At 58.8% G+C, this 57,186-nt stretch carries 49 protein-coding genes and 1 riboswitch (2 of these 50 only partly in view); of the genes, 37 read left to right on the top strand and 12 right to left on the bottom strand.

Annotation, left to right across the window (positions count from 1 at the left end):
• From ACGHUK_RS13730 to thrS, 7 genes are all read left to right on the top strand, one after another.
• Window positions 1–212 carry the 3' portion of a DUF1622 domain-containing protein gene (locus tag ACGHUK_RS13730; RefSeq protein WP_154256464.1) on the top strand. 196 nt of this gene lie to the left of the window's left edge, so the window shows 212 of its 408 coding nt (coding positions 197–408); the start codon falls outside the window, past its left edge; it ends in the stop codon at window positions 210–212.
• A gap of 653 nt (window positions 213–865) precedes the next feature.
• Window positions 866–1,150, top strand: coding sequence for a hypothetical protein (locus ACGHUK_RS13725; protein WP_015538118.1), 285 nt, complete (start codon window positions 866–868; stop codon window positions 1,148–1,150).
• A gap of 166 nt (window positions 1,151–1,316) precedes the next feature.
• Window positions 1,317–1,781 carry a hypothetical protein gene (locus tag ACGHUK_RS13720; RefSeq protein ID WP_097774989.1) on the top strand — a complete coding sequence of 155 codons (465 nt, stop codon included), beginning with the start codon at window positions 1,317–1,319 and terminating at the stop codon, window positions 1,779–1,781.
• An 83-nt stretch (window positions 1,782–1,864) separates the two neighbouring features.
• Window positions 1,865–3,502, top strand: coding sequence for a recombinase family protein (locus tag ACGHUK_RS13715; protein ID WP_223474817.1), 1,638 nt, complete (start codon window positions 1,865–1,867; stop codon window positions 3,500–3,502).
• A gap of 310 nt (window positions 3,503–3,812) precedes the next feature.
• Window positions 3,813–5,558: an ammonium transporter gene (locus tag ACGHUK_RS13710; protein ID WP_097774182.1), complete on the top strand. Its 1,746-nt coding sequence runs from the start codon at window positions 3,813–3,815 to the stop codon at window positions 5,556–5,558.
• Window positions 5,559–5,765: 207 nt separating this feature from the next.
• A complete protein-coding gene (locus tag ACGHUK_RS13705; protein ID WP_390574522.1) occupies window positions 5,766–7,034 on the top strand; it encodes a chloride channel protein in 1,269 nt (422 codons plus the stop codon).
• A gap of 365 nt (window positions 7,035–7,399) precedes the next feature.
• A complete protein-coding gene (gene thrS / locus ACGHUK_RS13700; RefSeq protein ID WP_390574521.1) occupies window positions 7,400–9,184 on the top strand; it encodes a threonine--tRNA ligase in 1,785 nt (594 codons plus the stop codon).
• A gap of 135 nt (window positions 9,185–9,319) precedes the next feature.
• Here thrS and ACGHUK_RS13695 read toward each other — a convergent pair whose 3' ends face one another.
• Entirely contained in the window at window positions 9,320–9,841 is a 522-nt protein-coding gene (locus tag ACGHUK_RS13695; RefSeq protein WP_337679955.1) for a hypothetical protein, read from the bottom strand.
• 299 nt (window positions 9,842–10,140) lie between these two features.
• Here ACGHUK_RS13695 and ACGHUK_RS13690 point away from each other — a divergent pair, with 299 nt between their 5' ends.
• Complete coding sequence (locus ACGHUK_RS13690) at window positions 10,141–11,061, top strand: NDP-sugar synthase (protein WP_390574520.1); 921 nt, start codon at window positions 10,141–10,143, stop codon at window positions 11,059–11,061.
• Window positions 11,062–11,170: 109 nt separating this feature from the next.
• Here the strand turns inward: ACGHUK_RS13690 and ACGHUK_RS13685 are convergent, their stop codons facing one another.
• The 5 genes from ACGHUK_RS13685 to ACGHUK_RS13665 all read right to left on the bottom strand — a co-directional run bounded on the left by ACGHUK_RS13685 (window position 11,171) and on the right by ACGHUK_RS13665 (window position 17,117).
• The gene (locus ACGHUK_RS13685) at window positions 11,171–13,471 is read right to left on the bottom strand and encodes an EAL domain-containing protein (RefSeq protein ID WP_390574519.1); all 2,301 of its coding nucleotides are present in this window, start codon (window positions 13,469–13,471) and stop codon (window positions 11,171–11,173) included.
• A 200-nt stretch (window positions 13,472–13,671) separates the two neighbouring features.
• A complete protein-coding gene (locus tag ACGHUK_RS13680) occupies window positions 13,672–14,775 on the bottom strand; it encodes a putative ABC transporter permease (protein ID WP_371290311.1) in 1,104 nt (367 codons plus the stop codon).
• Between the two features lie 36 nt (window positions 14,776–14,811).
• Window positions 14,812–14,991 carry a DUF6472 family protein gene (locus tag ACGHUK_RS13675; protein ID WP_097777082.1) on the bottom strand — a complete coding sequence of 60 codons (180 nt, stop codon included), beginning with the start codon at window positions 14,989–14,991 and terminating at the stop codon, window positions 14,812–14,814.
• Window positions 14,984–15,760 carry a tRNA (guanosine(46)-N7)-methyltransferase TrmB gene (gene trmB / locus ACGHUK_RS13670; protein ID WP_097781008.1) on the bottom strand — a complete coding sequence of 259 codons (777 nt, stop codon included), beginning with the start codon at window positions 15,758–15,760 and terminating at the stop codon, window positions 14,984–14,986. Before trmB ends, ACGHUK_RS13675 begins: the two co-directional genes overlap by 8 nt.
• Window positions 15,761–15,929: 169 nt before the next feature.
• A complete protein-coding gene (locus ACGHUK_RS13665; RefSeq protein WP_390574518.1) occupies window positions 15,930–17,117 on the bottom strand; it encodes an alanyl-tRNA editing protein in 1,188 nt (395 codons plus the stop codon).
• A gap of 23 nt (window positions 17,118–17,140) precedes the next feature.
• Between ACGHUK_RS13665 and ACGHUK_RS13660 the strand changes: the two genes are divergently transcribed.
• From ACGHUK_RS13660 to ACGHUK_RS13645, 4 genes are all read left to right on the top strand, one after another.
• A complete protein-coding gene (locus ACGHUK_RS13660) occupies window positions 17,141–17,461 on the top strand; it encodes a hypothetical protein (protein ID WP_101956509.1) in 321 nt (106 codons plus the stop codon).
• 187 nt (window positions 17,462–17,648) lie between these two features.
• On the top strand, window positions 17,649–19,190 hold the full coding sequence (gene malQ, locus ACGHUK_RS13655; RefSeq protein ID WP_390574517.1) for a 4-alpha-glucanotransferase: 1,542 nt from the start codon (window positions 17,649–17,651) through the stop codon (window positions 19,188–19,190).
• 279 nt (window positions 19,191–19,469) lie between these two features.
• Window positions 19,470–20,258: a GGDEF domain-containing protein gene (locus ACGHUK_RS13650; protein ID WP_390574516.1), complete on the top strand. Its 789-nt coding sequence runs from the start codon at window positions 19,470–19,472 to the stop codon at window positions 20,256–20,258.
• Between the two features lie 59 nt (window positions 20,259–20,317).
• The gene (locus ACGHUK_RS13645) at window positions 20,318–20,758 is read left to right on the top strand and encodes a hypothetical protein (RefSeq protein ID WP_044953312.1); all 441 of its coding nucleotides are present in this window, start codon (window positions 20,318–20,320) and stop codon (window positions 20,756–20,758) included.
• Between the two features lie 144 nt (window positions 20,759–20,902).
• Here ACGHUK_RS13645 and ACGHUK_RS13640 read toward each other — a convergent pair whose 3' ends face one another.
• The 3 genes from ACGHUK_RS13640 to ACGHUK_RS13630 all read right to left on the bottom strand — a co-directional run bounded on the left by ACGHUK_RS13640 (window position 20,903) and on the right by ACGHUK_RS13630 (window position 24,494).
• Entirely contained in the window at window positions 20,903–21,586 is a 684-nt protein-coding gene (locus ACGHUK_RS13640) for a 5'-methylthioadenosine/adenosylhomocysteine nucleosidase (protein WP_097774171.1), read from the bottom strand.
• A 276-nt stretch (window positions 21,587–21,862) separates the two neighbouring features.
• Entirely contained in the window at window positions 21,863–22,996 is a 1,134-nt protein-coding gene (gene ychF, locus ACGHUK_RS13635) for a redox-regulated ATPase YchF (protein ID WP_097774170.1), read from the bottom strand.
• Between the two features lie 181 nt (window positions 22,997–23,177).
• Complete coding sequence (locus tag ACGHUK_RS13630; RefSeq protein ID WP_390574515.1) at window positions 23,178–24,494, bottom strand: M18 family aminopeptidase; 1,317 nt, start codon at window positions 24,492–24,494, stop codon at window positions 23,178–23,180.
• A 175-nt stretch (window positions 24,495–24,669) separates the two neighbouring features.
• Here ACGHUK_RS13630 and ACGHUK_RS13625 point away from each other — a divergent pair, with 175 nt between their 5' ends.
• From ACGHUK_RS13625 to ACGHUK_RS13575, 11 genes are all read left to right on the top strand, one after another.
• A complete protein-coding gene (locus ACGHUK_RS13625; protein WP_390574514.1) occupies window positions 24,670–25,950 on the top strand; it encodes a serine dehydratase subunit alpha family protein in 1,281 nt (426 codons plus the stop codon).
• A gap of 136 nt (window positions 25,951–26,086) precedes the next feature.
• The gene (locus tag ACGHUK_RS13620; protein WP_005938284.1) at window positions 26,087–26,785 is read left to right on the top strand and encodes a response regulator transcription factor; all 699 of its coding nucleotides are present in this window, start codon (window positions 26,087–26,089) and stop codon (window positions 26,783–26,785) included.
• The gene (locus ACGHUK_RS13615) at window positions 26,785–28,305 is read left to right on the top strand and encodes a cell wall metabolism sensor histidine kinase WalK (protein ID WP_120020658.1); all 1,521 of its coding nucleotides are present in this window, start codon (window positions 26,785–26,787) and stop codon (window positions 28,303–28,305) included. Before ACGHUK_RS13620 ends, ACGHUK_RS13615 begins: the two co-directional genes overlap by 1 nt.
• Window positions 28,306–28,733: 428 nt before the next feature.
• Complete coding sequence (rpe, locus tag ACGHUK_RS13610; RefSeq protein WP_349935590.1) at window positions 28,734–29,384, top strand: ribulose-phosphate 3-epimerase; 651 nt, start codon at window positions 28,734–28,736, stop codon at window positions 29,382–29,384.
• Between the two features lie 14 nt (window positions 29,385–29,398).
• Window positions 29,399–30,418 (top strand): RnfABCDGE type electron transport complex subunit D, encoded by a 1,020-nt coding sequence (locus ACGHUK_RS13605; RefSeq protein WP_390574513.1) that lies wholly within the window; start codon window positions 29,399–29,401, stop codon window positions 30,416–30,418.
• Complete coding sequence (locus ACGHUK_RS13600) at window positions 30,415–31,137, top strand: Rnf-Nqr domain containing protein (RefSeq protein ID WP_005938295.1); 723 nt, start codon at window positions 30,415–30,417, stop codon at window positions 31,135–31,137. Before ACGHUK_RS13605 ends, ACGHUK_RS13600 begins: the two co-directional genes overlap by 4 nt.
• A complete protein-coding gene (locus tag ACGHUK_RS13595; RefSeq protein WP_005938298.1) occupies window positions 31,134–31,745 on the top strand; it encodes an Rnf-Nqr domain containing protein in 612 nt (203 codons plus the stop codon). Before ACGHUK_RS13600 ends, ACGHUK_RS13595 begins: the two co-directional genes overlap by 4 nt.
• Window positions 31,746–31,769: 24 nt before the next feature.
• Entirely contained in the window at window positions 31,770–32,849 is a 1,080-nt protein-coding gene (locus ACGHUK_RS13590; protein WP_390574512.1) for a putative glycoside hydrolase, read from the top strand.
• 33 nt (window positions 32,850–32,882) lie between these two features.
• Window positions 32,883–34,175: a DUF1015 domain-containing protein gene (locus ACGHUK_RS13585; RefSeq protein ID WP_005938304.1), complete on the top strand. Its 1,293-nt coding sequence runs from the start codon at window positions 32,883–32,885 to the stop codon at window positions 34,173–34,175.
• Between the two features lie 13 nt (window positions 34,176–34,188).
• Complete coding sequence (locus ACGHUK_RS13580) at window positions 34,189–36,105, top strand: DEAD/DEAH box helicase (RefSeq protein ID WP_390574511.1); 1,917 nt, start codon at window positions 34,189–34,191, stop codon at window positions 36,103–36,105.
• On the top strand, window positions 36,102–36,950 hold the full coding sequence (locus ACGHUK_RS13575; RefSeq protein ID WP_223388516.1) for a putative RNA methyltransferase: 849 nt from the start codon (window positions 36,102–36,104) through the stop codon (window positions 36,948–36,950). The genes ACGHUK_RS13580 and ACGHUK_RS13575 overlap by 4 nt, the downstream gene beginning before the upstream one ends.
• Window positions 36,951–37,269: 319 nt before the next feature.
• On the opposite strand, the gene ACGHUK_RS13570 is transcribed toward ACGHUK_RS13575, so the two are convergent.
• Window positions 37,270–37,923, bottom strand: coding sequence for an ECF transporter S component (locus ACGHUK_RS13570; RefSeq protein WP_223388517.1), 654 nt, complete (start codon window positions 37,921–37,923; stop codon window positions 37,270–37,272).
• 215 nt (window positions 37,924–38,138) lie between these two features.
• On the opposite strand from ACGHUK_RS13570, the gene ACGHUK_RS13565 reads away from it, so the two are divergent.
• Window positions 38,139–39,575: a PLP-dependent aminotransferase family protein gene (locus ACGHUK_RS13565; RefSeq protein WP_120081334.1), complete on the top strand. Its 1,437-nt coding sequence runs from the start codon at window positions 38,139–38,141 to the stop codon at window positions 39,573–39,575.
• On the opposite strand, the gene ACGHUK_RS13560 is transcribed toward ACGHUK_RS13565, so the two are convergent.
• On the bottom strand, window positions 39,482–40,396 hold the full coding sequence (locus tag ACGHUK_RS13560) for a hypothetical protein (RefSeq protein ID WP_390574510.1): 915 nt from the start codon (window positions 40,394–40,396) through the stop codon (window positions 39,482–39,484). The two genes, ACGHUK_RS13565 and ACGHUK_RS13560, sit on opposite strands and share 94 nt — an antisense overlap.
• 76 nt (window positions 40,397–40,472) lie before the next feature.
• On the opposite strand from ACGHUK_RS13560, the gene ACGHUK_RS13555 reads away from it, so the two are divergent.
• The 5 genes from ACGHUK_RS13555 to ACGHUK_RS13535 all read left to right on the top strand — a co-directional run bounded on the left by ACGHUK_RS13555 (window position 40,473) and on the right by ACGHUK_RS13535 (window position 47,069).
• Window positions 40,473–40,655 carry a hypothetical protein gene (locus tag ACGHUK_RS13555; RefSeq protein WP_044953367.1) on the top strand — a complete coding sequence of 61 codons (183 nt, stop codon included), beginning with the start codon at window positions 40,473–40,475 and terminating at the stop codon, window positions 40,653–40,655.
• Between the two features lie 198 nt (window positions 40,656–40,853).
• A riboswitch (glycine riboswitch) is annotated at window positions 40,854–40,955 on the top strand.
• A 131-nt stretch (window positions 40,956–41,086) separates the two neighbouring features.
• The gene (locus ACGHUK_RS13550; protein WP_390509735.1) at window positions 41,087–42,604 is read left to right on the top strand and encodes an alanine/glycine:cation symporter family protein; all 1,518 of its coding nucleotides are present in this window, start codon (window positions 41,087–41,089) and stop codon (window positions 42,602–42,604) included.
• 100 nt (window positions 42,605–42,704) lie between these two features.
• Entirely contained in the window at window positions 42,705–43,412 is a 708-nt protein-coding gene (locus ACGHUK_RS13545) for a FadR/GntR family transcriptional regulator (protein ID WP_371292419.1), read from the top strand.
• Window positions 43,413–43,718: 306 nt separating this feature from the next.
• A complete protein-coding gene (gene ilvD, locus ACGHUK_RS13540) occupies window positions 43,719–45,506 on the top strand; it encodes a dihydroxy-acid dehydratase (protein WP_390574509.1) in 1,788 nt (595 codons plus the stop codon).
• 207 nt (window positions 45,507–45,713) lie between these two features.
• Window positions 45,714–47,069 (top strand): GntP family permease, encoded by a 1,356-nt coding sequence (locus ACGHUK_RS13535; protein ID WP_097777045.1) that lies wholly within the window; start codon window positions 45,714–45,716, stop codon window positions 47,067–47,069.
• A gap of 123 nt (window positions 47,070–47,192) precedes the next feature.
• Here the strand turns inward: ACGHUK_RS13535 and ACGHUK_RS13530 are convergent, their stop codons facing one another.
• Window positions 47,193–48,086 carry a LysR family transcriptional regulator gene (locus ACGHUK_RS13530; protein ID WP_005936828.1) on the bottom strand — a complete coding sequence of 298 codons (894 nt, stop codon included), beginning with the start codon at window positions 48,084–48,086 and terminating at the stop codon, window positions 47,193–47,195.
• A 209-nt stretch (window positions 48,087–48,295) separates the two neighbouring features.
• Here ACGHUK_RS13530 and ACGHUK_RS13525 point away from each other — a divergent pair, with 209 nt between their 5' ends.
• The 8 genes from ACGHUK_RS13525 to ACGHUK_RS13490 form a co-directional block, all read left to right on the top strand.
• The gene (locus ACGHUK_RS13525) at window positions 48,296–49,516 is read left to right on the top strand and encodes a dicarboxylate/amino acid:cation symporter (protein ID WP_097780990.1); all 1,221 of its coding nucleotides are present in this window, start codon (window positions 48,296–48,298) and stop codon (window positions 49,514–49,516) included.
• Window positions 49,517–49,555: 39 nt separating this feature from the next.
• On the top strand, window positions 49,556–50,224 hold the full coding sequence (gene sdaAB, locus ACGHUK_RS13520; protein WP_097780989.1) for an L-serine ammonia-lyase, iron-sulfur-dependent subunit beta: 669 nt from the start codon (window positions 49,556–49,558) through the stop codon (window positions 50,222–50,224).
• A 19-nt stretch (window positions 50,225–50,243) separates the two neighbouring features.
• On the top strand, window positions 50,244–51,140 hold the full coding sequence (sdaAA, locus tag ACGHUK_RS13515) for an L-serine ammonia-lyase, iron-sulfur-dependent, subunit alpha (RefSeq protein WP_390575819.1): 897 nt from the start codon (window positions 50,244–50,246) through the stop codon (window positions 51,138–51,140).
• Window positions 51,141–51,370: 230 nt separating this feature from the next.
• Window positions 51,371–52,099, top strand: coding sequence for a glucosamine-6-phosphate deaminase (gene nagB / locus ACGHUK_RS13510; protein ID WP_390574508.1), 729 nt, complete (start codon window positions 51,371–51,373; stop codon window positions 52,097–52,099).
• 125 nt (window positions 52,100–52,224) lie between these two features.
• Window positions 52,225–53,991 carry a tyrosine-protein phosphatase gene (locus ACGHUK_RS13505; protein ID WP_154256397.1) on the top strand — a complete coding sequence of 589 codons (1,767 nt, stop codon included), beginning with the start codon at window positions 52,225–52,227 and terminating at the stop codon, window positions 53,989–53,991.
• Between the two features lie 381 nt (window positions 53,992–54,372).
• The gene (rny, locus tag ACGHUK_RS13500) at window positions 54,373–55,947 is read left to right on the top strand and encodes a ribonuclease Y (protein WP_005936849.1); all 1,575 of its coding nucleotides are present in this window, start codon (window positions 54,373–54,375) and stop codon (window positions 55,945–55,947) included.
• Between the two features lie 112 nt (window positions 55,948–56,059).
• Window positions 56,060–56,578 (top strand): hypothetical protein, encoded by a 519-nt coding sequence (locus tag ACGHUK_RS13495; protein WP_338427885.1) that lies wholly within the window; start codon window positions 56,060–56,062, stop codon window positions 56,576–56,578.
• A 429-nt stretch (window positions 56,579–57,007) separates the two neighbouring features.
• Window positions 57,008–57,186 carry the 5' end (the start) of a peptide ABC transporter substrate-binding protein gene (locus ACGHUK_RS13490; protein WP_390574507.1) on the top strand. It continues 1,519 nt past the right edge of the window, so only the first 179 of its 1,698 coding nucleotides appear in the window; it begins with the start codon at window positions 57,008–57,010; its stop codon lies off the right edge, out of view.

The raw sequence follows: 57,186 nt of genomic DNA, 5'->3' as shown, positions 1-57,186 counted from the left end.
GCAGCGGCCTGACCACGGCGCTGGAATTCCTGATGTCGGCGGAGATCGCAAAGACCTTCCTTTTGCAGAATCTGGAGTCGGTGGTGCCGTTGGCTGCTACCTTTGCACTGCGCGCCATGATGAGCTTGATGCTGCACTGGGAAATGCAGGGCGGACACCGCTCCGGCCGCAAAAAAGCGGAAAACGACACAGAAGCGGAAAAGAATGACTAGTGCGCAGCTGAAAACAGAGTTTTGCCAAACTTTTGCCGTGATAACTTTCTTTGCGTTGTGAAAAACGTAAAACCTTGACATGCTGGGTATCCGTAAAACAGTTTTCGAAAAATGACACGGCAACTGCCTGTCAGGATTGGTTACGGAGTACCCGGCTAGGCCGAGGAAGCATCAAGTCCCATGTCCGCACCGTTAAGGTGTTGGGTATGGGGCTTTTTGCATTTCAGGAACGTATACACCTCTGGAAAGGTGTAACACACTAGACTTTGTACCAAAGTCGTGTGCCAAGGGTGCTGCGCCCCTTTGGAATCCCTGCTTACATCGCCTGTGGGCGATGTAGATTCGCCGCACAGAAAGCTCTCACAAAAGGCACACCCGGCTGTCTGCGGCGAGGAGAAGGCACTTCTGCGGAAGTGTAATAACCCACTATGACACTTTCATCCCTGTGGTCTGCAAAGTGTAGTGGGCTCTCCGAGGGGGAAACGGCTATATAGGGTGCGCTTCGGGCAAATCGCTGCGTACGTGCGTACCAATCTCTCGTACGCACGTACGCAGTAAAACGGCTAAAATCTCCTATATAGGGGTGTTCTTCTGGAAATCAATATGATATACTCAACTTAACCAACCATCAACTAATAGGAGGCGGTAATATTATGGGAAAAACTTTTGTGTGTAGCTTATGCCGTAATGGAATCATTGGCGGTGGTTTGTACATTGATGAACAGAGCATTACATATTCAACTCAAAAGCTCACAGTCAGTCCACTGTATCGCAACCTTGTATTGCCCATGAACGAGATAAGGGAGCTTTCATGGAGTCAGATGGTCGTTCCTGTTGCAGCAATTTCCATGAAAGATGGAGAATGTTATAAATTTATCATATATAACAAATCAGGATTTGAAAAGGCATATAAGCAATATAGCAACCACCAAGAATGAAATCACCTAGCAGGGTTTGGGGCAGGCACGCCCCAACAAGAAACAGTCCCAAAGGGGACAGGAAATTTTCGAGTATTGAAAATTTGTGGCCACGGGACGATTCTTGCTCTCACGAAAACCCATATTTTTTGAAAAAACGCTTTCCGCAGCCAAAGGAGGATGCACCATGAAAAAAGAGATCGAAGCCTTTGTCAACGCAGCCAACGAGCAGGAGTTGGAAGCCGCATGGAACAACCTCTCGGCAGAGGAACAGCGAGTTTTCGAGCAACTCATGGAGGAAGACTCACCCGAAGATGCACTGGCATTTTTCGCCCAGCTGTATGACGATGCCCCGAAAGAGCAGACCAGCGAGACTGTGAGCATCTCCGAAAATGAAATCTACTTCAAGCGGAAGCCCTTGACCGAAGAGCAGAAGAAACACGGCTCTTATGTGGACGAGAACGGCAACCTCCATGTCAAGAACCTGTCCGCTTTCTGGATTCCGGAACTGACCACCACGGAGAAAGTCGGTCACACCACCTACACCGTGACCGGCAGCTATGAGGGCAAGGAATCCTTTTTGAAGAAGCTGGAGCGCATTGTTGCCAAGAACGCCCAGCAAAAATTTGAAGATGAGGGTGCAGACGAATGACAACTGCGCCCAATTCTGCTATACTTGACCCGGTAACCAATCCTGTACTGACAGTTGCTCCACAGAGTAAGGAGGACACAACAATGTCTGGAGCAACGAATAAGATCACCGCACTTTACTGCCGGCTGTCGCAAGAGGACGCACGGCTCGGCGAAAGCCTGTCCATTGAGAACCAGAAGGTCATCCTTCTGGAATACGCCAAAAAGAACCACTTCCCGAACCCGGTGTTCTTTGTGGATGATGGCTACTCCGGCACGAACTATGACCGTCCCGGCTTTCAGAGTATGCTGGTCGAGATCGAAGCAGGGCGTGTAGGAATCGTTATCACGAAGGATTTGTCCCGACTGGGGCGCAATTCTGCCTTGACTGGTCTGTACACCAACTTCACCTTTCCCCAGTATGGCGTTCGCTACATCGCCATTAACGACAACTACGACACCATTGACCCGAACAGCGTAAACAACGATTTTGCGGGCATTAAGAACTGGTTCAACGAGTTTTACGCCCGCGATACCAGCCGCAAGATTCGGGCCGTTCAGAAGGCCAAGGGAGAGCGTGGAGTACCGCTGACGGTTAATGTTCCGTACGGCTATGTAAAAGACCCGGAGAACCCGAAGCATTGGCTTGTTGACCCGGAAGCGGCTGCGATTGTGAAGCGCATCTTCTCCATGTGCATGGAGGGACGTGGGCCGACCCAAATTGCGAACCAACTGTGGGCAGATAAAGTTCTGACTCCTACCGCCTACAAGTTGAGCCATGGCCGGAGCACAAACGCACCTGCCCCGGAAGACCCTTATCGCTGGGATAAAAGAGCAGTAAGTTTGATTCTGGAACGCCGGGAGTACACTGGCTGCACAGTCAACTTCAAGACCTATACTAACTCTATCTGGGATAAAAAGAGACATCTGAATCCTGTGGAAAATCAGGCTATCTTCCCGGATACACATGAGCGCATTATTGACGATGATGTGTTTGAAAAGGTTCAGGAGATTCGCAGCCAGCGTCACCGTATGACCCGAACAGGCAAGAGCAGCATTTTCTCCGGTATGGTCTACTGCGCTGACTGCGGTTCCAAGATGCAATATGGTTCGTCCAATAACAGGGACTTCAGTCAAGACTTCTTTGATTGCTCTCTGCACAAGAAGAACGGGAGCAAGTGCAAGGGACATTTCATCCGGGTAAAGGTTCTGGAAGGACGTGTGCTGAGTCATGTTCAGCGGGTGACGGACTACATTCTCCGTCATGAAAACTACTTCCGCAAGGTCATGGAGGAGCAGCTTCGTGTGGAAAGCAGCGAAAAGCTGACCGTCCTGAAGAAGCAGCTTGCCCGGAATGAGAAGCGGATTGTAGACCTCAAACGGCTGTTCATGAAAATCTACGAGGACAACGCCAATGGAAAGCTGAGCGATGACCGCTTCGACATGATGAGCCAGAGCTACGATGCCGAACAGAAGCAGCTGGAAGAGGAATCCCTCTCTATCCAACAGGAAATCGAAGTACAGGAACAGCAAATCGAGAATATTGAAAAATTCGTCCAGAAAGCGCACAAGTACGTTCATATTGAAGAACTCACTCCCTATGCTCTCCGTGAACTGGTGTCGGCTATCTATGTAGATGCCCCGGATAAGTCCAGCGGAAAGCGGGTGCAGCACATCCATATCAAGTACGACGGGCTGGGGTACATCCCTCTGGATGAACTGGAAGCAAAAGAAAAGGCGTGACCGAAGTCACGCCAAATCTTCCCCATTTAGGGAACTTTTGCAAATACTGTTTTATGGGAACTCTGCTCTTGAGCCCTTGACACTTTTGCACAAAGGGACTATACTCTTGCCATCGAAAGCAAAGGCGCTGACGGAATTGATTCCGCCAGCGCCTTTTGTGTTTTCGGGGATATTGCCGCTCGGGGGAGGATAGAGGGTCTCCCGAGTGCAAATGAAGCGTTCCTGCGTGCGATCGGCACGGGGAACACCGCACACGCCAAAAGGTTCTGGTGGCCTTGCGGCATCACATTCGTGGGAGGTATGGAAAGTTATGTTCAGCTCCGTCAACACCTGTTGGACGCTCGTGGGAGCGTTCCTTGTCTACTTCATGCAGGCGGGCTTCGCCTTGTGCGAAGCCGGTTTCACCCGTGCCAAGAACACCGGTAATATTCTGATGAAGAATATGATGGACTTCTGCATCGGCACCCCGTGCTACTGGATCATCGGCTTTGGCCTGATGTTCGGCGGCACCGGCGCACTGATCGGCGGCTTCGACCCGTTCATTCAGGGCGATTACAGCCATCTGGGTCTGGATATCCCGCTGTGGGTCTACATCGTGTTCCAGACCGTGTTCTGCGCAACGGCTGCCACCATCGTTTCCGGCTCCATGGCCGAACGCACCAACTTCAAGGCTTACTGCGTTTATTCCGCTGCGATCTCGCTGGTGGTCTACCCCATCTGCGGCCACTGGATGTGGGGCGGCGGCTGGCTGCAGAGCATGGGCTTCCATGATTTTGCAGGCTCTGCAGCAGTCCACAATGTGGGCGGTGTCATCGCTCTGCTGGGAGCATGGATGCTGGGTCCCCGCATCGGCAAGTACGACAAGAACGGCAAGCCTCACGCCATTCCCGGCCACAACCTGACCGCCGGTGCTCTGGGCGTGTTCATCCTGTGGTTCTGCTGGTTCGGCTTCAACGGCGGTTCTTCTCTGAGCCTTGCCACCGACGAGGCCATGACCATGACCGGTCTGGTCTGCTTCAATACCAACCTTGCTGCAGCCGTTGCCACCTGTGTGACCATGATTTTTACCTGGCTGCGCTACGGAAAGCCCGATGTTTCCATGACCCTGAACGGTTCTCTGGCCGGTCTGGTGGCAATCACTGCAGGCTGCGATACCGTTTCTCCCTTCGGCGCATTCTTCATCGGCTTTGTGGCCGGCTTGCTCGTTGTTCTGAGCGTTGAGTTTTTCGATAACATCGCCAAGGTGGATGACCCTGTTGGTGCAGTTTCCGTCCACTTTGCAAACGGCGTGTGGGGCACCATTGCGGTGGGCCTGTTCTCCACCGGTGCCAACACTGAGCACGCAGGTCTCTTCTACGGCGGCGGTCTGGCACAGCTGGGCACCCAGCTGCTGGGCCTCGTTACCGTTGATATCTACGTTGTCGTTGTGATGTTCATTATCTTCAAGCTCATCGATAAGTTCATCGGCCTGCGCGTTCCCGCAGAGGTGGAGATCGACGGTCTGGATATCCACGAGCATGGTCTGGCATCCGCTTACGCTGGTTTCTCCATCTCCGATGCAAACTCTGCTGCCATGGTGCCCAACGAGAACACCGACCTCGGCGAGGACGATGTGACCAAGGCCACCGACAAGCAGATCAGCGCTGCCGTTCCTGTGGTGCGCGAGCCTTCGCCCGTGATCCACGATGGCGTGTACGACACCGGTATGCACAAGGTGTCCATCATTGCAAAGCTTTCCAAGTTCGATCAGCTCAAGACCGCCCTCAACGATCTGGGCGTTACCGGCATGACCGTCACTCAGGTGATGGGCTGCGGCATCCAGAAGGGCACTTCCGAGAAGTACCGCGGCGTGCCTGTGGATACCACCCTGCTGCCCAAGATCAAGGTGGAGGTGATCGTCTCCAAGATCAGCGTGGACGCTGTGGTGGAGGCCGCCAAGAAGGCACTGTACACCGGACACATCGGCGACGGCAAGATCTTTGTGTACAACGTGACCCGCGTGGTCAAGATCCGCACCGGCGAAGAGGACTTTGCCGCCCTGCAGGATGTGGAGTAAAGCTCCAAAATCTCTAATGGCAACCAAATCAAAAGCCCCGCTTCTGCGCACAAAGAAGCGGGGCTTTTGACATTTGTTTTACCGGGTATGTAAAAGTTGTATAATATCCTTTGCCGTTCTTTGGTTGACATTGATAGAAAAACATGTTATGTTTTGGCGCATATAGACAAAATCAGATCGAAAATAAGAGAGGTGCGGGGAAGAAACATGTGGAAAATAAAGGAATGGTTCCTGCATTATAAGGAAGCGATCCGGGTCTCGCTTCTGGCGCTGTTCCGGTGGACGCTTCTGGCCGTGTGCACCGGCGTGCTGTGCGGCGGCATCGGAACGCTGTTCCATCTGGCAGTGGAATGGGTGACCGAGCAGCGCACGGAGCATGTCTGGCTGCTATGGCTTCTGCCTGCGGCGGGCATCGCCATCACGGCTCTGTATAAGGCGACGGGCTGTGTCGGCAAGGGCACCAACGATGTGCTGCGGGCCGTGCAGGACGGCAGCTCGGTGACGCCGTGGCTGGTCCCGGCCATCTTTCTGGGCACTGTGCTCACCCATCTGTGCGGCGGCTCGGCCGGCCGCGAGGGCGCAGCGCTGCAGATGGGCGGCAGCATCGGCTGGAATATCGGCCGGGTGCTGCACTTCAACAATCATGACTGCCGCACGGCTACCGTGTGCGGCATGGCGGCATTTTTTTCGGCGCTGTTCGGTACGCCGCTGACCGCGACCCTGTTTGCGATGATGGTGGTGGATGTGGGTCTGATGCTGACCGTGGCCTTCGTGCCGGGCTTTCTGGCGGCGCTCATTGCATACAGCATCTCGCTGAAGGCCGGCGTTGCGCCCACACGGTTTGTGATGGAAGCACCGCCGCTGGATGCCCGGACGGTGGTGCGCACCGCCGTGCTGGCCATGTGCTGTGCGGTGGTGGCGGTGATTTTCTGCCAGATGCTGCACTTTTTTGAGCATGAGATTCCCAAACTGCTGCCGAATCCGTGGGTGCGGGCTGCTGCAGGCGGTGCGGCTGTGGTGGCGCTGTCCTACCTGATGGGGGTGGGCCGCTATAACGGTGCCGGCATGGATGTCATTATGGATGCCGTTGAGCTGGAGCAGGCTCTGCCGTGGGACTTTGTGTGCAAAATGGTGCTTACAGTGCTGACCCTGAGCGTGGGCTTCAAGGGCGGCGAAGTGGTGCCGAGCTTTTACATCGGCGCAACGTTTGGCTGCGTGGTGGGACCGCTGCTGGGGCTCCCGGCGGGCTTTTCTGCTGCCGTGGGTCTGGTGTGCGTGTTCTGCGGGGCGACCAATACGCTGGTGGCTTCCATTGTGCTGGCGGCTGAGCTGTTCAGCGGGGCCGGGTTTGAGCTGATGGCGCTGGCCTGCGGCCTGAGCTATATGTTCTCCGGCTATCACAGCCTGTACTCCAGTCAGGGATTCCGCACCAGCAAGCTTTTTTCGGAATTCCTGCAGCCGAAGGAAGAAAAATGAAGAAAAAATTTCATGGCTGCGTCTCTTGATTTTTTCCGCGGGACGTGCTACAATCAGCGTAGTTTCATCCTGTAAAAGCGATGATGCGGACAAACTGAGTTCCCGTTTCTCCATGACCCAGAGAGGGCTGCCCCGCAAGGGCGCTGCAAGCAGCCTGTCATGTGCCGGAGCTCTACCACCGCAGAGCGCAGAGGAGAACCTCTGCCGGGTGCGCCCGTTACAGCACAGCGAGTGGCACGCAGAGGCGTGCAATTCGGGTGGAACCGTGGAACGTTTCTGATTTTTTCAGGCGCTTCATCCCGTGAGTAAGTGTGCGGGATGAAGCGCTTTTTTGTTTTACTTTATCTGTCAAAGGAGCAAACATTATGAAGATCATCTATAAGGACGGTCATGTGGACGAGTGCCCGCAGGATCAGGAACTGCACGTTATCCGCCACACCGCAGCCCACATCATGGCGCAGGCCATCAAGCGCCTGTATCCGCAGGCTGATTTCGCCTTCGGCCCCGCTACCGAGAACGGCTTCTACTACGATGTCGATCTGGGCGACCAGAAGCTCAGCGACGAGGATCTGGCAAACATCGAAAAAGAGATGCGCAAGATCGTCAAGGAGAATTTGCCCATCAAGCCCTTCATCCTGCCCCGCGCCGAGGCCGTGAAGCTGATGGAAGAGCGCAAGGAAAACTACAAGATCGAGCACATGGCGGATCTGGCCGATGAGACCGAGTTCAGCTTCTTCCAGCAGGGCGAGTACGTGGATATGTGCATCGGACCCCACCTGACCTACACCAAGGCGCTGAAGGCCTTCAAGATCACCCAGCAGTCCGGCGCATACTGGAAGAACGACAAGGAAAACAAGATGCTCACCCGCATCAATGGCGTGGCCTTCCGCAATCAGGAAGAGCTGGACGCATGGGAGAAGGAGCAGCAGGAGGCCCGTGAGCGCGATCACCGCAAGATCGGCAAGGAAATGGGCCTGTTCATGACCGACGATCTGGTTGGCCGCGGCCTGCCCATGTTCCTGCCCGCAGGCTACACCGTCTGGCAGGAGCTGGAGAACTATATCAAGGAGAAGGAGCGTGCACGCGGCTACCTGCACGTTATGACTCCCTGCATCGGCACTGTGAACCTGTATAAGACCTCCGGTCACTGGGATCACTACCGTGAGAACATGTTCCCCGCCATGGAGATGGAGGGCGAGAGCTATGTTCTGCGCCCGATGAACTGCCCCCACCACATGATGATCTACGCAAATCGTCCCCATTCTTACCGTGACCTGCCCATGCGCATCGGTGAGATCGCCCACGATTTCCGTTACGAGTCCTCCGGCACCCTGAAGGGCATCGAGCGCGGCCGTCACTTCTGCCAGAACGATGCTCACCTGTTCTGCACCCCGGAGCAGATCAAGAGCGAGGTCGCAAACGTGTGCGACCTGATCTTTGAGGTGTACAAGGACTTCAACATTACCGATTACCGCTGCGTGCTGAGCCTGCGTGATCCTGCCGATAAGAAGAAGTACCACGACGATGATGCCATGTGGAACCATGCAGAGCAGGCCCTGCGCGAAGTGCTGACCGAGCTGGGCATCCACTTCACCGAGGAGATCGGCGAGGCTGCCTTCTACGGCCCCAAGCTGGACGTGAACGTCAAGCCCGCCGTGGGTGCCGAGTACACCCTGTCCACCTGCCAGCTGGACTTCTGCCTGCCCGCAAAGTTCCACCTGACCTACGTGGACAAGGACGGCACCGAAAAGACCCCCGTGGTGCTGCACCGCGCCATCCTGGGCTCTCTGGACCGCTTCATGGCTTACCTGATCGAAGAGACCAAGGGCAAGTTCCCCACCTGGCTGGCTCCCACGCAGGTCAAGGTGCTGCCCGTCTCCGAAAAGACGCTGGATTACGCCGAGGGCGTGACCGAAAAGCTGGTGGAAGCCGGTGTCCGTGTTGTGCTGGACGACGACAACCAGAAGATCGGCTACAAGATCCGCGAGGCACAGCAGGTGGACCGTGTGCCTTATATGCTGGTTCTGGGTGCCAAGGAAGCCGAGGCAGGCAACATCTCGGTGCGTGACCGCAAGGGCGAGACCACCACGATGGAGCTGGATGTATTCATCGCAAAGGTGACTGCCGAGATCCGCAACCGCAGCCTGTAAGCAGACACTGCAAAACACAAAGCGCCGCTTTCCCGGCAGGGGAGAGCGGCGCTTTTTTGCTGCAGCGAAACGCCAAAGGCCGCTGCTCAAATGGAAACAGCGGCCTTTGGCGTTGGATGCTTTATAAAAAGGAAATCAGGCATTTTCCTTCTGGACGCTCTTGACGGCCAGAGCCTTGGCGGGCTTCATCAGCAGCACGCACACGCCGTTGAAGAGAACGGAACCCACGATGAAGGTGATGAAGAACTGGGGCAGGTGGGTGGCCAGAGCGGTGGTGTCGATGCAGGCCACAGTCAGGTAGGCAAAGCCCACGTTGTTCAGCACCTTGGGTGCGTAGGGGTGCAGGATGATGAGGATGAACAGCACCACGGCCAGCGGGATGAGGAAGCCGAAGAAGCTGCCCAGCACCGGGGTCAGGGCCGTGATGGAAAGCAGAGCGATCACAGTGAGGATCAGACCCACAAGACCACCCAGCTCAACGGTGACGAAGCGATCCTTCACATCGCCTTCCAGCGTGAACATCATGATATTGCTCAGAAAGATCAGCCAGCTGTACTCCAGGCCGGTCACATGGATGATGGCATTGGCGATCAGGATCCACACCAGCAGCATCAGGCGGAAATACAGCAGAAAGCGCTTGGTAACGGCTTCATTCATGATAAAATACCTCTTTCTTGATCGTGTTGGAAAGCTTTGCTTTCACTAAAGGACACTTTTTGACAGGTAAAACCTGCATTGACGCCGTCATTATACAATATTTACATGGCAAAAACAATACTTTTGCAAGAATAAATTGCATATTTTGGAAATTTTAGCTTGCAGAATGCCTCGGAGGGTGGACGGAGTGAGTGGAGCCAATGCCAACATCAACACCCTTGCTCACGCCTGCCAAGAGTAGTATAATAAACGCAAGAATTTCTGCCGCAGCTGCGGCCTGAACAGGGGAGGAACCTTATATGAACAAACCGGTACTGGTGGTCATGGCGGCTGGCATGGGCAGCCGCTACGGCGGCATGAAGCAGATCGACCCGGTGGGGCCGAACGGTCAGGTGATCGTGGATTATTCCCTTTACGATGCCCGCCGCGCAGGCTTTGAGACGGTGATCTTTGTTATCAAGCATGAGATCGAGGATGCTTTCAAGGCAGCCATCGGCGAGCGTGTATCCAAGGCCATGAACGTGAAATACGCCTTCCAGCAGCTGGATGAGCTGCCCGCAGGCTTTGCCGTGCCGGAGGGCCGTGTCAAGCCCTGGGGCACCTGCCACGCCGTTCTGGCGGCAAAGGACCTCATCGACGGCCCGTTTGCAGTCATCAATGCCGATGATTATTACGGCCCGGAGGCCTTCCGGGTGATGTATGATTACCTGTCCACCCACGAGGACGGCGGCTATTACGACTACTGCATGGTAAGCTATCTGCTCCGGAACACTGTCTCTGAGAATGGCAGCGTGGCCCGCGGCGTGTGCGTGACCGACCCCGACGGCACCCTGCACAGTGTGACCGAACGCACCCGCATTGAAACGTACGAAAACGGCGTACACTTCACCGAGGACGGCGGCGCAAGCTGGACCGATCTGCCCGGCGATACCCCGGTGAGCATGAACCTGTGGGGCTTTGGCAAAAGCTTTCTGGACGAAGCCGAGCAGCGCTTTGCGGGCTGGCTGACCGAAAATCTGCCTAAAAACCCGCTCAAGTGTGAGTATTTCCTGCCGCTGGTGGTCACGGAGCTGATCGAAGAGGGCAAGGCAAAAATTCAGGTGCTGCGCAGCACGGATAAATGGTACGGCGTTACCTACCGTGAGGACAAGCCGCTGGTGGTGGAAGCCATCGCCCGCAAAACGGCAGAGGGCCAGTACCCGGAAAATCTGTGGGCCTGACCATTTAAAATGCCCTCCGCTTGGCTCTGGGCACCCGGCACAACTTTTCTGTAAAAACAAAAATCGGAAACGACCGCAGTCGTTTCCGATTTTTTTAACGTTTAATCACTTATTTTGTCTGGGGAGGGGTAAGGGATACCCCTTCATCCGAGAAGATCCAGAGCGTTTCATCGATATGAGAGCCACTCCTGGAGTAGGGTGTCACCTTGACGCGGAAGGTGGTGTCGTCGGTCTTTTTATAGGTGTGCTCCACGATGTCGCCGGTCAGGACCTTGCTGCGGATATAGTTGTAGTCCAGCAGGTCCGCCAGACTCTCGCGGTAGGCGGGCTGCACCTGCGTATCACGGTACTGCTGCAGAACGGCGAGGAAAGAGCCGCCGGAGGTGTCCAGAATTTTCTGGAAATAGTCCGGGACGATCACGCCGCGCATACGGTCGGTCTTCAGATCCACAACGAACACGCTCTTGTACTTGGGGGCAAGGACCCGCAGAAAATGCTCGGCATCCCGCTTTTCGGTCAGGGTCTGCTCCAGCTTCTCGTTCAGGCCCCGCAGCTGGCGCTCCTGGCCGTTGCGGGCATAATAGGCCTGCTTGTCCTGCCGCATGGCAGCTTCGGCCTGATTCATGGCATCGTCCAGCCGGTGCAGGTCGTTGGTGCTCTGGATGCCCACCGAAATCTCATATTCCTTCGCGCGCAGGAAAGCACGCATCTTGTCCACAGCCACCCACACGCTGTAGGGCGGCTGGTTCGGGGTGAAGATCACGAATTCGTCACCGCCGATGCGGTAGATGCGGCTGGAAACAAAGAACTTGCGGGCCGCATTGGCAATGAAGCAGAGCATGGCATCGCCGCTGCGGTGGCCCAGATGGTTGTTGATCTCGTGCAGGCCCACCACATCGATGTAGGTGCACACCATGGAGTCGTATTCGCTGGCCTGCAGCGTCCGCAGATCGGTCTCGAAGAGGCTGCGGTTCAGCAGGCCAGTCAGGGTGTCGTGGCTGTAGGAGAAGTCCAGCTCCTCGCTGAGATGGTCGGCCTGTGCATCCTCACGCACCACCACGGTGGCCCATGGGTTCTGGGCGCAGCAGTTGCGGCAGGGCAGAAATTCCATGGTGATCCACACGAACTGGCCGGACACGTTTTTGCGGAAGCGGTAGGCCTCTGGCTGCTGGGTGCTGAATACAGCGGAGCGCAGGGTCTCCAGATCGGTCTGGTCGGTGAACATCTCCGCGTCGTCCGGGTGAATCACCTTGTTCGTCACCATGCGCTCACAGTAAGCGGCAAAGTCCTCCTCGGTGTCCGAACCGGCACCGGGCAGGCGTGGATCCCGCTTGATGACCCGGTATTCGCCGGTGGAAAGGTTCAGCAGAGAAAGCTCCAGCACATTATCTGCAAAGATCTGGTAGGCCTGCAGTGCCAGTGCGGTCTGCTCACTGTCGGAGATGGGTGCCCGGCGGTCACGGCACATCAGGTCGCGGCGCATATCCCAGTAATCCTCGCTGTTGGGCTGGGCCAGCAGGGCCTCGGCGTTCTCCACCGGCATGGGCTTGTAGAAATAATAGCCCTGCGTATACAGGCAGTCGGCGGCCTGCAGCATGGAGACCTGCTCCGGCGTTTCCACGCCTTCGGCGATGATGGGCAGATTCAGGCGGTGGGCCATATCCACCACCGATTCCACGATCTGCACGCCCTTGCTGCGGTTTTGCTGGTTCATGTCGATGAGCTTCATGTCCAGCTTGATGGCATCCACGTTGGTGTCCTTGAGCATATTCAGCGAAGAATAGCCGCTGCCAAAGTCGTCCATCATCACAGAGAAACCTTTGCGGTGCAGGCCCTGGATGGTGTTTTCCACCAGAGAAGCGTTTTCGGCCAGCATGGTCTCGGTGATCTCGGCCAGCAGGAGCTTGGGCTCCAGCTGATACTTTTCCACAAGGTTGGAGAAGATCTGCGGCACGTCCAGATTGACGATATCCACCACAGAAACGTTCACAGATACAGGCACAAGATTGCTGCCGCTCTCCTGCCACTTGTGCAGGGTCTTGCAGACAGACTCCCAGATATACTGATCCAGCTGGGTCACAAGGCCGGTGCTTTCCAGCAGGGGCATGAACTCAGACGGGGGCACGCAGCCGCGGGTGGGGTGGTTCCAGCGCACCAGTGCTTCCATGCCCACGATGGCGCGGGTCATGCTGTTGCACTTGGGCTGCAGAAAGAAGCAGAACTCGTGATTTTTCAGGGCGTGCTCCAGCTCGCTCAGCAGCTGACGCTGCTTCTTGAGACGGCTGAGCATGGCCGGAGTAAAGGGGTGCATACCGCCTACGGCCGGGCTGGGGTCTACCGATGCGATCTGTGCAAGTGCATCGGGTTGCGGTGCGCCGACATTTTCATTCGACTTCAGTTCTTCGGACATGATAAATCCCTCGCTGTTGGATGTTTTCGACAAAATATGGCATTTTAGAAAACAGTATAGCACGATTTTAAACCTTTGAAAATAGATATTTAAAACATTGCGACATTGCGGCAAAAAAGAACGGAACGCCGGACGGGTCCGAAAGGCGGGGCATAAAAAGACCGCTGCATTCCTGTGCAGCGGTCTTTTGGGCAGCGGTCTCAGGCATCCTTGCGGGTGTCGGAGCCGTTTTTCTTCGGTTCTTCTTCGGGGCTTTCCCGGCGGGCAAGACCAAGGCGCAGGGCCTTGAGGGTGGTCTTTTTTACGCCATGCTTCAGGCCGGGGAAGGCGCGCAGCATGCGGCGCGGGCCAACGATGCGGGGGGTGCGCAGCAGCTGGGCCTGCATTTCATCGCTGCGGGCCTGCAGCTCCTCGGCCAGCTGTTCCAGACGCAGCAGCTCGGCAGCGCGCTCCATCGTGCCCTTGGCGGCCAGCTGTGCAGCCTTGGCGGCTTCGGCCGTGTTGAGCTTGGCGATCTCGGAAGCACGCTTTGCGGCCTCGCGGGCCTCTTCGGTCTTGGCACGGACGGCGGCCAGTGTTTCACGAAGGGCGCGCTTTTTCGGTGCGGCTTCGCGGGCCTCGGCGGCAGCAAGCTTGAGCTGCAGGCGCTGCTCGTCCAGCTTCTGGTCGGCGTTCAGGGTGGTGGTGCCCAGCAGCTGGGTCATGGCATCGCTGACGGCATGGATACTGTCGGCCAGCTGCTCCATGGCATCCAGCGTCTTGGCCAGACCGGAGGCGGCAAAGGCCGTAACGACTACGTCTGCCGCGTAGACTGCATAGAGCACACACATAACGACAAAGCCCACAAAGGGCGGGATCATATCCACAAGACCGGCGACGACCGGGTGGACGATGCGCATGACCACCAGCGTGCCCACGCCCCACAGCAGGCTGAATTCCAGACAGATGTAGCCGCCAATGTTGAAGGGAAAGTCGCTGTAGTCCCACCAGCGGGTGTGATAGAGCTTATACAGTGCCCAGCCGCCTACCAGTTCCAGCGCACTGGGCAGGATGACACCGCCGATGTACAGCAGCAGGACGCTGCCCTGCAAAGGGGTCAGGGCGAACAGCACGATGACCATGCCGAAGCCGTAAATGGGGCACACCGGGCCGTTGAGAAAGCCGCGGTTCACCAGCTGACCGGTGGTGGCGGCGGCAAAGATGACCTCCAGACACCAGCCGGTGCAGGAATAAATGAGGAAGAAGGCCAGCACATGATACAGCGAAAAGCCGCATACTGTGGTGGTCGTGAGAAAGTTGAGCATAAAACACCTCCTGTGAGAATCATGCTGCTGTGCAGGTCAGTTCTGTTTTTGTACGATCTTGTATTCATCGCCCGGCTCAAAGAACGGGCAGGCAGCTGTGCTGCGGGAAAGATAGCGGGCCATCTCGTCCTCGTCCAGACAGCCGCCCTGAGCACAGTACCAGCTGCCGTACTCGTCCTGCACATTGTTCAGGCAGATCTCGCAGGGGTCATTCATTGCCTTCGCCTTCCTGTGCAGCCTTGGCAGCAGCCTCGGCCTCGGCCGCTTCGCGGGCCTGACGCTTGAGGATCTTCGGCTCGATCCAGGTCACGCTGGCAGGGTCCGGGTCCTTGCGGGCGATCAGGGCCTTGATCTTGATGCCCATTTCGGTGAACATGCCCTCGTGTTCGGTGCGGATGTTCCACTCCGGCTCGTTCTCATGGAGGTCAAAGGTCATCCACTCAATGTCGTAGCCGGAAGCGGGGAAGTATTCCAGACTGTCGCGGAACAGATCATCGTCGTCGGTCTTGAAGTAGATCTCGCCGCCGTCCTTGAGGAACTCACGGTAGTTGATGAGCTGGCGCGGGTAGGTGAGGCGGTGCTTGTGGGAAGAGCCGTTCTTGCTCCACGGATTGCAGAAGTTGATGTAGATGCGGCTGACCGTATCCTCGGCGGTAATGACCCCCTTGATGCGCTCGATGTCGGTGCTCATGATCTTCACATTGTCGATGGGGCGGCCCGCAGCCTGATAGGCGGCTTCGATCTTGCGCTTGGCGAGGATGAGCACCTTATCGGTGATATCGATGCCCAGATAGTTGTTTTCCGGGTGGGCGCAGGCCAGCTGGGAGATGAAGCCGCCCTTGCCGCAGCCCAGTTCCAGCACAAAGGGCTGCTCCGGGCGGGCATACTGGGCGTGCCACTTGCCGCCCCAGATCAGCGGCTCGTGCACATGGAAGTCGGCTGCCATCAGCTCGTCGTGGGCATAGGGTTTGAAACGCATTCTCATAGTTTGTTGTTCTCCTTAAAATTAACGTGGCTCGCCCTCTCAGGCGCTGACGCGCCAGCTCCCCCAAAGGGGGAGCCCTTGGCAAAGCCGGAAGGTTTTCCGTACTGCCAAAGCCTCTCCCTTTGGGAGAGGTGGCTTTGCGAAGCAAAGACGGAGAGGGCGAGGATGCTTACCGGTTTTGCTCCCGCAAAAATTCCTCCACCTGTTCCGGTGTAGCGGCGCAGCTGCCCTGACAGATGCCGGGCTTGCCGCCGCCGCGTCCGTTCAGGGCGGCGTTCAGGGCTTTGGTCAGGGCGCGCACATCGCCGTCTGCCTGCGCGATGCAGTAGCCGGTGCCCTTTTCGGTGGGGGTCAGGGCGGCGCAGAGACCGGTGGTGGCTTCGGTCAGGCGCACCGCCAGCCGGTGCAGGCCGTCCGGGTCAAGGCCGGGCACTGTGCGGATGGCATCCTCACCGGGGTTTGCCAGCTGGGCAAGTGCATCAAACAGCTGAGAACATACACCAAAGTGTGTAAACTTGAGCGCAGTATACTCATCGTAGACACGATGCACCGCCACAGCGGTCTGGTCGGCCTTGGCCGAGAGCAGCGCCCCGATCTCTGCCTGCCGCTGGCGCATGGCCTGTGCAGCAAGCAATGCCCGCTGGCCGCACACCACGCTCAGCCGCACGCCGCCCTTGTAGTTCTCGCTGGCCAGAATTTTGATCTGTCCCACCTGTCCGGTGGTGCGGGTGTGGGTGCCGCAGCAGGCGCAGACATCCGCACCGGGAATGGTCACGATGCGCACCTGCCCTTCGATCTCCTTTTTGGAGCGGTAGACAAGGGCGGCAAGCTCCTCCCGGGTGGGGTAGCTGACCAGCACCGGCACATCCTGCCACACGATGCGGTTGGCGGCAAGCTCGGCTGCCTGCAGGCCCTCGGCAGAAATGGGCACGCTGGTGTCCATGCGCACAGCCTCGGAACCGATGTGGAAGCCCACGTTCTCGGCCCCGAACATCTGGTGCAGGATGCCGGAAAGGATGTGCTCACCGGTGTGCTGCTGCATTTTGTCAAAGCGCCATTCCCAGTCGATGCAGCCGGAAACGGCAGTGCCGGGAACAGCGCTTTCCGGCAGAGCGTCCACGCTGTGCCAGAGGATGCCGTCATGCTCGTGCACAGCGGTCACATTCAGCGTGGCACCGTCCGGCAGGGTCAGGGTGCCCCGGTCGGCAGGCTGACCGCCGCCCTCCGGGTAGAACACTGTGCCGTCCAGCGCAATGCGCCCGCCGCCGGTCTTTTCATCCGGCTCTGCGGCAAGGATGGTGCTCTCGCACTGGGTGCGGAAAGCGTCCTGTTCAAAGTATTTTTCAGTGCGCTGCATGGCGCGGGTACCTCCTGTTCAGGGTGCAGTTTGACGATTTAAAATGGCCGCCGCAGGCTCTGGCCATATTCAGCGGAAAATTTATTTTTATTTTTGCAGAATTGGAACGACTGCGATCGTTCCAATTCTGCTTTTTCACGCAAGGGGCCGTAAAGGCCAACAACAAAAGAGATTTTACTGCATCTGCCGGTTTCGGCCCTTCTGGTGAAAATGCGTTTGGAGCGGCCCGCGTTTGCGCAGCAATGAAAGCCCCGGTGGGGCTTTTAAGCGGCGAGCGGTCTGCGTCAGCAGATGGCGGGGCCTTGCCCCGACAAGTTCCGCAGGCCGCGACAAACGCGAAATAAAAAATCTGGATTCCGCTGAACATAGCCAGAGCGAAAGCGGAGGCTATTTAAAATCGAAAAAGGGATACACACCCAGTTTAAAAATAAGTATACCACGTTTTTTGCCTGTGGAAAATAGTCTGCGGATATGTTATGATAAGAAACAACGATATTCCCATAAAATGTTAAAAATGAGGAAGGTAATAGCATGCGTGAAAGTGGAATCCTGATGCCGGTGTCCAGCCTGCCCGGCCCTTACGGTATTGGCTGTTTTGGCAAGGAAGCATTCAAGTTTGTGGATTTTCTGGCACAAGCGGGCCAGAAGATCTGGCAGATCCTGCCGCTCAGTCCCACCGGCTACGGTGACAGCCCCTATCAGAGCTGCTCGGCCTTTGCGGGCAACCCCTATTTTATCGACCTCGACGCTTTGAAGGAAGAAGGCCTGCTCACCGCCGCCCAGCTCAAGGCCGAAAAATGGGGCACAGACCCCAAAGAGGTGGACTACGGCACTTTGTATGTGAGCCGCTTTAAAGTCCTGCGCACCGCCTACGCCGCATGGCGCAAGCAGTGCACTGGGCTGCACGGCTGCAGCTATTACTTCCCGGATGATTACTATGCCTTTACCCTCGCCAATGAGGAATGGCTGGACGACTATGCCCTGTACATGGCCCTGAAAGTGGCCAACGGCATGAAGAACTGGGTGGAGTGGGACAAGCCCTACCGCCTGCGCGACAAGAAGGCCCTTGCTGCCTTTGCCGCCGAAAACGAGGAAGAGATCGGCTTCTGGAAGTTCGTGCAGTACAAGTTTGCGGCCCAGTGGCAGGCGGTGAAGGCCTACGCCAACAAAAAGGACGTGCAGATTTTGGGCGACATCCCCATCTATGTCTCTGCCGACTCGGTGGATGCATGGGTGGGCGGCGCGCTGTTTGAGCTGGATGCCGACGGCGGCTTTGCCCGTGTGGCGGGCTGCCCGCCGGATTACTTCTCTGCCGACGGTCAGCTGTGGGGCAACCCGCTGTACAACTGGGCCTACCACAAAAAGACCGGCTACGCGTGGTGGGTGCGCCGGGTGCGCCACGCACTGGGCATCTACGACCTGCTGCGCATCGACCACTTCCGCGGCTTCGATACCTATTGGGCCATCCCGGCGGACAGCACCACCGCCCGCACCGGCAAGTGGGAGAACGGCCCCGGCATGGAGCTGTTCGATGCGCTGGAAGCTGCCCTTGGCAAGCTGCCCATCATTGCCGAGGACTTGGGCGAACTGTTCCCCAGCGTGCGAAAGCTGCTGGCCGACAGCACCTTCCCGGGCATGAAGGTGCTGCAGTTCGCCTTCAGCGGCGGGGACAACGAGTATCTGCCCCACAACTACATCAAGAACAGCGTAGTGTATCCCGGCACCCACGATAACACTACCCTGACCGACTGGTGGGAGAACGGCGCTTCCGAAAAGGAAAAGGCTGCCGCTGCCGCTTACCTGCACCTGACCGGCGTAAAGCCCACCGCAAAGGAGCTGGCGGCCATCCGAACCGATGATGTCCGCATCGCTCTGCTGCGCGCAGCGCTGGGGTCGGTGGCTGACCGGGCCATCATCCCCATGTACGACTGGCTGGGTCTGGGTGCGGAAGCACACCTGAATACCCCCGGCAAGCTGGGCGGAAACTGGGCATGGCGCGCCGCTGACAGCTTTGCCGCCAAGGCACTGGCCAAGACCATCCACGACGAGTGCAGTGTGTACTGCCGCGTATAAACAGAAGGCACAGAGCGGCGGGAGCTTGGCAATTTGACGAAAATATAAAAACTCCGGCAGAAAATTGTGCGTTTTGCTGGTAAAATCGGAAGCTGAATGGTATAATGTTGCTAAAGCGGCATTATGCCATTTTTCTTTGCCTGATGCGTTCCCGGCATTTCCGGAAACAGGGCGGGCGCGGGATGCATAATGCGGCAGATGGTTCCTGAACGTATGGGGAACAGGTGACTGCACGCGGGATACGGGAGCGCCGCGTGCGCAGATGATGGGGAAAATTACATGAAGAAAGAATGTACCGAGCAGGATCTACGGGAACTTGCGCGCTCAGCGCAGGCCGTATTTGAGGCAGTGACCCTGACCGAAGCACCGCTTTGTGACGGCTGGCAGGACGATGGTCTGCGGGTGGACTACGAGCTGCGCAATGGCCGTGTGGACTGTGTGCTGCACCGCAGAGTGGAAGCGGACGGCAAATGCTGGGAGCTGGAAATGTGCGCACCGCTGGCAGGCAATGTGCTGCCGGAAGAGCGCATGACACCCCGGGAGCGGGAACTGTGCCACGAGGATATGAGCCATGATTTCCTTACCGGCGTGTACAACCGCCGCTATCTGGAAACGGTGTTTGCCCAAAAGCTGGAACAGTGTGCAGCGCAGGGCCGCAAGGCGGCTGTGGCGCTGGTGAGCATCGACAACGGCCAGAAGCTGCGGGATACCTACGGCCAGCCTGTGATGGACCAGCTGCACTGCTTTGTGGGCAACCAGTGGAAAAAGAACTTTGATACCCCTGCGACCCGCGTGGTCTGCCGCCTGACCGGCAGCATCTTTGCGGTGGGCTGTCTGGACGCCGACGGCAAGCAGCTGGCAGAGGAAATGCAGAACCTGTATCGGCAGATGCCCCGGGAATGCATCACCACCACCGGCATGATGCGCCGGGTGCCCTTTACCTTGAGCTGCGGCGCAGCCGGGCTGGAGGATGTCTCTGCAAAGAACTGGCAGGCGCTGTACGAGCTGTGCGATGCACGCCTGCGGGAGGCACAGAACGCCGGCGGCGATCAGATGCGTGCAGAATAAAACCAGCGTATAAAATCCCCCTTTTGGCGCAGACTAAGGCCAGAAGGGGGATTTTTTGTATGGAAAACCAGAAAAACGACAACCTGAACCTGCTGGAAGCCGTGGTGCAGAATACCGAGATGGGCAAGAACACCTTGGAACAGATCGTGCCGATGACCGACGATGTGCAGTTCAAGGCCGAGCTGCTGCGCCAGCGCAATGTGTACCACCAGCTCAATCAGGAAGCGCACACCGCCATCGAGGCCTGCGGCGGCACCGCGCAGGGGCAGAGCGCCATGGCAAAGCTGAACACGAAAATGGGCATCAGTATGAAGACCCTCACGGACAAGTCCACCCGCAATCTGGCCGAGATGCTCACACAGGGCAGCGGCATGGGGGTGGTAGACTGCGTAAAGGCCCAGAAGGATTACCCCAATGCCGCGCCCGGTGCAAAGCGCCTTGCCCAAAGGCTGCAGGAGTTTCAGGAGGATAGCCGGGTAAAGCTGGAACAGTTCTTGTAAAAGAAAACCCTCTCAGGCTCACTTTGTTCGCCAGCTCTCCCGAAGGGCGAGCCATTGGCAAAACGGAAAACGTTTCCGGAATGTCAAAAGCTCCCCCTTTCGGGGGAGCTGGCAATGCGAAGCATTGACTGAGAGGGTTCTTTTTTACAGTGCTTCCACCATTGCTGCCACGATCTTGGTGGCGGTGGCTACATATTCCGCAATGCTGAACTTTTTCACCACCAGCACCTCGTGGCCGTCCTCGTCAGCGTTGTCGCTCATGGCGCGCAGGATGACGCAGGGCACACCGTTCTTGGCGGCGATCTGGCTCACAGCGGCACCTTCCATCTCCACGCAGTCGGGGGCGCATTTGGCTTCAATGGCAGCCTTGGTTTCACTGTCGCCCACAAACAGGTCGCCGGTGGCGATCTTGCCCACCAGAGCCTTCACACCCGCTTCGGCGCAGGCTTTTTCGGCGGCAGCGATCAGCTCCGGGTCGCCGGTGTATTCCTTGAGAAACGGCGGGTTCTGGCAGATCATATCCAGCTGTGCGTCGTGGTACAGCACGGTCTTGCCGATAACCACATCACCAATGCCGATCTTCGAGGTCATATTGCCTGCGATGCCGGAGAAGATGATCTTCTCCGCGCCGAATTTTGTGATGAGCACCTGCGTGGTGGCGGCGGCATTGGCCTTGCCCATGCCGGCACAGCACACCACCACCTGTTTGCCGGCCAGCGTGCCCTTGTGGTAATCCACGCCGCCGTAGGGCTCCACGGTGACGTTTTCCAGCTTTGCACACAGCTGATCGACTTCATCGGGCATTGCGCCCATAATACCGAAAATCATGGTGAACTCCTTTTACAGTAGGATTGATTTTTTTCAGCGTCCTCGCCCTCTCAGCCTCGCGTTGCTCGGCAGCTCCCCCAGAGTGGGAGCCCTTGGCAAAGAGATGAACTTTTCTGTCCCCAAGGGGGGAGCCTTCCGGTACGGCAAATCTTGCGATTCAGCCGGAAACTTTGCCGCCATGCCAAGGCCTCTCCCTTTGGGAGAGGTGGATGCGAACGCAGTGAGCAGACGGAGAGGGCAAGCCCGGCAGAGTTTTACATGGCTGCTATTTCGATATCAGACGTTGAACAGGAACTCGATCACATCGCCATCGTTGACAACGTACTCCTTGCCCTCGGTGCGCTGCAGGCCCTTGGCCTTGACGGCGGCGTAATCGAAGTTGTTGGCTTCCAGATCGCTGTAGCCAATGACGCTGGCACGGATGAAGCCGCGCTCGAAATCGCTGTGGATCTTGCCGGCAGCCTGCGGTGCCTTGGTGCCCTTGCGGATAGTCCATGCGCGGCACTCCTTCTTGCCGTCGGTCAGGAAGGAGATCAGGCCCAGCAGATCATAGCTGGCAGTGATGAGGTTGTCCAGACCGCTGGCTTCAATGCCCATTTCAGCCAGAAAAGCCTTCTTTTCCTCGGGAGAGTAGTCGGCGATATCCTCCTCGGTCTTGGCGCAGATGGGAATGTAGCGTGCGCCCTCTTCCTTGGCGCGTGCGGCCACCAGCGGGACATACTTGTTGTTTTCGATGCCCTCCATCAGGTCGTCCTCGCCCACGTTGCAGGCGTACAGCACCGGCTTTGCGCTCAGCAGGCCCATTTCATGCAGAACAGCTTGCTGCTCGGCATCGCCCTCGTCAAAATCGAAGCTGCGGGCAGGCTTGCCGGCGCTCAGGTGGTCGGCCAGCTGCTGCAGCCATGCGGCTTCGGCGGCAGCACCCTTGTTGTTGCCGCTCTTGGCAGCCTTTGCCATGCGGCCTGCGCGGTTCTGCACCACCTCAAGGTCGGACAGGATCAGCTCGTAGTCGATGGCATCGATGTCGGCAATGGGGTCCACGGCCTCAGCCTTGGAAACATCCTCCACCACATGGATAATGTTGTCATCGTCAAAGCAGCGCACTACATGCACAATGGCATCGCACTCGCGGATGTGGCCCAGGAACTTGTTGCCAAGGCCTGCACCCTGGCTGGCACCCTTCACAAGGCCCGCGATATCCACGAACTCCACGATGGCAGGGGTCTTTTTATTGGTCTGCCAGATCTCGGCCAGCTTGTCCAGACGCTTGTCCGGCACGGCTACGATGCCGCTGTTCGGCTCGATGGTGCAGAAGGGATAGTTTGCGGCTTCTGCATTCTTGGTGGAGGTGATGGCATTGAACAGAGTGGACTTGCCGACGTTCGGCAGGCCGACGATACCTAATTTCATTTTATTATACTCCTTGCGAAAAAGATTTTACGCTGCGGTAAAAAGCGATATTATAACAGGATAATTGTAGCACAATGGACGTTTTTTCTCAATACTCACTTAAGTGGAAACGAAAAGCCGCCCGTGGAAAAGCAGTGCTGCTTTTCCACGGGCAGTCCTTATGATTCAGGTTGTACGGGTCTTACTTGCAGATGGTAAGGGTGCCGGACGCGGTCTCCTCAAAATGGCTGGCGTAGAATTCCTCCATCAGCCGGATGAGAGAAACGATGTCCCGGGCACCGGCGGTCTCGTAGCAGGAGTGCATGGCCAGCTGGGGCAGGCCGATGTCCACGCAGTTCATGGATACCTGTGCCATGGCAAGGTTGCCCAGAGTGCTGCCGCCGACCTTATCGGAACGGTTGGCAAAATACTGCAGCGGGACACCGGCGCGGGCGGCAAGCTCCTTTGCCACGGCCATGCTCATGCCGTCGCTGGTATACTTCTGGCCGGCGTGGACCTTGACCACAACGCCCTCGTTCATGTAGGTGCAGTTGTTCACATCGGTATATTCCGGGTGGTTGGGGTGCACGGCGTGGGCGTTGTCGGCGCTGAACATGAAGCTGGAAGCCACCGCACGGTGGAAGTCCTCATCGCCGGGGCAGACGTTCTGCGCGATGCGGTGCAGTACATCGTACAGGAAGGTGGAAGCTGCGCCCTGCTTGGTGCCGGAACCCACTTCTTCGTTGTCGAAGAAGGCGGCAACATTGATGGACTGGGCGCTGTGTGCTTTCAGGAAACCCTTCAGGATGCCGAACACACACTGCTGGTCATCCAGACGGCCGGAGGAGATGAACTCCTCATTGCAGCCCCAGACGGCGGCCTTTTCGCGGATGCAGAGGAACAGGTCGCTGCCAAGGATCTGGTCTTCTGCGACCTGCAGCTCGGCGGCGATCAGCTTTTTCAGCACGCCTTCCTCGGCGGCACCGCCCAGCAGGGGAAGCATATCCACCTGCTTGTTGTAGGAAGCCTTGTCGTTGACCTCGCGGTTCATGTGGATGGCCACGCTGGGGATCATCAGCAGGTCGCGGTCCAGCGTGAGCAGGCGGGAGGTGATGGCATCGTTCTCCTTTATCAGCACGCGGCCTGCCACCGACAGCGGCCTGTCCATCCATGTGGAGCAGATCATGCCGCCGTAGCCCTCGGTGTTCAGCTTGGTGTACTTCCGGCCCATGTGGATCTCGGCGTTTTCCTTGATGCGGAAACAGGGGGAATCCGTGTGGGCAGCAGCCACGTTGAAGCTGTAGTTTTCCAGCTGTTCTCCCATGCGGAATGCAAGGATGCTGGAGCCGTTGCGGCAGACAAAATAGCTCCCGCCGGGTTCCAGCTGCCACCGGCGGCTCTCCAGCAGCTCGGAAAAGCCCTCCTTCAGCAGGATGTTCCGGACGGATGCAGTGGTGTGGTATGCGGTAGGATTGCCGTCAATGAAGGACAGCAGCTCCTGTACTTCTTTTTCGATCATTGGAAGACCCTCCATGGATTTATCGGTTTGGATGCTCCTATTCTACTTCTGCGGTTTGCGCTTTGCAATAGCCGGCCCTGCGGGCGGGGAAGAATTTGTTTTACATTGCGCGGGTTCTATAGTATACTATTCCTGTTGGTAAATATCGAATCGACAGGAAAGGCAGGAAACCGTCATGGAACGCAGCGATCCGCGCTATCAGGCGTATGTGGAAATATTAAAAGAGGAGCTCATCCCGGCAATGGGCTGCACAGAGCCCATTGCACTGGCTTACGCTGCGGCCCGGGCACGCGAGGTGCTGGGCGCACTGCCCGAGAGCGTGCAGCTGCAGGTGAGCGGTAGCATTATTAAGAATGTGAAGAGCGTCATCGTGCCCAACACCGGCCACCTGAAAGGCATGGAAGCCGCTGTGGCAGCGGGCATCATTGCCGGTTCGGCAGACAGAGAGCTGGAAGTCATCTCCGAGGTCAGCGAGGACAAGCAGGCTGCCATCCGGGACTATCTGCAGACGGTGCCCATTTCCATCCAGCACATCGAGCAGGGGCATGTGTTCGATATCATCGTTACCGAGCGCAGCGGGGATTCCTACGCAAAGGTGCGCATTGCGGATTTTCACACCAACATCTGCCTGATCGAAAAGAATGGCCGGGTGCTCTACGAAAAGCCGCTGCTGAACGAGGAGACCCGGCGGGACAGCCGGGCCGACCGCAGCCTGCTGAACATGAAGGACATCTGGGACTTTGCCGAGACGGCCGACCTGCAGGATGTGGCGGACCTGCTGGAACGCCAGATCCGCTATAACAACGCCATTGCAGAGGAGGGCCTTCTGGGCGACTATGGCGCGAACATCGGCCGGGTGCTGCTTTCTACCTACGGCAATGATGTGTCTATCCGGGCCAAGGCCAAGGCAGCCGCCGGTTCGGATGCCCGCATGAACGGCTGTGAGCTGCCGGTCATCATCAACTCCGGCAGCGGCAATCAGGGCATCACCTGCTCGGTGCCGCTCATTGAATACGCCAAGGAGCTGCACAGCGGCAAGGAAAAGCTTTACCGTGCCCTCATCATTTCCAATCTGGTGGCCATCCACGAAAAGACCGGCATCGGCACCCTGTCCGCCTACTGCGGCGCAGTCAGCGCCGGTGCGGGCGCTGGCGCGGGCATCGTATATCTGTGCGGCGACGGCTATCAGGCCGCCATCCACACGGTGGTCAATGCGCTGGCCATCGTGTCCGGCATCGTGTGCGACGGCGCAAAGGCCTCCTGCGCGGCAAAGATCGCATCCTCGGTGGATGCGGCCTTGCTTGGCTACAACATGTACAAGTGTCATCAGGAGTTCAAGGGCGGCGACGGCATCGTGATGAAGGACATCGAGACCACCATCAAGGGCATCGGCCGTCTGGGCAAGGACGGCATGAAGGAGACCAATGAGGAGATCATCCGGCTGATGATCGAGTAAGGCCGGGCCGGAATTGTGAAAAAATCATACAAATCCTTCTTTATTTTGTCATAACTCTTCCGTATAATAAGAAGTGGAATACTTTGCTGCTCTGCCCGCCCCCGGCGGGCATCCGATAAAATGGGAGGAGATCATTATGGCCAACGAAAAGATCCTCGTTGTGGACGACGATACCAATATCTGCGAGCTGCTGCGGCTGTACCTGACCAAGGAAGGTTATCAGGTCACGGTGGCAAACGATGGCGAAGAAGGTCTGGAAAAGTTCAATCAGGTCAAGCCCGATATGGTGCTGCTGGACGTGATGATGCCCAAGATGGACGGTCTGGAAGTGTGCCGCCGCATCCGCAAGGCGGGCAACACCCCGGTGATGATGCTCACGGCCAAGGGCGAGACCTTTGATAAGGTGCTGGGCTTGGAGCTGGGTGCAGACGATTACATGGTAAAGCCCTTTGATGCCAAGGAAGTGGTGGCCCGCATCAAGGCGGTGCTGCGCCGCTGCCAGACCACCACGGCTGCTGCCGAGAGCACCGAGGGCGTGATCGAATTCGACAACCTGCGTCTGGACATGAACAGCTATGAGCTGCGGGTCAAGGGCAAGGTGGTGGAGGCTCCCCCCAAGGAGCTGGAACTGCTGAACTGTCTGGCCTCCCATCCGAACCGCGTCTACACCCGTGACCAGCTGCTGGACGAGGTGTGGGGCTTTGAGTATTACGGCGACAGCCGCACCATTGATGTGCATGTCAAGCGCCTGCGCGAGAAGCTGGCCGGTGCTTCCGACAAATGGGAGCTGAAGACCGTATGGGGCGTGGGCTATAAGTTCGAGGTGCGTCAGTAATGCGCAAAAGTATCTCGGTGGCATTCTTCTCGCTGGTGTCCACCCTGATGGTGCTGGGCATCGTGCTGATGGGCGCTTCGGAGTGGGTGCTGTTCAAGAACTACTTCGCCAAGGACCGCTACGAAACACTGGATCAGGTGGTGGGTGTCACCCAGCGCACGGCCCAGTATCTGGTCCAGCAGGCGGAGCTGCCGGAAGGCGATGAGCTGGACGCACTGAGCACCAAGCTGGAGATCATCGGCGAGAGCGCAGAGGCCTATCTGTTCTTTACCGACAACGACGGCCGGGTGATGATCGCCTCCAGCCCGGACAAGCTGGAGAGCCTGACCGTGCCGGAAGAAATGATGGAGAAGATCGACGCTTCCGATGCGGATTACTACCATGTGTTCGGCACGCTTGGCGGCATGCTGGACGGGAAAAGCTACATCACGGTCAGCGAAATGCGCAATGAGAACGGCCAGCCCAGCGGCTACCTGTTCCTGTGCTCTTCCGGCGAGCAACTGACCCAGTTCAAGCAGCAGTTCTGGTCCAACTTCCTGCTGTCGGCCTGCGTGATGCTGCTGTGTGCCAGCATCCTGACCAAGATCCTGATGCGCCAGCTCACCGACCCGCTGCAGAAGGTGACGGATGCCGCCCAGCGCTTTGGCGGCGGTGATCTTTCCGTCCGTGTGGAGGGGGTGGAAGGCGAAGGCGAGGCAGCCGACCTTGCCCGCACCTTCAACCGCATGGCAGACAACATCCAGATGAACGACAACTCCCGCGGTCAGTTCATGGGCAACATCGCCCACGAGCTGCGCACCCCCATGACCACCATCAAGGGCTTTGTGGACGGCATTCTGGACGGCACCATCCCGCCGGATATGCAGAACCACTACCTGCAGCTGGTCAGTGAGGAAACGGGCCGTCTGGCACGGCTCATCCAGAACATGCTGGATCTTTCCAAGCTGGAAAGCGGCGAATATCAGGTGAATGCCCGGATGTTCAACATCTGGGAGACCATCACCGGCGTGGCGCTCTCGGCAGAGCAGCGCATCAACGACGGCATGATCGACATCGACGGCCTGACCATGGACGAAAAGGTGCTGGTCTACGCCGACCCCGACCTGATCCATCAGGTGGTGTATAACCTGCTGGACAACGCCATCAAGTTTACGCCTGCGGGCGGCACCATCCGCTTCGGGGTGGAAAAGCTTGGCCCGGAAGCCGAGATCTCCATCTGGAATTCCGGTCAGGGCATCAGCCCGGAAGCGCTGCCCTACGTGTTCCAGCGGTTCTACAAGGAGGACCGCTCCCGCGGCCTGCACGCCCGGGGCGCTGGCCTTGGCCTGAACATCTGCAAGGTGCTGGTGAACCTTTCTGGCGGGCAGATCCGGGTGGAGAGCCAGCAGGGCGAGTGGTGCCGGTTCGTGTTCACCCTGCCCACGGTGGCCCCGAATCCCGGCGGCATGAAGCGCCTGCCGGACGAAGCCGGCGGTGAACCCACCGTGGAAGACCCTGCAAGCATGAAGCCCGTAGAATGAACTTCCAGCCAGACGGCCCCGGACCCGGGGCGGTCTGGCTGTTTTGGCGTGGGGAAACTTTGCCGCCGATGAAACTCCCCCAGTCATCTCGCTGCGCTCAATGCCAGCCCCCTCTGGGATGGGGCCCTTGGCATGGCGGTAAAGCTTCCGGTTAAAGTGCAAATCTTCCGGGCGTGCCAGAGGCTCCCTCTCCGAGGGAGCTGGCAAAGCCGTCAGGCTTTGACTGAGGGAGTTTACTTCGCAAATGGACAGATCTTTCCAAATACGTCATTTCCGTGAAAAAGCCGTTGGCGGGTTTGATTTTTTGCTCGTTTTCATGTAAACTAAAAGATAACCATGCCCATGCTGTTTTTGCGGTTTGAAACCGCCAGCACAATGGGACAAATGGGAATAAGAATTTATAAAATAACGGAGCGTAAAGATAGAATATGGCAATCGTAAGTCCTTCGATCCTTTCCGCTGATTTTGGCAAACTGGGTGCAGACTGCCGCATGGTGCTGGATGCCGGTGCACAGATGCTGCATTACGACGTGATGGACGGTCACTTTGTGCCCAACATCAGCTTTGGCGTGCCGGTGCTCAAGAGCCTGCACAAAAATCTGCCGGATGCCTTTTATGATGTGCACCTGATGATCAGCCATCCGCTGCAGTATGCGGAAGCCTTCATCAAAGCCGGTGCCACCCTGTACAACTTCCACCTTGAGTGCGAGGACGATATCCAGGCCACCATCGATGCCGTCCGGGCGCTGGGCTGCAAGGTGGGGCTGACCATCAAGCCCGGCACCGACCCGCAGGCGCTGGCACCGTATCTTGACCAGCTGGATCTTGTGCTGGTGATGAGCGTGGAGCCCGGCTTCGGCGGGCAGAAGTTCATGCCCTCGGCGCTGGACAAGCTGCGCTGGCTCAAGGCAGAGCGCGAAGCGCGCGGCGCACACTATCTGCTGGAAGTGGACGGCGGCGTGGACAATGCCACCGCGCCCCAGTGCGTGGAAGCGGGCGCTGATATTCTGGTGGCGGGCAGTGCAGTGTTCGGCGCAGCAGACCCTGCTGCAGCCGTGCAGCACCTCGCCAGCCTTTGAAAGGATAACCATTTATGGATGAATCTTTGATCCAGGAGCAGGAGGCACAGCTCCAGAAGACCGGCCGCTACTATAAGCATATCTGCTTTATGGCGGTGCCGGTGCTGTGCATGGCCTGTTTTCTGTACGGTGTGCGCCCGCTGCTGCTGTGCGGCATTGCGGTGCTTACCGGTAACCTGTGCGACCGACTCGTTTCGCTGCTGCGCCGCCGCGTGTATCAGGGCGGTGACTTTTCCAACGAGAGCTTTGCGCTCGTCATTGCCCTGCTGATGCCGGTGACGGTGGATATCTATGTTCTGATCGCCGCAGTGATTGCAGGTGTGCTGATCGGCAAGGAGATCTTTGGCGGCTACGGCAGCTACCCCTTCAACCCGGCTGCTGTGGGCTATGTGGTGGCGGCAGTGTCATGGCCGGAACAGGTGTTCCGCTATCCGCAGCCCTATACGAACATCCCCCTGTGGGACGCCTCCATGGTGCCGGTCTCCAGCGCCATTGAGGACACCCTGCGCAGCGGCGGCATGCTGAACATCGGCTCGCTGGCGCTGGGTCTGGGCGAATATGCTGCTCCCATGGGCACCGGCGCTGCGCTGGTGATCCTTGCCTGCGGCCTGTTTTTGTGGACCCAGAAGGATGCCCACATGTCTGCATCGATCAGCTTTCTTGTGACCTGTGCGGTCATTGCATTCTTCTTCCCGCGGCAGGCGGGCCTTGCCGACAGTGCCGTGCTGTCAAATATCCTGCCCCGCCTGCAGTGTGTGCGGGATGAGCTGCTGACTGGCGCGATCCTGTTCAGCGCGGTGTTTCTGATCAACGAGCCTTACACCTGCGTGCACCACCGCATGGGCCGTGTGCTGTACGGCGTGCTGGTGGGTGTTGTGAGCATGGGCTTCCGCTACTATGGCGTGTACGAGACCGGTGTGTGCTTTGCACTGCTGGCGGTCAACAGTGTGTCGGCATGGATCGACCGCACCGAGGCAAAGCTGTATTACCTGACCCATCTGCAGGCAGATGCCGGAAAGGGGGCAGCACAATGAGACGCGCAACGGCTGAACTGATCGTAAAAGATCCCAACAAGTTTGCCCACCACGACCGTGTGTTTCTGAATAACCCGGTGGTCATGCAGGGCATGGGCCTTGCCCCGCTGGTGGTGCTTGCCACCAGCGGCCAGAATGCGGTGATGCTGGCGGTGGCGGTGGCGCTGCTGCTGGTGCCCTCCCGCGTGCTGGCCTGTCTGCTGAGCCGCCTTGTGCCCCTGCACGACGAGGACCCCGCTCCGGAAACGCTGCAGAAAAAGCTGCTGCCCCGTGCACTGGTGTACGGCTTCAGCACGGCGGTGGTGTATCTGGCGGTGTATCCCATCCTGAATATGCTGTTCAGCACCAGCCTGCTGAGCCTTGGCATCTACCTGCCCCTGCTCACCATGGAGCCGCTGCTGACCTACCGCTTTGGCCGCGTGCAGGAGACGGTGCGCAAGGCTGTCTCCAAGGGCCTGCGCATCACGGTGGGCTATGCTTTGCTGCTGGTGCTGCTGGGCTGCGTCCGTGAATGGCTGGCCGCAGGCACCATGTTCGGTGTGGTTGTCAGCCGCCCGGTGCTGCCCATGGCAAGCATGCCGGCAGGCGGCTTTATCGTGCTGGGCGTGCTGTGCGCCGTATGGCGTGCACTGGCCCAAAAGCGCAAGGCATATCTCACCAAAGAGGCACGCAACCTTGTGGATGTGCATTCCCAGAAGGAGGCGGACCGCGAACAATGAGAGATGTTGTAACAACAAGCGCAGTGTTCTTCAGCTATGCACTGCTGGCGGTGTTCGCGCAGAACGCCGTCTTTACCCGTGCACTGGGCGTTTCGCGTCTGGTGCAGCTGGTGGGCGATGACCGCACCAGCAGCTGGCTGTTCGGTATGCAGCTGTGCATCACGCAGGTGCTGGTAACGCCCTTTGCGTGGTATGCCGGCAGCCGGATCGCGCCGCTGGCAAACCGTGCCCAGCTGCGCCCGCTGGTGTATATTGCCAGCATTGCCGTGGTGTGCGTTCTGGAGCACGCCGTGCTGTGGCTGGCGAAAGGCCTGCCGCACCGCAGCGCATTGCTGCGCATCGTGCCGCTGGCGGGCCTGAACAGCTGTGTGCTTGGCACTGTACTGGTGGAGCGCACCCAGAGCTTTACGCTGGGGCAGAGCCTTGGCTTTGGCCTTGGCAGCGGCCTTGGCTATGTGCTGGCGGTGCTGTTGGTAACGGAAGCCCGCCACCGCCTGCGCAGCAAGGCCATCCCGGAAGCATTCCGCGGCCTGCCCATCACGCTGGTGTATATCGGCGTGCTGGCACTGGCGATCTATGGTTTCACCGGACATTCTGTGATCCTGTAACATTGGCAGGGAGGAGAATCGACAATGGCAAAGTATAAACGTCAGAAGGTCAAGCGCTACCGCCGCAGCTTCTACAGCCGCGGTACACGCATCAAAAAATGCATCGGCATCGTGGTGCTGGTGCTGGCGGTGTTGGGCGCAGCCTGGCTGGCAGCACCCCACGTGCTGGACTGGGCTACCCACACCTGGTATACTGTGGTGAAGAACCGTGATCTGGAAGCTGAATCGGCATCCCGCGCAGCCGCCTCGTCCGAAGCAGCTGCATCCTCGGCGGTACAGGAAGCGGCTTCGTCCCAGCCGGAGCCGGAACAGCCCAAGGAGCTGGACGGCAAGGCCATTACCGGCGGCAGCTGGGCCGCAGTGGATGTGAGCACCCTTGCCGATGATGCGGCCATCCGTGCAGCGGCGCAGCAGCTCAAGGCGCAGGGAGCGGATTACGGCCTTGTGACCCTGAAAACACCGGATGGCAGCATCTGCTACGCTTCGCAGGTGCCGGCTGCCGCCCAGAGCATTGCCGACACCACCGTGGACCCGGCCCGCATCGCGGCCATCTTCCGGGAAGAGGGCGTGATCCCTGTGGCCCAGCTTGCAGCCTTCAAGGACCCCATCTCCTCCCGCACCGACCGCAGCATGGCCATCCACTACGGCGACGGCCTGTGGCTGGACGCCCAGAAGGACGGCAATGCATGGCTGAATCCCTACTCCGCTGCGGCAGTGGAATATGTAGGCGATCTGGTAGCCGAGGTGCAGGGCATGGGCTTTGAACAGGTAGTCCTGACCAATGTCCAGTTCCCGAAGCTCAGCCGCAAACAGGACTACGGCGAGACCAGCGGCGTTTCCCGCGCGGATCAGCTCAAGGCGGATATCGCCGCCCTGCAGAGCCGCTTTGCGGGCAGCATGACCCTGTGGTTCAGCTACACGCTGGATCAGTGCAATACCAACAGCGTGTCGCTGGATGTGCCCGCTGTGACGCTGGGCATGGACAACCTGCTGGTGACGGCAGACAAGGCGATGGACGCCGACAGCCGCACCGCACTGGAGCAGTCTGCCGCCGGACAGGGCGTGCAGCATCTGGTGCTGCACAGCGCCGACATTTTCCAGTAACGTCTCTGGTTTTATAAGAGGGAGGAATCTGCTATGAATACCAAATCCTGCTTTGCACCGGCCCACATCCTTCTGCCTTCGGAGCAGATCCCACTGGAAAAGTGGGGCTGCATTGCCTGCGATCAGTTCACCAGTGACCGGGATTACTGGCAGAAAGCCGAGGCTGCCGCGGCAGGCAGCCCCAGCACCCTGAACATGATCCTGCCGGAGGTCTATCTGGAGGACGGCGATGCCGATGCACGCATTGAGAAGATCCATGCCACCATGGATGACTATGCCCGGAACGTGCTGACTCGCGCGGTGGACGGCTTTGTTTACGTGGAGCGCACCGAGCAGAGCGGCAAGGTGCGGCAGGGCCTTGTGGGCATGGTGGATCTGGAAGCCTACAGCTACCGCCGGGGCGAGAAATGCACGGTGCGCCCCAGCGAGAGCACGGTGGAAAGCCGCATCCCGCCCCGCATGAAGGTGCGCACCGGTGCCGCGCTGGAAACGCCCCACATCATGATGCTGGCGGACGACCCAGGCTGCACCCTCATCGAGCCGGTGGCGGCGCATAAAGCCGAACTGCCCAAGGTATACGAGGGCGAATTGATGCTGAACGGCGGCCACATTGCGGGCTGGGCTGTGGAAGACCCTGCCCTCATTGCGCAGATCGAAGATGCGCTGGCTGTGCTGGGCAGTCAGGAAGAATTCGACAAAAAGTATCCGGATGCCACCCGCCGCGACCCGCTGACGCTGGCCGTGGGCGACGGCAACCACTCGCTGGCCACTGCAAAGGCCTGCTGGGAGGAGCTGAAAAAGACACTCACACCGGAGCAGGCAGCAAACCATCCGGCCCGCTGGTGTCTGGCCGAGGTGTGCAATGTGCACTCGCCTGCGATCGAGATCGAGCCGATCCACCGCGTGCTGTTCAATGTGGACTGCGCAGCGGTGCTGCTGAGCCTGATCACGTGGAGCGATTCCAATATGGCCGGCTGCAGCTTTGGCGGCAGCAAGCAGCAGCCCTTCACGCTGGCCGGGCCGCACATGTCCAACGTGCTCAGCTTTGAGGACCCGACCGCACCGCTGACCGTGGGCACCATTGACGAATTTATCGAATACTATCTTGAGCACCACAAGGAAGCCCGCGTGGACTATGTGCACGACGAGCCTGCTGTGCGCGCCCTGTGCAAAAAAGGTGCTGTGGCATTCCTGATGCCGCCGTTTGCCAAGAGTGACCTGTTCAAAGGCGTTGTGATGGGCGGCGTGCTGCCGCGCAAGACCTTCAGCATGGGCCACGCAGAAGAAAAGCGGTACTATGTGGAGTGCCGGAAAATTACGGAATAATTATTGGAGAACCATGACATTTAAAGAATTGAATCTGTCCGCCCCGCTTCTGCGCGCTGTGCAGGAGGCAGGCTATGAGACCCCGTCGCCCATTCAGGCGGCGGCGATCCCGCCGGTGCTGTCCGGCCGGGATCTGATGGGCTGTGCCCAGACCGGTACCGGCAAGACGGCTGCTTTTGCGCTGCCCATGCTGGACCGGCTCACGGCCAATGCGCCCCGCAGAAAGGGTGCCATCCGCGCCCTGATCCTGACCCCTACCCGTGAGCTTGCTTTGCAGATCGGCGAAAGCTTTGATGCCTACGGCAAGTATCTCAAGCTGCGCAGCACCGTCATTTTTGGCGGCGTGGGCCAGGCACCGCAGGTGGAAGCGCTGAAAAAGGGCGTGGACATCCTGATCGCCTGCCCGGGACGGCTCAACGACCTGATCGGTCAGGGATTTATCGATCTCTCGAACCTTGAGATCTTTGTGCTGGACGAAGCCGACCGGATGCTGGATATGGGCTTTGTGCACGATGTGAAGAAGGTGATCGCAAAGCTGCCCGGGGAGCGTCAGAACCTGATGTTCAGTGCCACCATGCCCACCGAGATCGAACAGCTGGCAGCCGGCATCCTGCGCAAGCCCGCCTTTGTCAAGGTGGACCCGGTGTCCAGCACCGTGGACCGCATCCAGCAGAGCCTGTACCATGTGGAAAAGGGCAACAAGAAATTCCTGCTGCCGTGGCTCATCAAGAACCTGCAGCCCCCGGTGGTGAACGCGCTGGTGTTCAGCCGCACCAAGCACGGCGCGGATAAAATTGCAAAAGACCTCACCAAGCAGGGCATCCCGGCGGCGGCCATCCATGGCAACAAGAGCCAGACCGCCCGCGTGACCGCGCTGGAAAACTTCAAGGCCGGTAAGACCAAGGTGCTGGTAGCCACCGATATCGCCGCCCGCGGCATCGATATCAGCGAGCTGTCCCATGTGTTCAACTACGACCTGCCCGAGGTACCGGAGACTTACGTGCACCGCATCGGCCGCACGGCCCGCGCCGGTGCCGACGGTACGGCGGTCAGCTTCTGTGCACCTGAGGAGCAGGAGTATCTGGCAGGCATCGAAAAGCTGAACCGCCGCAAAATTCCCGTGGTGAGCGGCCACCCGTGGGACGGCGTGCCCGCGCCGGTGCGCCCGGAGCCGCCGGTGCGCGGCAAAAAGCCCAAGGCAGCCGCCGCTGAACCGGCAGAAAAGCCTGCCGCAAAGCAGCCGAAGCCCGCAAGGGCCGAAGCAAAAAACGCAAAACCTGAAAAAAAGGCTGCACCCGCACCCAAGGTGCAGGCAAAGCCCGCAAAAACCGAAAAAGAGGAACCATTCATGGATGATACCAAGCGTACTACCGGCGGACGCAGCAATGACCGCCGTTCCAATAATAACAGCCGCCCGCGCCGGGAGCAGAACGCTCCTGCCCGCGGCAGCAATGCGCAGCCCAAGTTTGACCCGCATTTTGTGAGCGCCCCGGAGGCCACTCCGCTGCGCCCGGCCAAAAAGACTCCGGCTGCACCCGCCGCCCCGGCCATCCGTACGGCTGCACAGCCTGCTCAGCAGAACAGCAGCATGCAAGGCCAGAAGAGCCGTCGCAATGACCGCAGCGACCGTCCGGCCTGCCAGAACAGCCAGCCTGCCGCCCAGAGCCAGAGCGCAGAGCAGGGCCGCGGTGCAAACAACGGCCAGCGCGGCCGTCAGAATGCGTCCCGCAATGCACAGCCTGCACCGGCCCGTGCCCCCAGAGCGGAGAGCAGCCGCCGCGGCCGTGCCGCTGCTGCAAGGGACGAAGACCCGGGCCTTATGCTTATCAGCCGTCGTCCGCCGCAGCAGAAGTTCACGAACTTTGAGGAGTATATGAACGCCCACGGCGGTGTAACTGCACCCATTGAGGACCACAGCGACGAAGTATGAGCAAAAATGAACCGTTTGCCCCATGGCAGTGCCCGCTGTGCGGGGAGAAACTGACCGGCGACAGCACCCTGAAATGCACAAAAGGCCACTGCTTTGACCGCGCCAAGGAGGGCTACTGGCATCTGCTGCCGGTGCAGAGCATGCGCACCAAGGCCCCCGGCGACAGCAAGGAGATGGTGGCCGCCCGCCGCGCGTTCCTGAATGCCGGATACTACGGCATCTTTGGCAAAGCGGTGGGTGAGCTGTGCGCAGAGTACGGCCAGCCTGCCAGCCCGGAGGCGGCGCTGCATCTGCTGGATGCAGGCTGCGGCGAGGGCTGGTACGACCGCTGCATCGCGCAGGCGCTTGCCGAAAAAGGCCGCCGGGTGCAGCTGGCGGGTTTTGATATCGCAAAGCCTGCGGTGCGCCTTGCGGCCAAGGCCCTGCCCACGGCACAGTATGCGGTGGCATCCAGCTTCAGCCAGCCGGTGCGCACCGGCTGGGCCGACCTGCTGCTGAACTGCTTTTCGCCCTTTGCACAGGAGGAATTCCTGCGGGTGCTGCGCCCGGGCGGACGGATGATCTATGTGGTGCCCGGTGCCGAACATCTGTACCAGATGAAGGCCGTGCTCTACGAAAAGCCTTATAAAAACCCGGTGCAGCAGATCGCCTATGACGGTTTTGCCGCCATTGGGGAACGGAAAGTGACCGGCCGCGTCACGGTGCCCCACGAACAGCTGGAAGCGCTGTTCGCCATGACACCCTATTACTGGAAAACGCCGCGCGGCGGGGCGGAGCGCCTTGCTGCGCTGTCTCAGCTGGAAACCGATATCTCGTTCCGGTTCCTTGTATTTGAAAAGCTGTAATGATAGCAGTTTGCGTTTTTAATGCACAAGCAGCATCCGCAAACTGCATATCGCAAATATGCCGTTTTAATAGGCACTATTTTTGAAAATTGCGATAAAAAGCAAAAAACGCTCGTCATGCAGAATTGTGTGACGAGCGCTTTTTTGCTTCAGTTTCTGTCAAAAGCTCCGTCCCCGAGGGGGCTGTCGAGCGAATGCGAGACTGGAGGAGTTCCGTGTGATAGGTCGTCCACGAAAAACACCACTGCCCCCACCGCCGGAGGATAGGAGAAGTCCGGCAGGTGAGGGCAGCAGTGCTGTATCAGGATAGAGAGATCGCTTAGTGTTTTTCGCCCTTGGGCAGCAGACCGGCACGCTCCAGGGCCGGACGCAGGGCGAGGTACAGGATGACCGCACACACGGTGGAGGCCACGCTGTTTACAAAGGTGACGCCGCCTGCAATTTTGGTCAGCGCCTGTGCCACGGTGTATTCCTGACCAAAGATGTACACATTGCGGAAGTAGCCAAGGAACGGGTCGGTCAGCACGTTCAGCAGCAGGCCGGAACCGGCAGAAACGATCACCTTGACGAGATAGCCGGAGCTGTGCTTGTCGAGGTCGCGCAACTTGAATGCCTTGTGTGCCACGGCACCGCAGGTGATGCCGATGATGAACTTGAGCACAAAGGTGGTGACGGCGTAGCCCGGGTCACCGGCCAGAATATCGGCCAGCGCCAGACCAATGGCACCGGCCAGACCGCCGGACACACCGTCCAGCAGCAGGGCGGTCAGGGCGGTGAAGGTGTTGCCCAGATGGAACGAAGAGCCGCCGTAGAACGGCACACGGAAGAACAGATAGGCCACAAGGCTTAAAGCGGCCATGACACCGGTCATGGCCAGCTCCTTGGTGGTGAAGGTGCGCTTGTACAGCACACTTGCAAACAGAATGACGATGACAACGACTGCCAGAAGCAGCCACATTGCAGTAGTAGACATGATTTACTCTCCCTCCAAATTTCCGTTCCCGCGGCAATCAAAGCCCCACTGGGGCTTTGATTGCTTCGCAACCACTTACCTACAATCCTACTTGACATTTGGGTGTCCAGCGGGTATGCTCCTATTATACGCAGAACTGACACCATGAAAATACCCAGAATAAAGTTTTTTAATGGGGTCAGTTTGATGCGATACCCAGACAGGAGGGATAATTTATGGTCCATCTGACTACGGCGCTGGATGCTTCTTCTGGCGTGCCGCTGTACGAACAGCTGTACCGCAGCCTTGCCGGAGAGATGCGAAGCGGCACCCTTGCGGCGGGCACCCGGATGCCCGGCAAGCGGCGGCTGGCGGCAGAGCTGTCCGTCTCGGTGAATACGGTGGATGCCGCCTATCAGATGCTGGCGGCGGAAGGGTATCTGGAACCGCGGGAGCGCAGCGGCTTTTATGTACAGGAATATCTGGCCCTGCCGTCCCGGCCTGCCGGCGGGCCGGAACAGCCCGCACCGCCAAAACCGGAACCGCCTGTGCTGCCGGTGCGGTACGACCTTTCCACCCGCGGGGTAGACCCGGAGCTGTTCCCGTTCCGCACATGGGCGCGGCTGCAAAAGGAGCTGCTCTATTCCTCGCCCCAGCTGCTCACCCACGGCGATGCACAGGGCGACCCGGCCCTGCGGCAGGCACTGGCGGAATATCTCTCTGAATACCGCGGTGTGCAGTGCGGGCCGCATCAGATCGTGGTGGGCGCGGGATTGGAATATCTGCTGGGCCTGCTGGCACCGCTGCTGCCCGGCCCTGCAGCGGTGGAAACGCCGGGCTACCCCCGTGCTTTGCAGGTGCTGCAGAACAACGGTGTGCACTGCTGCTGCCTACCGGTGGACGAGGACGGCCTTTCGGTGGAAGCACTGAACCGGTCGGATGCAGCGGTGTGCTACGTCACGCCCAGCCACCAGTTCCCCACAGGCGTTACCATGCCTGCGGGCCGCAGGGCCGAGCTTCTGCACTGGGCAGCCCGCAGGCCGGGCGGGCGGTATATTATAGAAGATGATTACGATTCGGAGTTCCGTTTTGATACCCGGCCTCTGCCCAGCCTGCAGGGCATGGCGGGTGCAGACGGCCCGGTGGTGTACCTCTCCACCTGCTCTCGCAGTCTGGCTCCCAGCATCCGTATCGCCTATATGGTGCTGCCGGAGCATCTTCTGCCTGCATGGCGGAAAAAATACCGCCTTTACTCCGGCACGGTGAGCCGGTTCGAGCAGCAGACGCTGGCCCGCTTTATCACCGAGGGCTACTTCACCCGGCATCTGGCCCGGGAGCGGGTGGCCTACAAGGCCCGGCGGGACGCGCTGGCGGCAGCGTTGAACACTGCCTTTGCTCCCGGCGAGCTGACCCTTGCGGGTCTGCACACCGGACTGAACCTGCTGGCAAAGCTCAAAGACCCGCCGCCGGATGCTGCGCTGCGCTGCGCGGCGGAAGCCGAAGGCGTGCAGCTGAGCCTGCTGAGCGATTACGACCTGACCGGAGAAGCACCCTCAGCGGCGGGCACGCTGGTGCTGGGTTATGGCTCGCTGAAGGACGAGGCCTGCGCCTCGGTGGGCGAAACATTGAAAAAGGTCTGCATGGCAGCGCGGGAAGCATCCGTGACTGTGTAAGTGCCGCTGGCGGCATTCCACTGGCCAGGCAGGGCCTGCGCCGCCACAGCGGCGTTGTTGTTAGCAAGAAATTCCAGTGTGCGTTCCAAAGCGTCATAGTCCAGCGCGGTCAGGTCGGTGAGCAGGGCCGAACTGCTGGCACGCAGGGCATCCGGCAGGGTGGCGGGCAGCAGGTCCAGATCCTGCCGGAGAAAAGCATCCCACACGGCAGCGCGGGCCGCTGCGGTGCGTACTGGTGAAAAGGCTTCGTCGGCCTGCAGCTGGCACAGGAATTCGTGCGCGTCCCCGGCGGAAATGCCCTGCACGGCCCGGCTGCGGCCATAGCGGGCAAGCTCTTCCTCGGTCAGTGCGCCGGTAAAGCCTACCCGCACCGGCCCGTACCGGCTGGCAATGCGCTCCAGCACATCGGGAGAAAAGGCCAGATACCTTGTGCCCTCCGGCAGGGCCAGCACCTGTGCCAGCGCTTCGCGGCAGCGGGCTGGGCCAGCGGCGGAATAGCAGCGGGCAAGGGATGTTTCTTCTTCTGCAAAAGGCACGGTGAGCACGGCAGGCACGCTGAGCAGATGCACGCAGTTCTGGCTGGCGTTCAGGTAGGCCAGCACAAAGCCGGGCTGTTCGCCGGAGACGCACAGCAGCACAGTGAGCTGGTCGGTGGTCTTGGGCAGCTGGATGGGCACACCGCTCTCGCTGCGGGCAGCCTGCCGCAGCTGGGTGCGCAGCTGCTGACGGGACAGCAGCACCGTGCCGCCCACCAGCGGCACCAGCACCAGCAGCGAAGCAAACAGTGCTGCCCAAAAGGGCTTCCAACCTCCACTGCGCATGGGATACACCGCCTTTCCTTTGCATAAAGCTTTGGCCTGCAGGCAAGACTTTATGCAGAAAAGGAGGCGTTTGCAGATGAAAAACAAAAAAGAGACAGCACCGACCACAGAGAAAGAACGGGAGAACTTCTGGCTGGAGATCGGCCCCGCCAGCGCCTATTACGGCACAGATTCTTATGAGACCGCGAAAGAAAACGGCGATGCCAGCCCGGATGGCAAAGCCCGGGGGTTTGAAGGCGCGGAGCCAAAAGAAAAGTAAAATAAATTTATGGCAGCGCTATGATGAGGAAGGACGAAAGTAATACCAAAACAAAATTCATCTGTCGGCATAACAGATGAAAAAGCAGCGTATGATATACAAAATGTCTTGCGCACAAGGACAGAATATGGTATAGTCTTTCTATCGCGTACAACTGTGCGCCAGAAGAACTGAAAAAGACGTGCACGGCGGGGAAAGACCGTGCACTCTGGAGAAGCCCGCTTGTAAAGTGGGTGCCGAAGGTGTAAGGCCGCAGGGAAAGCGGCTGTATCTCTCAGGCAAAAGGACAGAGCCATCGTCTTTGCGCAATGGGGCGCAGCCGGAAATGCGGCGCACCCCGGCTGCGGAAAATGAGAGCGCTCCGAATTTTGCGGGCAGAGCCTTTGGTGGGTTCTGTCCGCTTTTGTTTTGTGTATAGGGGGAAAGAGAGAATGGTCGAGATGATCACGCAGGTGAACAATGCCATCAATGGCGTGGTGTGGGGGCCGTTTGGTCTGGCACTGCTGTTCTGCACCGGCTTCTGGATGAGCGCCCGCACGGGCTTTTTCCAGTTCCGCAAAATGGGCTACTGGCTCCGGCACACCATCGGCGCGATCTTCACCAACAAGGACATCACCGCGCACACCAGCAAGGAGGATATGGCCATCAGCCAGTTCCAGAGCATGTGCACGGCGCTGGCGGGCACCATCGGCACCGGCAACATCGTGGGTGTGGCAACGGCCATCGTTTCCGGTGGGCCGGGAGCCATCTTCTGGATGTGGGTCATGGCATTGCTTGGCATGATGACCAGCTTTTCGGAGAATGTGCTGGGCGTGTACTACCGCCGCAAAAACGAAAAAGGCGAGTGGTCGGGCGGTGCCATGTACTACCTCACCGATGGTCTTGGCGCAAAGAAGGGCTGCAAACAGCTGGGCAAGGTGCTGGCAGTGTTGTTTGCCTGCTTCTGCATTCTGGCTTCCTTCGGCATTGGCAACATGAGCCAGATCAATTCCATCGCGGGCAACATGAACGCTGCTTTTGGCGTACCGACCCTCGTCACCGGCCTGTGCCTGATGGTGATCACGGCCCTTATCGTCATTGGCGGTTTGAAGCGCGTTGCCGCTGTTACCGAAAAGCTAGTGCCGCTCATGGCCCTGTTCTACATTGCAGGCGCGCTCATCATCGTAGTGCTGCACGCGGGCAACATCCCAGCGGCATTTGCGGCTATTTTCAAGGGTGCGTTCAACCTGAACGCGGCAGGCGGCGGTGCGCTGGGCTACGGCATCAGCCAAACCATCACCTGGGGCTTCAAGCGCGGTGCCTTCTCCAACGAAGCCGGTCTCGGCTCTGCCGTCATGGTCAACTCCGCTTCCAACGTCAAGGAGCCGGTGCATCAGGGCATGTGGGGCGTGTTTGAGGTGTTTGCCGATACCATCGTGGTCTGCACGCTCACTGCTCTGGTCATCCTGACCACCGGCGTGGTGGACCTGCAGAGCGGCGCTGTACTGGCCGGTGTGCAGGACAACGCATTGGTGGGTCAGGCCTTCACCGCCGCATTTGGCAGCTTTGGCCCCAAGTTCATTGCTGTTTCCATTCTGTTGTTTGCCTACTCCACTACGCTGGGCTGGAGCCACTACGGCACCAAGGCCGTGGAGTATCTCTTCGGCACCACCGGCAGCCGCATCTACAAGGTGGTCTTTGTGTGCATGACCGTGGTGGGTGCCACCATGAAGCTGGGCCTTGCGTGGGATCTTTCCGATACTTTCAACGGTCTGATGATGATCCCGAACCTGATCGGCGTGCTGGTGCTGTCCGGCACTGTGGTGGACATCACCCGCAACTACTTCGACCGCCGGGTGAAGGGCAAGGACATCGAACCCATGTGGTCGGCTTTCCTGGAGTACCAGAAGCAGGAGGAGGCCGAAGCCGCCGCAGAGGAAGCGGAGCTGGAAAAGGCCGCAAACGAATAAAATACCCAAAAGCAAGGGCTGTCTGTGAATGAGGACAGCCCTTGCTTTTGTCTGCTGCCCTGCCTTATAATAAATTAAAAAAACAGGGGAGGGAACAACCATGAGCGAATTTTCCCATCTGAAAAACAAACTCCTTGCCGAACAGGTGGAGGACGAAATTTACCACTATATTCTGGATACCCCGCTGGAACCGGGAGCCAAGTTGCCCAATGAATTTGAGCTGGGCGAAAAATTCGGTGTGGGCCGCAGCACGGTGCGCGAAGCCGTGAAGCTGCTTTCCAGCAAGGGCATCGTGGAGGTGCGGCGGGGCTCCGGCACCTATGTGGTCACGACCGCCAAGGGCCTTTCGGACCCGCTGAACCTGCGCAGCGTGCAGGACAAGAACGCGCTGGCACTGGATCTGGTGAACGTGCGCCTGCTGCTGGAACCGGGCATGGCCGAGATGGCAGCGCTGAACGCTTCCGACGAGGACATCGAGCGCATCCAGCGCCTGTGCGACCGGGTGGAGAGCAAGATCCACAGCGGTGATCTGTACATTGAGGACGACATCGCATTCCATACCTGCATCGCCGAGAGCAGCAAGAACATGGTGGTGGAGCAGCTCATCCCCATTATCGATACGGCGGTCATGATGTTCGTGAACGTCACCCACAAAAAGCTGACGGAGGAGACCATCCTGACCCACCGCATGATCACCGAAGCCATTGCCCGGCATGACTCCATTGGTGCCCGGTCTGCCATGGTGATGCACCTGAACTTCAACCGCAACTGCATCCGAAAGCTTTACGACGGCGAATGGGAAACCTGACGCCGCCGCATTTTACGTCCCCGCACAGTGCAAGGTCTGTGCGGGGACTTTTTACGTTTGAAGTTGTCTGATGACTTTTCAAGACGAATGACACAGAAAAGTCGAAAAACTGGTTAGATTATATGATGTATCCAAGATTTAAGGGCAATGTGCACGAAAAAATGGGCTGGTTATTGTTATAAAGTGGGTTCTGACTGCGACAACTTGCAAACGAGGCGGGAGTCGATTAAAATGAATATGTAAGATGTCCGACAGTCAAAAGGACGATTTGCAAAGCAGAAAAAAGAGTATTTTGGAGGTATGATCATGGAACTGCGTTCTCAGGCAGTGCGTAAACTGGCACCGGAAAACGATCCGCTGAAGATCGGCATGGGCTGGAAGGTGGACGACCTTGCAAAGCCCCAGATCATGGTGGAGAGCACCTTTGGCGACAGCCACCCCGGCAGCGCCCATCTGGATCAGTTCGTGAAGGAGGCTGTACAGGCAGTCAACACCCACGGCGGCAAGGCTGCACGCTATTTTGCAACCGATATGTGCGACGGTATCGCACAGGGCCACGACGGCATCAACTACTCGCTGCCCCACCGTGACGCCATCGTGAATCTGGTGGAAGCTCAGGCCAACGCCACCGTGTACGACGGCGGCGTGTTCATCGCCAGCTGCGACAAGTCCATGCCCGCCATGCTGATGAGCATTGGCCGCCTGAAGGATATGAGCGCCATCGTGGTCACCGGCGGCGTGATGGAAGCCCACACCCTGCCCAAGAAGTACGTGGTCAACGACCCCGCCTGCGCCATCAACGACCTGCTGACGCTGGAACAGATTGGCAAGTTCGACGCATGGGAAAAGACGGGCGTCATCCCCAACGAGCAGCTGGACTACTACAAGCACAACGCCTGCCCCAGCTGCGGTGCTTGCTCCTTTATGGGCACCGCTTCTACCATGCAGATCATGGCCGAGGCATTGGGCCTGATGCTGCCGGGCACCGCCCTGATGCCGGCCACCGCCCCGGAGCTGAAGCAGGCTGCCTATGATGCCGGCGTTCAGGTGATGAAGCTGGTGGCCGAGGGCATCAAGGCCAAGGACATCGTTACCATGAAGAGCTTTGAAAACGCCATCATGGTGCACGCCGCCATCTCCGGCTCCACCAATGCCACCATGCATCTGCCCGCCATTGCACACGAGTTCGGCTTTGAGATCGATGCCGACACCTTTGACCGGATGCACCGCGGCGCACACTATCTGCTGAACATCCGTCCCTCCGGCGACTGGCCCGCACAGTACTTCTACTATGCAGGCGGCGTGCCCCGCGTGATGGAAGAGATCAAGTCCATGCTGCATCTGGACGTGATGACTGTCACCGGCAAGACGCTGGGCGAAAACCTGGAAGACCTGAAGAAGAGCGGCTTCTACGAGCACTGCGACGAGATCCTGCAGGAAAAGACCAAGGGTCTGGGCATCAAAGTCACCCGCGAGGATATCATCCACAGCTTTAACAACGCCAAGGGCACCGACGGCAGCATCGCTATCCTGAAGGGCAATCTGGCCCCGGAGGGCAGTGTCATCAAGCACACTGCCTGCCCCAAGAACATGTTCCACGCCACCCTGCGCGCAAAGCCCTTTGACAGCGAGGAAGAGTGCATCAGTGCCGTTCTGAACAAGCAGGTCCAGCCCGGAGATGCCATCTTCATCCGTTACGAAGGCCCCCGCGGCAGCGGCATGCCCGAGATGTTCTACACCGGCGAGGCCATCTGCGCCGACCCGAAGCTGGCTTCCAGCGTGGCGCTCATCACCGACGGCCGCTTCTCCGGCGCAAGCCGCGGCCCGGTCATCGGCCATGTCAGCCCGGAGGCCGCTGTGGGCGGCCCCATCGCTCTGGTGGAAGAGGGCGATCTCATCCGCATCGATGTGCCGAACCGCCAGCTTGCCATCGTGGGCGTGAACGGTGAGGAAAAGACCCCCGAAGAGATGGAGGCTATCCTTGCCCAGCGCCGTGCCAACTGGAAGCCCAAGGCTCCCAAGTACACCAAGGGCCTGCTGAAGCTCTACTCTCAGCACGCCGTCAGCCCCATGAAGGGTGCATATATGGAGTAAAAACGCTTCGTTTGCGATAAAAACCAAAAACAAAAATCAACTGTTCAGCGTTTTTTGGCTGAACGGTCCGGATAAAGTTACGCCAAAAACAAAAAAGCGGATATTGCTTCACCTATAAAAACCATCGAAATCCGGTGTCCGTCTGCGGGGACGGCGCTGAAATAAGACCCAAAGCACACAAAACATCAAAAAATGGAGGAAACGTTTATGACAGCTGTTGCAACCCCGGACGCCGCACGGCTCGTGTTCGCCGCGGTGGCGGGCCTGATCCTTTTGCTCATCCTTATCATCAAGTTCAAAGTCCACGCCATGATCTCCATCCTGATCGGTGCGGTGGGCATCGGCCTGATGGCCGGTATGCCCCTGTCTGACATCATCGGCTCGGTCAACGAAGGCATCGGCAACACCTTAAAGGGCATCGCTCTTCTGGTGGGCCTTGGCTCCATGTTCGGTGCCATTCTGGAAGAATCCGGCGGCGCACAGACGCTGGCCGTGACCATGGTGCGCAAGTTCGGCGACGAAAAAGCCGCATGGGCGCTGGGTATCACAGGTCTGGTGGTGGCCATGCCGGTGTTCTTTGATGCCGGTCTGATCATCCTGATTCCGCTGGCCTTCTCTCTGGCAAAGCGCACCAAGCGCTCGGTCCTGTACTATGTCATCCCTCTGCTGGCCGGTCTGGCTGTCGGCCACGCCTTCATCCCTCCCACGCCGGGCCCCGTTCTGGTGGCCAGCATGCTGGGCGTTGATCTGGGCTGGGTCATCCTCATCGGCATCTTCTGCGGCATCTTCGCTATGATCGCTGCCGGTCCCATCTGGGGCTCCATCTGCGGCAAGAAGTATATGATCGAGGTGCCCGAGCACGTTGCACAGCAGGCAGACATCGACGAGAGCAAGCTGCCCAAGTTCGGCACCATCGTGGGCATCATCCTGATCCCGCTGGTCCTCATCATTGCAAACTCCGTGGCAAAGGTGGTGCCCGCTCTGGCTGGCATCCAGCCCGTTCTGGCCTTCCTCGGTGAGCCCTTCATGGCTCTGCTGCTGGCTACCATCGCTGCTATGTATCTGCTGGGCACCCGTCACGGCTATAACAATGCCCAGCTGGAAAAGATCATGACCAAGTCCCTTGAGCCCACCGGCATGATCCTGCTGGTCACTGCCTGCGGCGGCGTGCTGCGCTACATGCTGCAGAACTCCGGTCTGGGCGACGTCATCGGCAACGCCGTGGCAAACGCCAGCCTGCCGCTGGTTCTGGTGGCCTTCATCGTGGCTGCTCTGGTGCGCATCTCCGTTGGTTCCTCTACCGTGGCTATGACCATGGCAGCAGGCATCATCTCCGCCATGCCCGGCATCAGCGAACTCAGCCCGCTGTATCTGGCCTGCGTCACCGCTGCCATCGCCGGCGGCTCCACCGTGTGCTCCCACTTTAACGACTCCGGCTTCTGGCTGGTGAAGAGCCTTGTGGGCATGGACGAAAAGACCACCCTCAAGACCTGGACCATCATGGAAACTCTGGTTGGCGGTGTGGGCTTCCTGGTAGCACTCATCATCTCCTTCTTTGCTTGATCATCCTCATCTGCGGGGCTGTGCCTGCACACAGTCTGCGCAATGCTTTGCAAATTCCTGAGATCTCCTCAGCACAGCAGACCCCCGGGCGGTTTACCGTCCGGGGGTCTGCTGCTTTCTGTATTATAAAAGCGGAAGGTCCGGCCCGGAGGCCAGCTGGATGAAGGCGTCCATTTCCCGGGTGCAGCATTTATCCTTGTGGTAGAACATTTGGCGGTACATGGTCAGCCGGAAGTCCGACACCTCCAGAATGCGCAGATCTCCTCTGGACGCAGGCTCGGCCACAGCGAAGCGCGGCAGCAGGGAAATGCCGGAGGAGCGCTCCAGCATCTTGATGATAAAGGAGGTATCGCTGATCTCAAGGCTGGGGGTCAGCTCGATCTGGCGGGAAGCCAGAAACCGGTCAAAGGTGCGGCGATAGTTGGCATTGCGTTCGGTGAGGAAAAAGGGCTTGTCCAGAAGCTCTGCCACCCGGTACGGGCCGGGGTGGCCCAGATCGATGTCCGGGGAAGCCACGAACACCACCTCCTCCGGGATCTCGTTGCATTTGTGCCAGCTGTTGGAGTAGCGCGGCTCGTCCAGAATGCAGATGAGGTCCACCTCGCCGCGCTCCATCTTTTCGATCAGCTCTTCCGGGGAGCCGGTAGTGACCCGAAGGCTGACTTTGGGGTGTTCCACCCGGAACTGATGCATCAGGCCGGGCAGACGGAAAAAGCAGAGAGATTCCAGCGTGCCGATGTGCAGGCAGCCCTCCAGTTCGGCATCCTCGCTCAGGGCGCGGCGGGCGTTGTGGATGGTATCCAGAATGCTGTTGGCGTATTCCAGAAAGCACTGACCCTGTGCGGTCAGGATCACCCGCTTGCCCATGCGGTCGAACAGGCGCACACCCAGCTCTTCTTCCAGCGCTTTGATCTGCACGGTAACGGCAGACTGGGAATAGCCCAGACTTTCCGCTGCCTTGGAAAAGCTCTGGAACTGGGCGGCACGGATCAGGGTGTTCAGCTGGCGCACTTCCATGGCAAAGCTCCCTTACTATTAAGATTTTTAAACCATAACTTTATTTTTATGAATTTGAATCATGCATATGTCTATGTTAAACTAAATGTGTCAACACGTCAAGTGAAAATTTGACGTTTCGTGAAAGGCTGGCCGTGCGGGCTGCGGCGGAGAGAGCGCTGTCAGGTGCTGCACAAAGGTCAGGATAGGAAAAGGAGGATTTTATTCTTATGGAAAAGAAAAAATTCAAGCTCGGACTGCTGCCGAAGCTGCTCATCGCCATCGTGCTGGGCATCATCATCGGCCAGTTCTTCCCGGTGTGGTTCTGCCGGGTCGTCGTCACGGCATCCAGCATCTTCAGCTCGTTCCTGAAGTTCATCATCCCGCTGATGATCGTGGCCTACGTCACCATGGGCATTGCCGACCTGAAGAGCGGCGCAGGCAAGCTGCTGCTCATCACGGTGGCTCTGGCCTACGGCTCCACCCTGATCGCAGGCTCGGCATCCTATCTGGTGTCTGCAAGCCTGTTCCCCAGCTTCATGAGCGAAGGCGCTCTGGAACAGATCGCCGCCACGGCTGACAACTCTCTGGTCAGCTACATCTCCATCTCCATCCCTCCGCTGCTGGACACCCTGTCTGCCGTGGTGCTGGCCTTCGTGCTGGGCCTGTGCCTGTCCACCTTGCGCGGCAAGACCATCGGTGATACACTTTATAATGGCATGAAGGACTTCTCCGGCATCATCGATCAGGTGCTGCACAGCGTCATCATCCCGCTGCTGCCCCTGTACGTCTGCGGTACCTTCATCGACATGACCAAGTCCGGCAAGACCTACGCCATTCTGGGCATCTTGTGGAAGGTGTTCCTGGTGGTCATCATCATGCATCTGGTCTGCATCTTCCTGCAGTTCTGCGTTGCAGGCGCTGTGAGCCACAAGAGCCCCTTCAAGATGATCCGCAACCAGATCCCCGGCTACACCACCGCTCTGGGCACTCAGTCCTCTGCAGCCACCATCCCGGTCAACCTGCAGTGCGCTGCGGCTGACGGCGTGAGCGAGCAGATCCGCAACTTCGTGGTGCCTCTGTGCGCAAATATCCACATGGCAGGCTCCATGATCACCATTACCGCCTGCGCAACTGCCGTCTGCCTGATGAACCAGCTGCCCATCAGCCTTGCTACCGTGGTGCCCTTCATCATGACGCTGGGCGTTGCCATGGTGGCTTCTCCCGGTGCTCCCGGCGGCTCCATCATGACCGCTCTGCCCTTCCTGTACATGATCTTTGGCGCTGAGGCCGGTGACCCCAATGGCCCCATCTGCGCCATCATGGTGGCTCTGTACATCACGCAGGATTCCTTCGGCACTGCCTGCAACGTCTCCGGCGACAACGCCATCGGCGTGATCGTGGAGACCATCTACCAGAAGTTCATCAACAAGAGCAGCGCAAGCGTCTGATGCGCGGCGCGGTTCTTGACCTGACAGGAGTGACACCCCATGGCATTTATCAGTGTTTTTGATGTTCTGGGCCCGAACATGATCGGCCCCTCCAGCTCCCACACCGCAGGTGCGGAGATCATCGCCTTTCTGGCACAGAAGATGATCACCCCGCCGCTGAAGCGGGCGGACTTTACCCTCTACGGCTCCTTTGCCAAAACCTACCACGGCCATGGTACCGACCGCGCCCTGCTGGGCGGCATCATGGGCTTTTCGGCCGATGATACCCGCATCCGGGATTCCTTTGCCATTGCCACCGACCGCGGCCTTGGCTACAGCTTCACCCCCAATGAGGTGGAGACCGACATCCACCCCAACACGGTGGATATCCGCATGGAGAATGCGGCCGGTCAGGTGATGACCGTGCGCGGTGAATCGCTTGGCGGCGGCAAGGTGCGCATCGTGCGGATCAACGGCGTGGAGGTGGACTTTACCGGCGAGTACAATGCCCTCATCGTGGTGCAGAAGGACAAGCCCGGCGTGGTGGCCCACATCACCAAGATCCTCAGCGACCGCAGCGTGAACATCGCGTTCATGCGTCTGTTCCGCGAGGAAAAGGGGCACACGGCTTACACCATCGTGGAGTCGGATGAGCGCCTGCCCGAGGGTGTGGATCAGCTGCTGCTGGCAAACCCGAACATCAACGATGTAATGGTCGTGCAGCCGTAAGGAGGGACGAGCGATGAACATGGATTTCAAGTCCGCCAAGGAGCTGCTGGACCTGTGTGAGGAAAACCAACTGCCCATTTCGGAAGTGATGCGCCAGCGGGAATGCCTGCTGGGCGAAACGCCCCGGGATGCTGTGGACCACCGCATGGCAAAGGCATGGGAGATCATGCACGCTTCTGCCACCCAGCCGCTGAAAAAGCCCATCAAATCCATGGGCGGGCTCATTGGCGGCGAGGCCAAAAAGCTGGAGACACATTATAATAAGAAGAAAAACATCTGCGGCGACGTGCTGCAGAAGGCCATGACCTACGCCATGGCCGTGCTGGAAGTGAACGCTTCCATGGGCCTGATCGTGGCTGCACCCACCGCAGGCTCTGCAGGCGTGGTGCCGGGCATGATGCTGGCCCTGCAGGAGTGCTACCGCATCTCCGACCAGCGCATCGTGGATGCCCTGTTCAACGCCGGTGCCGTGGGCTATCTTGCCATGCGCAACGCCACCGTGGCCGGTGCCGTGGGCGGCTGTCAGGCCGAGGTGGGCATTGCGTCTGCTATGGCTGCTTCTGCCGCCGTGGAGCTGATGGGCGGCAACCCGCAGCAGTGTCTGGATGCAGCTTCCACCGTGCTGATGAACATGCTGGGCCTTGTGTGCGACCCCGTAGGCGGGCTGGTGGAGTACCCCTGCCAGAACCGCAACGCTGCCGGTGTGGCCAACGCCCTCATTGCAGCAGAACTGTCCCTGAGCGGCATCCGCCAGCTGATCCCCTTCGACCAGATGCTGGACGCCATGTACGCCGTGGGCAAGCGCCTGCCCGCCGAGCTGCGCGAGACCGCCCTTGGCGGCTGTGCCGCCACCCCCGCCGCCTGTGCCGCCACCCCCGCCGCCTGTGCCGCCTGCGGCCTGTGCAGCGGAAACTGATCTTTCAACATGCAGCGCCGCCGGTGTGGAAACGCCCGGCGGCGTTTTTGCGCGTTCGTGACCGGAAATGCCGGCCCAAACAGCGGGGCTTTGCATCTTTTTGTGCAAACACACCGAAAAGATGGCCGGGATGACTGGCGCTTGTCTGCGAAATGTGATAAACTAAACGCAGAAGTGCTCTGCGCAGCCCGTGCAGAGCGGAAAAAAGATGATAAGTGAGGTCGTTTGTAATGAAGATCATTCGTGCAAAAGATTATGCGGATATGTCCCGCAAGGCAGCCAATATCATTTCGGCACAGGTCATTATGAAGCCCAACTGCGTGCTGGGTCTGGCGACCGGCGGCACCCCCGTGGGCGCGTATGCACAGCTGGTGGACTGGTACAACAAGGGCGACATCGATTTTTCTGAGGTGACCACCGTCAATCTGGACGAGTACCGCGGCCTGCCCAAGGAGCACCCGGAAAGCTACTGGAGCTTCATGCACCGCAACCTGTTCGACAAGGTGAACATCGACCCTGCAAAGATCAACCTGCCGGACGGCACCAACCCCGATGCAGAGGATGCCTGCGCAAAGTACAACCAGATCATCCACGCTGTGGGCGGCATCGACCTGCAGCTGCTGGGCATCGGCCACGACGGCCACATCGGCTTCAATGAGCCGGGCGAAGCCTTTGAGCTGGAGACCCACTGCGTGGATCTGACCCCCGAGACCATTGAGGCAAACAAGCGCTTCTTTGACGGCAATGTGGATCTGGTGCCAAAGCAGGCCTATACCATGGGCATCAAGACCATCATGCAGGCACGCAAGGTGCTCATGGTGGCAAACGGCGCAGGCAAGGCCGAGATCGTCAAGAAGGCATTCTTCGGCCCCGTCACTCCGGAGGTGCCCGCAAGCATCCTGCAGATGCATCCGGACTTCACGCTGGTGGGCGACGAGGAAGCTCTGAGCCTGATCTGATCGTTCCGCGCTCTAACTGCCGCACGGTGCAATGCCGTGCGGCAGTTTTTTGCTGCCAACGGCTTTACAATCGCGCAAAAAGGCGGTATTCTTTTATATATGACACTTTTCTCAGGGAGGAAACCATGGATATCCGCCAGCTGCACTACTTTCTGGTATTGTGCGATGAAATGAATTACAGCCGCGCGGCACAGCGGCTGTTTTTGTCACGGCAGGCACTGCGGCAGAGCATCTCTGCGCTGGAAGCCGAGCTGTGCGGGCCGCTGTTCCTTAGCGCCCACCACAAGCTCACCCTTACCGACCGCGGCATGAGCCTGCAGCGCCATGCCGCGCCGGTAGTGGAGCAGTTCCAGCAGATGCAGGCATCCCTGCGGGCCGAGATCCAGTCGGCGCAGCCGGTGCGCATCGGCATCAGCGTGTCGCTGGTGCCGGACTACCTGCCCGGATTGGAGACCCAGCTGGACAAGTTCCGCCAGCAGTATCCCCATGTGGAGATGCGCTTCCGCATGATGGACAACGATGCGGTGGCGGACGATGTGGAGCAGGGAGAGCTGGACGCGGGTCTGGTCATCGATCTGGGCTGTGCTGCACCGGTACTGGCCCGCACCACCCTGCGGGCAGACCCTGCCTGCCTGCTGGTGCCCCGGGGGCACGCGTTCTGGGATAAGGAAAGCATCCCGCTGGCAGAGCTGCGCGGTCAGCGGGTGCTGCTGCCCAGCTTGCGGCAGGATCTGTTCAGCCCGCTGTGGTCGGCCTGCGCCCGGTTGGGCTTTGCGCCGAATGCGGAGATCGGCCCCAGCTTTTATCAGGCCTATTATCTTGTGCAGGAGCAGCTTTGCACCTGTCTGACCCGCTATGAACCGGGAGCCAGACGGGAACTGGACCGTGTGCGGGATGTGCTGCTGGAAGATCTGCCCCCGCTGTGCGTCTCACTGGTGCAGCGGCGGGATCATTCCTCTGCCTACATCGACCTGCTGCGCAGCTACCTGATGGAGGTGCTGGGCGGTTCGGCCAGCCTGCCGCCCCGCCGCGGACGGCCCGCAAAGCCGTTCTACAATTTCCCGGTGCTGTCCAGCGCTGCGGCAAAGGCTGCACCGGCCCACCCGGTGCCCGGCACCCAGCTGGATTTTGCCGGCGGCACCAACTTCCGGGAGCTGGGCGGTTACGAAGCCGACGAGGGCAAGCATATCAAGTGGGGCCAGATCTGGCGCGGCATCCCTACCTGCAAGCTCACCGGTGAGGCCGACCGCGCGAAGCTGGACGCGCTGGGCCTGCGCCTGATCCTTGATCTGCGCAGCAGCGGGGAAGTGCAGAAAGAACCGGACTACGTACCGGACGGTGCACGTCTGGTGCAGATCTGCGGCCTGTGCGCCGAGGACGGCCACGAGATCTCCTTTGCGCCGGATGATATCGCCGCCCTGATGAAGGGCTATGAAGAAAGCGCCGACGGCAGCACCTTCGTGCAGGCTATGTACGAGCGGATGCTGTTTGGCAACAAGGCGTTCAAGGAGCTGTTCCGTGCGCTGGAAGCAGGCGAGACCCCCATCCTGTTCCACTGCTCGGCCGGCAAGGACCGCACCGGCGTGGCGGCCATGCTCATTCTGCTGGCACTGGGCGCTTCGGATGAGACGATCTGTGCGGACTATGAGCGCACGAATCTCTGCCGCAAGGCTGAGATCGACGCAGTGCTGGCGGAGCACGCCGAAGAGATCGCGGCAAACCCGGCCTGCCGGATGCGCTATTACCGCAAGGCGGGCGTGGACCCGGCAGCCGCACCCTTTGTGCTGCGCACCATCCGCGCAAAATACGGCAGCGCCGAGAACTATCTGGAAGCCGAATACGGCCTGACCCCTGCGCGCCTGATGCGGCTGCGCAGGATGTATCTGGAATAAACGGGAACGGGGACGGCATCCGGTGCGGATACTGTCCCTGTTTTCTGCACAAAATGTTCTGCGGGGCAGGGTTTTCCTCTTGACAAGCGGGCAATTGTTTCGTACTATAATTAGTAGTATGGAATAAAAGACGCTGTGTGCAGGTCGTTCCCGTGACCCGTGTCCCTTACAGGCAGAGCCTGCCTGTTTTTATATAAGATAGAACTGTAGATAGAAAAGCTTGCAGCCTGTTCGTGCGGCATTGGCCGTGCGTGTGGTCTTGTTGCCACTTTTTGCATTGAAAGCTCACTTATAAAAAATGTTTGCAGCCTACACCTGCCCTACAGCGTCTCCTGCTTATGATTCAGAATTTTGAATTTTAACAAAGGAGAGTGAAATGCGATGTCCACGATCATCTGGATCGTGATCTTGATCGTCGCGCTTGCTGCGGGCATCGGTGCAGGCTATTTTATTGGTTACAACAACCGTAAAAAGACCGCCGAAGCCCAGATCGGCAGCGCGGAAGCCGAGGCCACCCGTCTGGTGAACGAAGCGATCAAGACCGCAGAACAGAAACGCAAGGAAGCGGTTCTGGAAGCAAAGGACGAGGCCTTCAAGCTGAAGGCCGAGGTGGATGCCCAGAAAGCAGAAGCCGATAAGGAGATCAAGCAGCGCCGTGCGGAGATCAGCCGTCAGGAGAACCGCATCGACCAGAAGGAAACCGCCCTCGACCGCAAGACCGAGGTACTGGAAAAGAAGGAAGAGGAGCTGAAAAAGCGCGCCGCTGAGGCCGAGGAGCGTCTGGCAGAGATCGATGCCCTGCGCGCCAAGGAGATGGAGCGGCTGGAAACGCTGGCCGGTCTGAGTCAGGAGGACGCCCGCGAGGTGCTGCTGCACAAGGTGGACGAGGAGCTGACCCACGAAAAGGCCGTGCGCGTTGCCGCCTACGAGACCGACCTGAAGGAAAACTGCGACAACATCGCACGCAACCTGATCGGTCAGGCCGTCAGCCGCTGCGCTGCCGACCACTGCAGCGAGACCACCGTCAGCGTGGTGCCGCTGCCCAGCGACGAAATGAAGGGCCGCATCATCGGCCGCGAGGGCCGCAACATCCGCGCTCTGGAGACCGCGACCGGCGTGGATCTGATCATCGACGATACCCCGGAGGCCATCACCCTGTCCTCCTTCGACCAGACCCGCCGCGAGGTGGCCCGCATGACGCTGGAACGCCTGATCGGTGATGGCCGCATCCACCCCGCCCGCATCGAGGAGACGGTGGAAAAGTGCCGCCACGAACTGGAGCTGCAGATGAAGCGCGAGGGCGAGCGCGCCGTGATGGAGCTGGGCATCCATGGTCTGCACCCGGACCTGATCAAGCTGATCGGCCGGTTGAAGTACCGCACCAGCTTTGGCCAGAACGCCCTGACCCACAGCATGGAGGTGGCATGGGTGGCCGGCCTGCTGGCAGGCGAGATGGGTGTGAATGTGACCATGGCACGCCGTGCCGGTCTGCTGCATGATATCGGCAAGGCACTGGATCATGAGATCGAGGGCAGCCATGTGCAGATCGGTGTGGACATCTGCCGCAAGTATAAGGAAAATACCCAGATCATCCATGCCATCGAGGCTCACCACGGCGACGTGGAACCCAAGACCCCGCTGGCCTTCATCATTCAGGCTGCCGATGCCATCAGCGCTGCACGCCCGGGTGCCCGCCGCGAGAACGTGGAAAGCTACGTCAAGCGTCTGGAAAATCTGGAGGAGATCTCTTCCAGCTTCGAGGGTGTGGAGCAGGCCTTTGCCGTGCAGGCAGGCCGCGAAGTGCGCATCATGGTCAAGCCCGATGTCATCAGCGACGATCAGGTGATCCTGCTGGCACGCTCCATTGCCAAGAAGATCGAGGACACGCTGGATTACCCCGGCCAGATCAAGGTCAATGTGATCCGCGAGAGCCGCGCTGTGGAGTACGCAAAATAAAGTTTTGCCCCAAAAGCTGCCGTGCAGATGCACAGCAGCTTTTTTCTGCTTGTAATCCGGCGGCAAAAAAGGTATCATGGAGAAAAACAGACCGAAAGGGGAGAACCACTATATGAAACATGCAAGAAAATGGCTGGCTTGCCTGCTGGCGGGTGTACTGGCGCTGGCGGTGCTGGCCGGATGCAGTGCATTGATGGACGGCACGGTGCAGAAGGATACAGAACAGGCCAAGGCCCTGATGAAAGAGGTAGACTCCAGCCTGACCTATAGTACCGATCTGGAAGATGCAGCCAGCCGTCTGGCAGACTGGCTGGTGGAGGACTCCACCCAGCTGACCACCCAGTCCGGCCTGCTGACACGCAAGGTGCCCATGACCACCGGCTCCGGTGCCATGCTGGACAAGAATGTGTACGAGTTTATCGATCATTCCACCAGCTTTCTGTTCCTGCCCAGAGGCGTGGTGATCGGCCTTGCAATGAACAACGAATGGGGCTTTACCGGCTACTTATATGCTCCGCCGCTGAGCGAGGCGGGCAGCGCACTGCGCAGCTATGCGGCAGGCTGCACACAGATGGGCGCGGTGTTCATTGAATACGGCGGCGAGACTTACGTAGTGGCTATGTTTGCCTAAAAACCGAAAAAACGGTGTTTCCCTGCTGAGAACGGTGCGTTTTCAGCAGGGATTTTTTGTGTCTGGTATATGCACAAAAACAGGCTGAAAGTACGACTTATGCACAAAAAACGAAAATACGCAGGTGAAATCTCTTCATCTGTTCCCCTGAAAAATACAAAAAACTCATGTTTTCGTGAAACTGTATTTTGAGCAACTACAGTATATCTTCAAAACTGCACAAAAACAAAAACAAAATTTTTGCTGACCATTGGTCAAAGCACAGAAAAACAGCCGGAAGCCTTTCCTTTTCAGGCGGAACAGCGTATAATGCGGATATCGCACAAAGGTGTGCAGTGCTCCAGAGGAGGAGCAAAAAACCTTTGTGCATTTTTCACCATTCAATGCTTTACCTCAATAAAGCATTGAGGTAAGAGAGAGGGAAAAAATATGAAATTCGATCGTCGTATTTCTCGCCGCAGCTTCCTGGCTGCTGCAGGCGTATCGGCTGCTGCACTGGCTCTGACTGCCTGCGGCGGCTCTTCCAGCACCGCTGCTTCCGGCTCCACCGCTGCTTCTGGTGCAGCCGCCTCTGCTGAGGGCGGTGTGCTGAACGTCATGCTGGAGAC

The sequence above is a fragment of the Faecalibacterium sp. i25-0019-C1 genome (assembly GCF_042854225.1).
Taxonomy (GTDB): domain Bacteria; phylum Bacillota; class Clostridia; order Oscillospirales; family Ruminococcaceae; genus Faecalibacterium; species Faecalibacterium taiwanense.
This window is presented reverse-complemented; position numbering and strand designations above follow the sequence as displayed.

What these genes read in the sequence shown, in the direction of transcription:
- ACGHUK_RS13725 (WP_015538118.1), top strand. Translation starts at nt 866, where the DNA reads ATGGGAAAAACTTTTGTGTGTAGCTTATGCCGTAATGGAATCATTGGC.
- ACGHUK_RS13720 (WP_097774989.1), top strand. Translation starts at nt 1,317, where the DNA reads ATGAAAAAAGAGATCGAAGCCTTTGTCAACGCAGCCAACGAGCAGGAG.
- ACGHUK_RS13715 (WP_223474817.1), top strand. Translation starts at nt 1,865, where the DNA reads ATGTCTGGAGCAACGAATAAGATCACCGCACTTTACTGCCGGCTGTCG.
- ACGHUK_RS13710 (WP_097774182.1), top strand. Translation starts at nt 3,813, where the DNA reads ATGTTCAGCTCCGTCAACACCTGTTGGACGCTCGTGGGAGCGTTCCTT.
- ACGHUK_RS13705 (WP_390574522.1), top strand. Translation starts at nt 5,766, where the DNA reads ATGTGGAAAATAAAGGAATGGTTCCTGCATTATAAGGAAGCGATCCGG.
- thrS (WP_390574521.1), top strand. Translation starts at nt 7,400, where the DNA reads ATGAAGATCATCTATAAGGACGGTCATGTGGACGAGTGCCCGCAGGAT.
- ACGHUK_RS13695 (WP_337679955.1), bottom strand. Translation starts at nt 9,841, where the DNA reads ATGAATGAAGCCGTTACCAAGCGCTTTCTGCTGTATTTCCGCCTGATG.
- ACGHUK_RS13690 (WP_390574520.1), top strand. Translation starts at nt 10,141, where the DNA reads ATGAACAAACCGGTACTGGTGGTCATGGCGGCTGGCATGGGCAGCCGC.
- ACGHUK_RS13685 (WP_390574519.1), bottom strand. Translation starts at nt 13,471, where the DNA reads ATGTCCGAAGAACTGAAGTCGAATGAAAATGTCGGCGCACCGCAACCC.
- ACGHUK_RS13680 (WP_371290311.1), bottom strand. Translation starts at nt 14,775, where the DNA reads ATGCTCAACTTTCTCACGACCACCACAGTATGCGGCTTTTCGCTGTAT.
- ACGHUK_RS13675 (WP_097777082.1), bottom strand. Translation starts at nt 14,991, where the DNA reads ATGAATGACCCCTGCGAGATCTGCCTGAACAATGTGCAGGACGAGTAC.
- trmB (WP_097781008.1), bottom strand. Translation starts at nt 15,760, where the DNA reads ATGAGAATGCGTTTCAAACCCTATGCCCACGACGAGCTGATGGCAGCC.
- ACGHUK_RS13665 (WP_390574518.1), bottom strand. Translation starts at nt 17,117, where the DNA reads ATGCAGCGCACTGAAAAATACTTTGAACAGGACGCTTTCCGCACCCAG.
- malQ (WP_390574517.1), top strand. Translation starts at nt 17,649, where the DNA reads ATGCGTGAAAGTGGAATCCTGATGCCGGTGTCCAGCCTGCCCGGCCCT.
- ACGHUK_RS13650 (WP_390574516.1), top strand. Translation starts at nt 19,470, where the DNA reads ATGAAGAAAGAATGTACCGAGCAGGATCTACGGGAACTTGCGCGCTCA.
- ACGHUK_RS13645 (WP_044953312.1), top strand. Translation starts at nt 20,318, where the DNA reads ATGGAAAACCAGAAAAACGACAACCTGAACCTGCTGGAAGCCGTGGTG.
- ACGHUK_RS13640 (WP_097774171.1), bottom strand. Translation starts at nt 21,586, where the DNA reads ATGATTTTCGGTATTATGGGCGCAATGCCCGATGAAGTCGATCAGCTG.
- ychF (WP_097774170.1), bottom strand. Translation starts at nt 22,996, where the DNA reads ATGAAATTAGGTATCGTCGGCCTGCCGAACGTCGGCAAGTCCACTCTG.
- ACGHUK_RS13630 (WP_390574515.1), bottom strand. Translation starts at nt 24,494, where the DNA reads ATGATCGAAAAAGAAGTACAGGAGCTGCTGTCCTTCATTGACGGCAAT.
- ACGHUK_RS13625 (WP_390574514.1), top strand. Translation starts at nt 24,670, where the DNA reads ATGGAACGCAGCGATCCGCGCTATCAGGCGTATGTGGAAATATTAAAA.
- ACGHUK_RS13620 (WP_005938284.1), top strand. Translation starts at nt 26,087, where the DNA reads ATGGCCAACGAAAAGATCCTCGTTGTGGACGACGATACCAATATCTGC.
- ACGHUK_RS13615 (WP_120020658.1), top strand. Translation starts at nt 26,785, where the DNA reads ATGCGCAAAAGTATCTCGGTGGCATTCTTCTCGCTGGTGTCCACCCTG.
- rpe (WP_349935590.1), top strand. Translation starts at nt 28,734, where the DNA reads ATGGCAATCGTAAGTCCTTCGATCCTTTCCGCTGATTTTGGCAAACTG.
- ACGHUK_RS13605 (WP_390574513.1), top strand. Translation starts at nt 29,399, where the DNA reads ATGGATGAATCTTTGATCCAGGAGCAGGAGGCACAGCTCCAGAAGACC.
- ACGHUK_RS13600 (WP_005938295.1), top strand. Translation starts at nt 30,415, where the DNA reads ATGAGACGCGCAACGGCTGAACTGATCGTAAAAGATCCCAACAAGTTT.
- ACGHUK_RS13595 (WP_005938298.1), top strand. Translation starts at nt 31,134, where the DNA reads ATGAGAGATGTTGTAACAACAAGCGCAGTGTTCTTCAGCTATGCACTG.
- ACGHUK_RS13590 (WP_390574512.1), top strand. Translation starts at nt 31,770, where the DNA reads ATGGCAAAGTATAAACGTCAGAAGGTCAAGCGCTACCGCCGCAGCTTC.
- ACGHUK_RS13585 (WP_005938304.1), top strand. Translation starts at nt 32,883, where the DNA reads ATGAATACCAAATCCTGCTTTGCACCGGCCCACATCCTTCTGCCTTCG.
- ACGHUK_RS13580 (WP_390574511.1), top strand. Translation starts at nt 34,189, where the DNA reads ATGACATTTAAAGAATTGAATCTGTCCGCCCCGCTTCTGCGCGCTGTG.
- ACGHUK_RS13575 (WP_223388516.1), top strand. Translation starts at nt 36,102, where the DNA reads ATGAGCAAAAATGAACCGTTTGCCCCATGGCAGTGCCCGCTGTGCGGG.
- ACGHUK_RS13570 (WP_223388517.1), bottom strand. Translation starts at nt 37,923, where the DNA reads ATGTCTACTACTGCAATGTGGCTGCTTCTGGCAGTCGTTGTCATCGTC.
- ACGHUK_RS13565 (WP_120081334.1), top strand. Translation starts at nt 38,139, where the DNA reads ATGGTCCATCTGACTACGGCGCTGGATGCTTCTTCTGGCGTGCCGCTG.
- ACGHUK_RS13560 (WP_390574510.1), bottom strand. Translation starts at nt 40,396, where the DNA reads ATGCGCAGTGGAGGTTGGAAGCCCTTTTGGGCAGCACTGTTTGCTTCG.
- ACGHUK_RS13555 (WP_044953367.1), top strand. Translation starts at nt 40,473, where the DNA reads ATGAAAAACAAAAAAGAGACAGCACCGACCACAGAGAAAGAACGGGAG.
- ACGHUK_RS13550 (WP_390509735.1), top strand. Translation starts at nt 41,087, where the DNA reads ATGGTCGAGATGATCACGCAGGTGAACAATGCCATCAATGGCGTGGTG.
- ACGHUK_RS13545 (WP_371292419.1), top strand. Translation starts at nt 42,705, where the DNA reads ATGAGCGAATTTTCCCATCTGAAAAACAAACTCCTTGCCGAACAGGTG.
- ilvD (WP_390574509.1), top strand. Translation starts at nt 43,719, where the DNA reads ATGGAACTGCGTTCTCAGGCAGTGCGTAAACTGGCACCGGAAAACGAT.
- ACGHUK_RS13535 (WP_097777045.1), top strand. Translation starts at nt 45,714, where the DNA reads ATGACAGCTGTTGCAACCCCGGACGCCGCACGGCTCGTGTTCGCCGCG.
- ACGHUK_RS13530 (WP_005936828.1), bottom strand. Translation starts at nt 48,086, where the DNA reads ATGGAAGTGCGCCAGCTGAACACCCTGATCCGTGCCGCCCAGTTCCAG.
- ACGHUK_RS13525 (WP_097780990.1), top strand. Translation starts at nt 48,296, where the DNA reads ATGGAAAAGAAAAAATTCAAGCTCGGACTGCTGCCGAAGCTGCTCATC.
- sdaAB (WP_097780989.1), top strand. Translation starts at nt 49,556, where the DNA reads ATGGCATTTATCAGTGTTTTTGATGTTCTGGGCCCGAACATGATCGGC.
- sdaAA (WP_390575819.1), top strand. Translation starts at nt 50,244, where the DNA reads ATGGATTTCAAGTCCGCCAAGGAGCTGCTGGACCTGTGTGAGGAAAAC.
- nagB (WP_390574508.1), top strand. Translation starts at nt 51,371, where the DNA reads ATGAAGATCATTCGTGCAAAAGATTATGCGGATATGTCCCGCAAGGCA.
- ACGHUK_RS13505 (WP_154256397.1), top strand. Translation starts at nt 52,225, where the DNA reads ATGGATATCCGCCAGCTGCACTACTTTCTGGTATTGTGCGATGAAATG.
- rny (WP_005936849.1), top strand. Translation starts at nt 54,373, where the DNA reads ATGTCCACGATCATCTGGATCGTGATCTTGATCGTCGCGCTTGCTGCG.
- ACGHUK_RS13495 (WP_338427885.1), top strand. Translation starts at nt 56,060, where the DNA reads ATGAAACATGCAAGAAAATGGCTGGCTTGCCTGCTGGCGGGTGTACTG.